The 57,085-nt window shown below is 72.8% G+C and carries 48 protein-coding genes and 1 pseudogene (2 of these 49 only partly in view); 23 read left to right on the top strand and 26 right to left on the bottom strand.

Annotated features, from left to right (window positions below):
• On the bottom strand, positions 1-156 hold the 5' portion of the coding sequence (locus ASD33_RS26370; protein ID WP_056565461.1) for a response regulator transcription factor. It extends 501 nt beyond the left edge of the window; only the first 156 of its 657 coding nucleotides appear in the window; it begins with the start codon at positions 154-156; its stop codon lies off the left edge, out of view.
• Between the two features lie 88 nt (positions 157-244).
• On the opposite strand from ASD33_RS26370, the gene metG reads away from it, so the two are divergent.
• Positions 245-1,849 carry a methionine--tRNA ligase gene (metG, locus tag ASD33_RS26365; RefSeq protein WP_056565458.1) on the top strand — a complete coding sequence of 535 codons (1,605 nt, stop codon included), beginning with the start codon at positions 245-247 and terminating at the stop codon, positions 1,847-1,849.
• Positions 1,850-1,918: 69 nt separating this feature from the next.
• Here metG and ASD33_RS26360 read toward each other — a convergent pair whose 3' ends face one another.
• A complete protein-coding gene (locus ASD33_RS26360; protein WP_056565736.1) occupies positions 1,919-2,260 on the bottom strand; it encodes a DoxX family protein in 342 nt (113 codons plus the stop codon).
• Between the two features lie 434 nt (positions 2,261-2,694).
• Between ASD33_RS26360 and ASD33_RS26355 the strand changes: the two genes are divergently transcribed.
• Positions 2,695-3,564 carry a hypothetical protein gene (locus ASD33_RS26355; protein ID WP_056565455.1) on the top strand — a complete coding sequence of 290 codons (870 nt, stop codon included), beginning with the start codon at positions 2,695-2,697 and terminating at the stop codon, positions 3,562-3,564.
• A 169-nt stretch (positions 3,565-3,733) separates the two neighbouring features.
• On the opposite strand, the gene ASD33_RS26350 is transcribed toward ASD33_RS26355, so the two are convergent.
• The 3 genes and pseudogenes from ASD33_RS26350 to aspS all read right to left on the bottom strand — a co-directional run bounded on the left by ASD33_RS26350 (position 3,734) and on the right by aspS (position 6,785).
• Positions 3,734-4,267, bottom strand: a complete 534-nt coding sequence (locus ASD33_RS26350; protein WP_056565452.1) for a GNAT family N-acetyltransferase — start codon at positions 4,265-4,267, stop codon at positions 3,734-3,736.
• Between the two features lie 79 nt (positions 4,268-4,346).
• A pseudogene (locus ASD33_RS34565) lies at positions 4,347-4,917 on the bottom strand (transposase family protein).
• 26 nt (positions 4,918-4,943) lie between these two features.
• Positions 4,944-6,785: an aspartate--tRNA ligase gene (gene aspS / locus ASD33_RS26340; protein WP_056565446.1), complete on the bottom strand. Its 1,842-nt coding sequence runs from the start codon at positions 6,783-6,785 to the stop codon at positions 4,944-4,946.
• Positions 6,786-6,954: 169 nt separating this feature from the next.
• Between aspS and ASD33_RS26335 the strand changes: the two genes are divergently transcribed.
• Both ASD33_RS26335 and ASD33_RS26330 read left to right on the top strand, forming a co-directional pair.
• Positions 6,955-9,078: a SpoIIE family protein phosphatase gene (locus tag ASD33_RS26335; RefSeq protein ID WP_056565443.1), complete on the top strand. Its 2,124-nt coding sequence runs from the start codon at positions 6,955-6,957 to the stop codon at positions 9,076-9,078.
• 127 nt (positions 9,079-9,205) lie between these two features.
• Positions 9,206-10,024: an MBL fold metallo-hydrolase gene (locus ASD33_RS26330; RefSeq protein ID WP_056565440.1), complete on the top strand. Its 819-nt coding sequence runs from the start codon at positions 9,206-9,208 to the stop codon at positions 10,022-10,024.
• 12 nt (positions 10,025-10,036) lie between these two features.
• On the opposite strand, the gene ASD33_RS26325 is transcribed toward ASD33_RS26330, so the two are convergent.
• The 3 genes from ASD33_RS26325 to ASD33_RS26315 form a co-directional block, all read right to left on the bottom strand.
• Positions 10,037-11,134 carry an AI-2E family transporter gene (locus ASD33_RS26325; RefSeq protein ID WP_056565437.1) on the bottom strand — a complete coding sequence of 366 codons (1,098 nt, stop codon included), beginning with the start codon at positions 11,132-11,134 and terminating at the stop codon, positions 10,037-10,039.
• A gap of 271 nt (positions 11,135-11,405) precedes the next feature.
• The gene (locus ASD33_RS26320) at positions 11,406-12,368 is read right to left on the bottom strand and encodes a pirin family protein (RefSeq protein ID WP_056565434.1); all 963 of its coding nucleotides are present in this window, start codon (positions 12,366-12,368) and stop codon (positions 11,406-11,408) included.
• Between the two features lie 134 nt (positions 12,369-12,502).
• Complete coding sequence (locus ASD33_RS26315; protein WP_056565431.1) at positions 12,503-13,033, bottom strand: SseB family protein; 531 nt, start codon at positions 13,031-13,033, stop codon at positions 12,503-12,505.
• A gap of 142 nt (positions 13,034-13,175) precedes the next feature.
• On the opposite strand from ASD33_RS26315, the gene ASD33_RS26310 reads away from it, so the two are divergent.
• From ASD33_RS26310 to ASD33_RS26300, 3 genes are all read left to right on the top strand, one after another.
• A complete protein-coding gene (locus tag ASD33_RS26310) occupies positions 13,176-15,005 on the top strand; it encodes an acyl-CoA dehydrogenase (RefSeq protein WP_056565428.1) in 1,830 nt (609 codons plus the stop codon).
• A gap of 327 nt (positions 15,006-15,332) precedes the next feature.
• Complete coding sequence (locus tag ASD33_RS26305) at positions 15,333-16,640, top strand: M18 family aminopeptidase (protein WP_056565425.1); 1,308 nt, start codon at positions 15,333-15,335, stop codon at positions 16,638-16,640.
• Positions 16,641-16,713: 73 nt separating this feature from the next.
• Positions 16,714-17,058: a hypothetical protein gene (locus ASD33_RS26300; RefSeq protein ID WP_056565421.1), complete on the top strand. Its 345-nt coding sequence runs from the start codon at positions 16,714-16,716 to the stop codon at positions 17,056-17,058.
• A gap of 75 nt (positions 17,059-17,133) precedes the next feature.
• Here the strand turns inward: ASD33_RS26300 and ASD33_RS26295 are convergent, their stop codons facing one another.
• On the bottom strand, positions 17,134-18,936 hold the full coding sequence (locus ASD33_RS26295) for an NHL domain-containing thioredoxin family protein (protein WP_056565418.1): 1,803 nt from the start codon (positions 18,934-18,936) through the stop codon (positions 17,134-17,136).
• Between the two features lie 142 nt (positions 18,937-19,078).
• Here ASD33_RS26295 and ASD33_RS36845 point away from each other — a divergent pair, with 142 nt between their 5' ends.
• Genes ASD33_RS36845 through ASD33_RS26280 form a run of 3 tightly spaced genes read left to right on the top strand, consistent with a single transcriptional unit; the run spans position 19,079 to position 21,781 of the window.
• Positions 19,079-20,485, top strand: a complete 1,407-nt coding sequence (locus tag ASD33_RS36845) for a hypothetical protein (RefSeq protein WP_157870087.1) — start codon at positions 19,079-19,081, stop codon at positions 20,483-20,485.
• Positions 20,486-20,487: 2 nt separating this feature from the next.
• On the top strand, positions 20,488-21,237 hold the full coding sequence (locus ASD33_RS26285) for a DUF4239 domain-containing protein (protein WP_056565412.1): 750 nt from the start codon (positions 20,488-20,490) through the stop codon (positions 21,235-21,237).
• Between the two features lie 49 nt (positions 21,238-21,286).
• Positions 21,287-21,781: an LURP-one-related family protein gene (locus ASD33_RS26280; RefSeq protein WP_056565409.1), complete on the top strand. Its 495-nt coding sequence runs from the start codon at positions 21,287-21,289 to the stop codon at positions 21,779-21,781.
• Between the two features lie 3 nt (positions 21,782-21,784).
• Here the strand turns inward: ASD33_RS26280 and ASD33_RS26275 are convergent, their stop codons facing one another.
• Positions 21,785-23,071 (bottom strand): aminotransferase class I/II-fold pyridoxal phosphate-dependent enzyme, encoded by a 1,287-nt coding sequence (locus tag ASD33_RS26275; protein ID WP_079045030.1) that lies wholly within the window; start codon positions 23,069-23,071, stop codon positions 21,785-21,787.
• 63 nt (positions 23,072-23,134) lie between these two features.
• Between ASD33_RS26275 and ASD33_RS26270 the strand changes: the two genes are divergently transcribed.
• Both ASD33_RS26270 and ASD33_RS26265 read left to right on the top strand, forming a co-directional pair.
• The gene (locus ASD33_RS26270) at positions 23,135-24,742 is read left to right on the top strand and encodes a PLP-dependent aminotransferase family protein (RefSeq protein ID WP_056565406.1); all 1,608 of its coding nucleotides are present in this window, start codon (positions 23,135-23,137) and stop codon (positions 24,740-24,742) included.
• A 35-nt stretch (positions 24,743-24,777) separates the two neighbouring features.
• Positions 24,778-25,386, top strand: a complete 609-nt coding sequence (locus ASD33_RS26265; RefSeq protein WP_056565403.1) for a hypothetical protein — start codon at positions 24,778-24,780, stop codon at positions 25,384-25,386.
• Positions 25,387-25,428: 42 nt separating this feature from the next.
• Here the strand turns inward: ASD33_RS26265 and ASD33_RS26260 are convergent, their stop codons facing one another.
• On the bottom strand, positions 25,429-26,232 hold the full coding sequence (locus ASD33_RS26260; RefSeq protein WP_056565399.1) for a carbon-nitrogen family hydrolase: 804 nt from the start codon (positions 26,230-26,232) through the stop codon (positions 25,429-25,431).
• Between the two features lie 155 nt (positions 26,233-26,387).
• Between ASD33_RS26260 and ASD33_RS26255 the strand changes: the two genes are divergently transcribed.
• Positions 26,388-27,215 (top strand): maleylpyruvate isomerase family mycothiol-dependent enzyme, encoded by an 828-nt coding sequence (locus ASD33_RS26255; RefSeq protein WP_056565396.1) that lies wholly within the window; start codon positions 26,388-26,390, stop codon positions 27,213-27,215.
• Between the two features lie 19 nt (positions 27,216-27,234).
• Here ASD33_RS26255 and ASD33_RS26250 read toward each other — a convergent pair whose 3' ends face one another.
• The 5 genes from ASD33_RS26250 to pdhA (ASD33_RS26230) form a co-directional block, all read right to left on the bottom strand.
• Positions 27,235-28,572: an MFS transporter gene (locus tag ASD33_RS26250; RefSeq protein WP_056565393.1), complete on the bottom strand. Its 1,338-nt coding sequence runs from the start codon at positions 28,570-28,572 to the stop codon at positions 27,235-27,237.
• Complete coding sequence (locus ASD33_RS26245) at positions 28,569-29,243, bottom strand: GntR family transcriptional regulator (RefSeq protein ID WP_107103840.1); 675 nt, start codon at positions 29,241-29,243, stop codon at positions 28,569-28,571. The genes ASD33_RS26250 and ASD33_RS26245 overlap by 4 nt, the downstream gene beginning before the upstream one ends.
• A gap of 156 nt (positions 29,244-29,399) precedes the next feature.
• Positions 29,400-30,800, bottom strand: coding sequence for a dihydrolipoamide acetyltransferase family protein (locus ASD33_RS26240; RefSeq protein WP_056565731.1), 1,401 nt, complete (start codon positions 30,798-30,800; stop codon positions 29,400-29,402).
• A gap of 31 nt (positions 30,801-30,831) precedes the next feature.
• Positions 30,832-31,812, bottom strand: a complete 981-nt coding sequence (locus ASD33_RS26235) for an alpha-ketoacid dehydrogenase subunit beta (RefSeq protein WP_056565387.1) — start codon at positions 31,810-31,812, stop codon at positions 30,832-30,834.
• 2 nt (positions 31,813-31,814) lie between these two features.
• On the bottom strand, positions 31,815-32,993 hold the full coding sequence (gene pdhA, locus ASD33_RS26230) for a pyruvate dehydrogenase (acetyl-transferring) E1 component subunit alpha (RefSeq protein ID WP_056565384.1): 1,179 nt from the start codon (positions 32,991-32,993) through the stop codon (positions 31,815-31,817).
• Positions 32,994-33,331: 338 nt separating this feature from the next.
• Here pdhA (ASD33_RS26230) and ASD33_RS26225 point away from each other — a divergent pair, with 338 nt between their 5' ends.
• The 3 genes from ASD33_RS26225 (at position 33,332) to ASD33_RS26215 (ending at position 35,794) form a co-directional block, all read left to right on the top strand.
• Positions 33,332-33,991 (top strand): response regulator transcription factor, encoded by a 660-nt coding sequence (locus tag ASD33_RS26225; RefSeq protein WP_056565381.1) that lies wholly within the window; start codon positions 33,332-33,334, stop codon positions 33,989-33,991.
• A 144-nt stretch (positions 33,992-34,135) separates the two neighbouring features.
• Positions 34,136-34,588, top strand: a complete 453-nt coding sequence (locus tag ASD33_RS26220; RefSeq protein ID WP_056565378.1) for a pyridoxamine 5'-phosphate oxidase family protein — start codon at positions 34,136-34,138, stop codon at positions 34,586-34,588.
• Between the two features lie 153 nt (positions 34,589-34,741).
• Positions 34,742-35,794 (top strand): phosphotransferase, encoded by a 1,053-nt coding sequence (locus ASD33_RS26215; protein WP_056565376.1) that lies wholly within the window; start codon positions 34,742-34,744, stop codon positions 35,792-35,794.
• Between the two features lie 43 nt (positions 35,795-35,837).
• Here the strand turns inward: ASD33_RS26215 and ASD33_RS26210 are convergent, their stop codons facing one another.
• Positions 35,838-37,448, bottom strand: coding sequence for a protein kinase (locus tag ASD33_RS26210; protein WP_056565372.1), 1,611 nt, complete (start codon positions 37,446-37,448; stop codon positions 35,838-35,840).
• A gap of 298 nt (positions 37,449-37,746) precedes the next feature.
• On the opposite strand from ASD33_RS26210, the gene ASD33_RS26205 reads away from it, so the two are divergent.
• From ASD33_RS26205 to ASD33_RS26180, 6 genes are all read left to right on the top strand, one after another.
• Positions 37,747-39,408, top strand: coding sequence for a protein kinase (locus ASD33_RS26205; RefSeq protein WP_056565369.1), 1,662 nt, complete (start codon positions 37,747-37,749; stop codon positions 39,406-39,408).
• 218 nt (positions 39,409-39,626) lie between these two features.
• Positions 39,627-40,382: a hypothetical protein gene (locus ASD33_RS36555; RefSeq protein ID WP_242427270.1), complete on the top strand. Its 756-nt coding sequence runs from the start codon at positions 39,627-39,629 to the stop codon at positions 40,380-40,382.
• 94 nt (positions 40,383-40,476) lie between these two features.
• Entirely contained in the window at positions 40,477-41,211 is a 735-nt protein-coding gene (locus tag ASD33_RS26195) for a PadR family transcriptional regulator (RefSeq protein ID WP_056565366.1), read from the top strand.
• A 99-nt stretch (positions 41,212-41,310) separates the two neighbouring features.
• Positions 41,311-42,045 (top strand): ABC transporter ATP-binding protein, encoded by a 735-nt coding sequence (locus ASD33_RS26190; protein ID WP_056565363.1) that lies wholly within the window; start codon positions 41,311-41,313, stop codon positions 42,043-42,045.
• Positions 42,042-44,906 carry an ABC transporter permease gene (locus ASD33_RS26185; protein WP_056565360.1) on the top strand — a complete coding sequence of 955 codons (2,865 nt, stop codon included), beginning with the start codon at positions 42,042-42,044 and terminating at the stop codon, positions 44,904-44,906. The genes ASD33_RS26190 and ASD33_RS26185 overlap by 4 nt, the downstream gene beginning before the upstream one ends.
• A 163-nt stretch (positions 44,907-45,069) precedes the next feature.
• The gene (locus ASD33_RS26180; RefSeq protein ID WP_242427283.1) at positions 45,070-45,552 is read left to right on the top strand and encodes a bacterial proteasome activator family protein; all 483 of its coding nucleotides are present in this window, start codon (positions 45,070-45,072) and stop codon (positions 45,550-45,552) included.
• A 76-nt stretch (positions 45,553-45,628) separates the two neighbouring features.
• On the opposite strand, the gene ASD33_RS26175 is transcribed toward ASD33_RS26180, so the two are convergent.
• From ASD33_RS26175 to pdhA (ASD33_RS26145), 7 genes are all read right to left on the bottom strand, one after another.
• A complete protein-coding gene (locus ASD33_RS26175) occupies positions 45,629-46,615 on the bottom strand; it encodes an NAD(P)H-quinone oxidoreductase (protein WP_056565355.1) in 987 nt (328 codons plus the stop codon).
• Positions 46,616-46,708: 93 nt separating this feature from the next.
• The gene (locus tag ASD33_RS26170; protein ID WP_079045029.1) at positions 46,709-47,794 is read right to left on the bottom strand and encodes a potassium channel family protein; all 1,086 of its coding nucleotides are present in this window, start codon (positions 47,792-47,794) and stop codon (positions 46,709-46,711) included.
• Positions 47,791-49,296 (bottom strand): molybdopterin molybdotransferase MoeA, encoded by a 1,506-nt coding sequence (locus ASD33_RS26165; RefSeq protein ID WP_056565349.1) that lies wholly within the window; start codon positions 49,294-49,296, stop codon positions 47,791-47,793. The genes ASD33_RS26170 and ASD33_RS26165 overlap by 4 nt, the downstream gene beginning before the upstream one ends.
• Positions 49,293-50,147 carry an NTP transferase domain-containing protein gene (locus tag ASD33_RS26160; RefSeq protein ID WP_056565346.1) on the bottom strand — a complete coding sequence of 285 codons (855 nt, stop codon included), beginning with the start codon at positions 50,145-50,147 and terminating at the stop codon, positions 49,293-49,295. The genes ASD33_RS26165 and ASD33_RS26160 overlap by 4 nt, the downstream gene beginning before the upstream one ends.
• Before the next feature lie 103 nt (positions 50,148-50,250).
• Positions 50,251-51,705 (bottom strand): dihydrolipoamide acetyltransferase family protein, encoded by a 1,455-nt coding sequence (locus tag ASD33_RS26155; RefSeq protein ID WP_079045046.1) that lies wholly within the window; start codon positions 51,703-51,705, stop codon positions 50,251-50,253.
• On the bottom strand, positions 51,705-52,751 hold the full coding sequence (locus ASD33_RS26150) for an alpha-ketoacid dehydrogenase subunit beta (RefSeq protein ID WP_056565340.1): 1,047 nt from the start codon (positions 52,749-52,751) through the stop codon (positions 51,705-51,707). The genes ASD33_RS26155 and ASD33_RS26150 overlap by 1 nt, the downstream gene beginning before the upstream one ends.
• Positions 52,751-53,911 (bottom strand): pyruvate dehydrogenase (acetyl-transferring) E1 component subunit alpha, encoded by a 1,161-nt coding sequence (gene pdhA / locus ASD33_RS26145; protein WP_056565337.1) that lies wholly within the window; start codon positions 53,909-53,911, stop codon positions 52,751-52,753. The genes ASD33_RS26150 and pdhA (ASD33_RS26145) overlap by 1 nt, the downstream gene beginning before the upstream one ends.
• Positions 53,912-54,088: 177 nt before the next feature.
• Between pdhA (ASD33_RS26145) and ASD33_RS26140 the strand changes: the two genes are divergently transcribed.
• Positions 54,089-54,691, top strand: coding sequence for an Lrp/AsnC family transcriptional regulator (locus tag ASD33_RS26140; RefSeq protein WP_107103839.1), 603 nt, complete (start codon positions 54,089-54,091; stop codon positions 54,689-54,691).
• Positions 54,692-54,875: 184 nt separating this feature from the next.
• Here ASD33_RS26140 and ASD33_RS26135 read toward each other — a convergent pair whose 3' ends face one another.
• Positions 54,876-55,469: a TetR/AcrR family transcriptional regulator gene (locus ASD33_RS26135; protein WP_056565335.1), complete on the bottom strand. Its 594-nt coding sequence runs from the start codon at positions 55,467-55,469 to the stop codon at positions 54,876-54,878.
• On the bottom strand, positions 55,466-57,085 hold the 3' portion of the coding sequence (locus ASD33_RS26130; protein WP_079045027.1) for a 3-hydroxyacyl-CoA dehydrogenase. It continues 54 nt past the right edge of the window; 1,620 of the gene's 1,674 nt are visible here — the last part of the coding sequence; its start codon lies off the right edge, out of view — the gene reads right to left on this strand; the stop codon is at positions 55,466-55,468. Before ASD33_RS26130 ends, ASD33_RS26135 begins: the two co-directional genes overlap by 4 nt.

Raw genomic sequence — 57,085 nt, 5'->3', positions numbered from 1 at the left:
GCGGTCGAGGACGAGGACGTCGTACGGGCACAGCCCCGCCGCGTCCAGGGCGTCGTCGCCGGCGTGGACGACGTCGACGGCGAATCCGGCCCGCCGCAGGCCGGTGGCGACGAGCGCGGCGAGGTCCCGCTCGTCCTCGGCTACGAGTACGCGCATGGGTCCATCCTCCCCACCCGGTCCCCGCCGCCGGCCCCGGGGTTTATCGATGTGAGTGGATCTTCGTACGACGGTTAGGATTTCGACCATGGCGGCCACTGGATCCGAGAAGCAGGGGGCGAAGGCGTTCTACGTCACGACCCCCATTTACTACGTCAACGACGCTCCTCACCTGGGCCACGCCTACACGACCGTCGCAGGCGACGTGCTCACGCGCTGGCACCGTCAGCGCGGCGAGAAGGTGTGGTACCTCACCGGCACGGACGAGCACGGTCAGAAGATCATGCGTACGGCCGAGGCGAACGACGTCACGCCCCAGGCCTGGTGCGACAAGCTCGTGGAAGAGGCGTGGAAGCCCCTCTGGGAGCACCTGAACATCGCGAACGACGACTTCATCCGTACGACGCAGAAGCGCCACACGGACCGCGTCCAGGAGTTCGTGCAGGACCTGTACGACAAGGACGAGATCTACAAGGGCGGCTACGAGGGCCCGTACTGCGTGGGCTGTGAGGAGTTCAAGCTCCCCGGCGACCTCATCGAGGCGGAGGACGGCACGAAGCTGTGCGCCGTCCACAAGAGGCCGGTGGAGATCCTCAAGGAGGAGAACTACTTCTTCAAGCTGAGCACGTACGGCCCGAAGCTGCTGGAGTTCTACGAGGCGAACCCGGGCTTCATCCAGCCGGAGTCGGCCCGCAACGAGGTCGTGAACTTCGTCAAGCAGGGCCTTGAGGACCTCTCGATCTCCCGCTCGACCTTCGACTGGGGCATCCCGGTGCCGTGGGACGAGAAGCACGTCATCTACGTGTGGATCGACGCGCTGCTGAACTACGCGACGGCCGTCGGCTACAACGAGAACCCGGAGAAGTTCGACGCGACCTTCCCGGCGGACGTGCACCTCATCGGCAAGGACATCCTGCGGTTCCACGCGGTGATCTGGCCGGCGATGCTGATGGCGCAGGGCCTGCCGATCCCCGGCCGGGTCGCGGCCAACGGCTGGCTGATGGTCGGCGGCGAGAAGATGTCGAAGTCGAACCTGACCGGCATCAAGCCGCAGGACCTGACCTCGCACTTCGGCGTGGACGCGTACCGCTGGTACTTCTTGCGGGCCATCGCCTTCGGCCAGGACGGTTCGTTCTCGTGGGAGGACTTCTCCGCCCGCTACACGTCCGAGCTGGCGAACGACTACGGCAACCTCGCCTCGCGCGTGGCGGCCATGGTCGGCAAGTACTTCGGCGGCGAACTGCCGGCCTCGGCGGCCGACGGCGACGCGGAGAAGGCGATCCAGGACGGCCTGGCCAAGGCCGTCGCGACGGCCGACGCGAAGATCGGCGAGGAGCTGGACTTCCAGGCCGGCATCCTGGCGATCTTCGACTTCGTGAAGCAGGTCAACGGCTACATCACGGAGCAGGAGCCGTGGAAGGTGGCCAAGGACGAGTCCCCGGAGGGCAAGGCCCGCCTGGCGACGATCCTCTACACGGCCGCCGAGTCGCTCCGCGCGGTCGCGGTCCTGCTGAACCCGATCATGCCGGAGACCTCGCAGGCCCTCTGGGAGTCCCTGGGCGCCGAGCCGTCCCTGGGCGCCCTGGCGGCCCAGCCGGTCCAGTCGTCGGCGACGTGGGGCCAACTCCCGGCCGGCGCGACGGTGACGAAGGGCGCGGTGCTGTTCCCGCGCCTGGAGGAGAAGAAGGACTGACGTACGCAGGTCGTACGACGAAGGCCGCCACCCCGGGCACTCCGGGGGTGGCGGCCTTTCGCGTACCCGTCACCAGGTCAGCGCGAGGGCGGCGACGGCGGGCGCCATGTAGACCAGCGGGAAGGGCACGTGGCCGTACGAGCGGGCGCGGAGGATGGTGATCACGGCCCCGGCGAAGTACAGGATGAGCCCGATGGCGGCGAGGGTCCCGATGACGGGCACGTAGAACCCGACGATCAGCCCGAGGGCCCCGGCGGCCTTGGCGGCCCCGAGCAGGTTCCACCACGACTCGGGCACGCCGTACTGGGCGAGGGGCTCGACGACGAACGCGGCCCGGAAGAAGATCGCCGCGGCGGAGAACCCGGCCATGAACGCGGCGACGGCGGTGACGACGACGGCGGTGGTGGACATCTCGGTGGACATCTCGGTGAACATCGCAACGGCTCCTCAAGCCTCTCCCGTATCCGCCTCGACCGAGCCGGACACCGCACTGACGGAGCGGGGAGGGGATGTGTGACGGCTGCGGGGAGATTTTTTCTGCCGAGCCCCTGACCAGCGGATACGACACGGGCGCCGAAGTTCAGGGGTGCGGGATCCGGTGATTCGGGCGGTCTTTCCAAGCAATGACCTGAGAGAAAGAACCACCACCGAACCCCACCCCTCCCGCCCCACGGCGGGCAGTCACTCATGCGGGTGAAAGAACCCAACTGAGTTGGATTCGGGTGGGGTTGCCTGCTTTACGCTCAGCTCGATCGGCATATGCCGCCAGACATGAGTCAGCCCTCGCCGGGAACGCCATCCCATTGGCGAGGGCCTGACCACCGAGGAAGGCAACAACTTCCCCCATGGGTACCTCCGACACTAGCGCGCGCACCTCCGCCCCGTCCCGTAATGACGCGGAAGACCACCCGCACGCGCACAAGCGCCCCGCAGGCGTCGTCCACGACAACGTCCGGCACACGACCCGCTTCACGGTGATCGGCAACCACCTCGCCCAGCACGCCGAGTTGTCGCTGCTGGCGATCGGACTGGCCGTGCACATCCAGTCGTTGCCCAACGGCGCTCCCGTCGGCATCAAGGCCCTCGCGCAGCGCTTCCCCGAGGGCACGACGCGGATCGCCGCCGCGCTGCGCGAGCTGGAGACCCACGGTTACCTGCGCCGGACGCGTGAGCGCACCGGGAGCGGGCGGATGGTCACCCGTACCGTCTCCTGCAACCGGCCGGGACGGACGGGCGACGCGGCCCCGGAGAGCCGGCCGAGGCCTCTGGGCCGCCGGGCGATTCCGCCGGTCCGTGACTCGGAGCCGCCGAAGCGCAAGGCTCTGCCCGCCGTGCCGCAGCCCGTGTACCCGACGCCGGACCTCCTCGTCACCGCCCTCGACGTCCTGTCCGGCCTGCGCCGCGAGGACCCCCGCCTGCACCTCTCCGCCACGGAGGCCGAGCACCTCGCCCCCGGCGTCGCCAGCTGGCTGGAACGCGAGCTCACTCCGGACGCCGTACGCCGCGTCCTGACCTTCGACCTCCCGCGCGAACCCCTCCGCCGCCCGGCAGCCCTGCTGGCCCACCGCCTGGACGCCCAACTCCCGCCCCTGCCGCCGTTCCGCCCGCAGGAGCCGAGGACGAGGCACCCCCTCCAGAACTGCGACACCTGCGACCGCGCCTACCGCGCCCCGGAACCGGGCGAGTGCGAAGCCTGCCGAGCGGGGCGCCGCTGACCCCCGGGGCACGCCCCCCGGCAACCTGACAAAGACGTCCCGAACCGCACGCGATGCCACGGGGGCGGAGGCTCCGGGCCCGGCGGCCCAAGTCCCGCCCCACCAGCGGGGTTCGCACCGGCCCGACGGCCATCCGCCGGCAGACACAGCCAGACCGGAGTGAAGCCGATCAGGGCTGGTCTTCTCGTTGTTCCGGCGGGCAGGTCCGGGCCATGCGGAGGTTCGGCAGCTTGTGTCGCCACAGGTGCCGCTCGCCGGTGTCTTCGAACCCGTAGTGCTGGTAGAAGTTGATGGCCCGCTCGTTGTAGGCAGTAACCCACAGGCGGATGGGTGCGTCGTTGGCCCAGGTGAGGAATGCCGTCATCAAGTTGCGTCCGATGCTTCGGCCTTGCGCCTGGGGCAGCAGGTACATCGGTCCGAGACTTACCGCTTCGTCGCGGCGCCCACACAGGAAGCCGATGATCTCGTCCCCCTGGCGCACGACACGGCAAAAGAGATGTGCGGGCCGGCGCTCAGCCTCCTCGATGAACTCCCGCCACTGAGCGATGCCCTCTTCGGTGACCACGTCGCCGCGCTGCGCCCGGATCCATGCCTCGTCGATCCCTGCGTCCTGGTTGGGGTAGGTCAGTAGCCAGGCCGCCAGGAGGGTGTGGGCAAGGGCTGGGGCGTCCTCCACTCGGGGGGTGTCGATCACGAAGTCCACCTGGGCATTGTTCAGCGTGGTCCTTCGGGTTGTCCTGCGATATTCGTCGTCCCACACGCTTGCGGGGCCACTTCCCGCTTCAGGCTGGTTCGAGATGAAGGGTGAGGACTGCCTGCACGAGGTGGGTGATGCGGGTGGTGCTGCAGCAAAGTTTGCGCAGGAGGCGCCAAGTCTTCAGGGTGGCCAGGGCGTCGATGATGCCGTGGGTACGGGCGGCCATGAGGCGTGCACGGCGCCGGGCAGGGCGGCCGACGCCCACAGCAGCCGACCGAACGGGTCGGCCAGGACTTGGGCGTTCATGCCGTGCTTCTTGTGCTTGCCGGAATAGAACGGCCGGGCGCCGGCGATCCGGCCGATGGGCAGGAGGGTGCCGTCCAGAATCACGTGTGCCTTGGCCTCCGCCCGCTCCATGGCCTGACGGAGCGTGGGGCCGCGGGGCCAGAAGTCCACGGCCTCGCGGATGTAGCGGTAGACCGTGGCCAGGCCGATGCCGAACGCCGCAGCAGCCGGGTGCAGGTGTCACCGCAGCGCAAGTGCGCGAGGACCAGAAGGGCCTGACGTGGGGCGGGCAGGCGCCGCCAGCGGGTGCCCAGCCGACGCCGGTGCGCGGCGCCCTGGTCCAGCGCGAAGGGCCCGGAATCCGAGTGGATTCCGGGCCCTTCCTGCGTCCTGCCGACTAGCGTGCCGCGTCCGGGTGGACCGCGTCCGTGATGTCGACCGTCTTCTTCTCGACCGGCTTGCGGAGCTGGATGTTCAGTTCGCGCAGGCGGGACTCGTCGAGTTCCGTCGGGGCGCCCATCAGGAGGTCCTGGGCGTTGCCGTTGAGCGGGAAGGCGATCGTCTCGCGGATGTTGGGCTCGTCCGCGAGGAGCATGACGATGCGGTCGACGCCCGGGGCGATGCCGCCGTGCGGCGGGGCGCCGTACTCGAAGGCGCGGAGCATGCCCGCGAACTCGTGCTCGACCGTCTCGCGCGAGTAGCCCGCGATCTCGAAGGCCTTGAACATGATCTCGGGCTCGTGGTTCCGGATCGCGCCCGAGGACAGCTCGATGCCGTTGCAGACGATGTCGTACTGCCAGCCGAGGACGTCCAGCGGGTCCTGGGTCTCCAGGGCCTCCAGGCCGCCCTGCGGCATCGAGAAGGGGTTGTGCGAGAAGTCGATCTTGCCGGTCTCCTCGTCCTTCTCGTACATCGGGAAGTCGACGATCCACGCGAAGCGGAAGACGTTCTCCTCGAACTGGCCGGCACGCTTGGCGGCCTCGACCCGGACCGGGCCCATGATCTTGGAGACCTCGTCGAACTCGCCCGCGCCGAAGAAGATCGCGTGGCCGGGCTCCAGACCGAGGCGCTCGGTCAGGACCTTGACGTTCTCCTCGGTGAGGAACTTGGCGATCGGGCCGGTCAGGGCGATGGGGGCACCTCCCACGCCGTCAAGGCTGTGGGGGACCTCGCCGACGCGGACCCAGGCCAGGCCCTTCGCGCCGAGGGAGACCGCGAAGTCGCCCAGCTGGTCGAAGAACTTGCGCGGCTGCTCGCCCGTGTTCGGGACGGCGAGCGCGCGGACGTGCTTGCCGGCGAAGGCCTTGAACTCCGAGTTCTCGAAGACGTCGGAGATGTCGACGAGTTCGAGGGCGGTGCGCAGGTCCGGCTTGTCGTTGCCGTACTTCAGCATCGACTCGCGGAACGGGATCCGCGGGAACGGCGACGTGACGTGGCGTCCGTTGCCGAACTCCTCGAAGATCTCCGTCATCAGCTTCTCGATCGGCTGGAAGACGTCCTCCTGCTCGACGAAGCTCATCTCGACGTCGAGCTGGTAGAACTCGCCCGGCGAACGGTCCGCGCGGGCGTCCTCGTCGCGGAAGCAGGGCGCGATCTGGAAGTACCGGTCGAAGCCGGAGATCATCAGCAGCTGCTTGAACTGCTGCGGCGCCTGCGGCAGCGCGTAGAACTTGCCCGGGTTCAGACGGGACGGGACGACGAAGTCGCGGGCGCCCTCGGGGGAGGTCGCGGCGAGGATCGGCGTCGCCATCTCGTTGAAGCCGAGGGCCACCATCTTGGAGCGGATGGAGGCGATGACGGCGGAGCGCAGCATGATGTTGCGGTGCATGCGCTCGCGGCGCAGGTCGAGGAAGCGGTACTCCAGGCGCCGCTCCTCGTTCACACCGTCGTCGGTGTTGATGGTGAAGGGGATCTGCTTCGCGGCACCCAGGACCTCGACCTCGGCGGCCTCGATCTCGATCTCGCCGGTCGGCAGCTCGGGGTTGACGTTGTCCGCGCCACGCGAGACGACCTTGCCGTCGACGCGGACGACGGTCTCCTTCGTCAGCTTGTCGAGGACCTCCGCGGCGGCGGTACCGGGGCGGGCGACGAGCTGCGTGATGCCGTAGTGGTCGCGCAGATCGATGAAGAGGATGCCGCCCAGGTCGCGCCGATTGTGCAGCCAGCCGCTCAGCCGGACGTCGGTGCCGACGTCAGAGGCGCGGAGCTCGCCGCAGGTGTGGGACCTGTACCGATGCATCGTCGTTCATCCAGTCTTCGGGATCTTGGGGTCGGCGGCTGCCTTGTGGCCCCTGTCACGGATGTCACAGGACACGAGGGCAGACCCACCCAGAGTACCGGCCGGGCCAAGATCGCTTTTCGAATACTCTCAGTGGCGATCTGGTGTCCGATATTCATAAAGTGGGGCAATGCGCACCGAGGACGTCCTGGCCGCGATCGCGACCGGCCTGTGGCGCTGGGACAACGCGTCCGGGATCGTCTCGCTCGACGCCGAGGCCGCCCGGCTGCTCGGGCTGCCCGCCGAACCCGTCCAGCTCAGCGAGGCGGCCGCGCGGTCCCGTTTCCACCCGGTCGACTGGAACGAGATCGACGGGGTCGTCAACCTCGCCGTCGCCGAGGGCACCCTCGCCGAGGCCCGGCTGCGGATCATGGACGAGCACGGGCGGGTGATCCGTACCGTACGGAGCAGGTCGAAGCCGCTCATCGAGGGGAACGACTACCTGCTGGTCGGCACCCTCCAGGAGGTCGCCGAGCAGCAGCCGGGGACCGCCGCCCGGACCCCCGTCACCGGTGACTGGCGCCGCTCCCGCGAGGCGTTCCTGCTCGACGCGGGGCGGGCGCTCGCCGAGGCGCGGTCGACGGCCGAGGTGCTGCGGGTCGCGGCCTCGCTGTCGATGCCCGGTTTCTCGCCCGACGGGCTCGCCGTCTTCGGCGTGGCGGGCGACCGGCTGACCGTCATCGGCCACCACGGGCACAGCGAGGGCGACGAGGGACCCTTCTCGTCGATGTCCCTGGACACGGACTACCCGGCGGCGGAGGTCGCCCGCACGGGCCGCGCGATCTACCTCCCGACGCCCGAGGAGTACCTGCGCCGCTTCCCGGTGACCTGGCCGCTCGCCCAGCGGTTCGGGCGCCGTTCCTGGGCCTTCGTGCCGCTGGTCGTCGCCGGGCGGACCATGGGCGCCTGGATGGCCGCCTTCAAGCACCCGGTGGCGTTCACGCCCGACGAGCGGTCGGTCCTGACCACGGTGGCCCGGATGCTCGCCCAGGCCCTCGCACGCGCGGGCGTGGCCGAGTCCGAGCGCGAGCTGTCGCTCGGCCTGCAGCGGACGATGATGCCGGTCCTCGGGCCCGGCATCCCCGGCATCCAGGTGGCCGCCCGGTACGTGCCGACCGGCGGCGGGCTCCAGGTCGGCGGCGACTGGTACGACATGATCCGGCTGCCCGGCGGCACCTCCCGGACCGGCGGGCACGGCGCCGGCCGCATCGCGCTCGTCATCGGGGACGTCCAGGGGCACGACGTACGGGCCGCGGGGCTGATGGGGCAGCTGCGGATCGCCCTGCGCGCGTACGCCTCCGAGGGGCACCGGCCCGACGCGGTCCTCGCCCGCGCCTCCCGCTTCCTCTACGGGATCACCGACGGCGACGACGACGGCGAGGGCGACGCCGGTCCGCGCTTCGCGACCTGCCTCTACCTGGAGGTCGACCTGGAGACCGGGACGGTCGACATCGCCCGCGCCGGGCATCCGGACCCGGCGGTGCGGATGAACGACGGAACGGTTCTCCTGCGGCCCACCGCCGGCGGTCTGCCCCTCGGTATCGACCCCGACACCGACTACCCCACCACCCGTCTCACCCTCGAACCCGGCGAGACCCTGATGATCTGCACCGACGGCCTCCTGGAGACCGGCGGGCACGACCTGGACAGCGGCTGGGAGCGGGTCCGGGCCCTCCTGGAGTCCCATGACGGCCAGGACCTGGAGCAGCTCGCCGACGGGCTCGTCGAGGCCGTCCACGGGCCGGGCTCGCACCACACGACCGGGCCGCTCGCCGACCGCCGCGAGGACGACATCGCCGTCCTGCTGCTCTCCCGCCGCCCCGGGGGCGCGCTGCCGGAGGCCCCGCGCCGCACCCTCATGACGATCGCCCAGGCCGAGCCGGAGCGGATCGCCGAGGCGCGGGAGCAGGTGCGGCAGCTGCTGCACGACTGGGGGGACGGGGACCAGCTCGACTCGGCGGTCCTCATGGTCTCCGAGATGGTCACCAACGTCCTCGTCCACACGGACGGCGACGCGCTCCTCGTCGCGGAGGTCGCCTGCGCGGAGAAGGCCCGGCGGCTGCGCGTCGAGGTCTCCGACAGCAGCGACGAACTGCCGCACAAGCGGCACCCGGGCGAGATGGCGTCGAGCGGGCGCGGTCTCGTCCTGATGGAGATGCTGGCGGACGCGTGGGGCGTCGATCCGCGCGGCGAGGGCAAGGCGATCTGGTTCGAACTGAACGAACCGGATTCGGGACGGGGCTGCTGCGGGTAGCCCTGGCGGGCGGCGGGGCGGGCGGCTCGGCCGGGGCACGCGCCCGCCCGCGGCTCCCCGCGCGGCCCTCACCCGTACGGCGCAGACTGGTGTCGTACGGCCGCCCGGGGGGACCACGGAGTTCGCCATGGACACCCACAAGGTCGGCAGTGACACCACCGTGCTGGCCGACAGTCTCGAAGTGCCCGGGATCGGGCACATCCCGGCCAACGCGTACGTCCTCACCGCCACCGAGCCCGTCGTCGTCGACACCGGGCTCTCCCTGGCCGACCGGAACTTCGTCAACACCCTCGGCTCCGTCGTCGACCCCGCCGACATCCTCTGGATCTGGCTCACCCACCCCGACCGCGACCACACCGGCGGCATCTTCGACCTGCTCGTGGCCGCGCCCCGGGCGAAGGTCGTCACCACCTTCATCGGCGCCGGGATCATGACCACGGAACGCCCGCTGCCGATGGACCGCGTGTACTTCCTCAACCCCGGCCAGTCCCTCGACGTGGGCGACCGCATGCTGCGCGCCTTCCGGCCCCCGCTGTTCGACAACCCCGCCACGGTCGGCTTCTACGACGAGAAGACCCGGATCTGCTTCAGCTCCGACTGCTTCGGCGGGCCCATGCCGACCGCCGAACTCGCGGAGAGCGGCCACGCGAACGACCTCAAGCCGGAGGAGCTGCGGCAGGCCCAGCTGCTGTGGGCGAGCGTGGACAGTCCGTGGGTGCAGATCGTGGACCCGGCCAAGTACCGGGCGACGATCGACCCGCTGCGGGAGATGGCCCCGGAGATCGTGCTCTCCACCCATCTGCCGCCCGCCGTACGGATGACGGCGTCGATGATCGACACGATCACGATGGCCCCGGACGTGGACCCGTTCGTCGGTCCCGACCAGGCCGCCCTGGAACAGATGCTGGCCTCGTTCGAGCCGGGCGGGCAGCCGGCGGCGACCTGAGGACGCGGGGCCTCAGGCCCCGGGCTGCGCGGCCCCCGCGCCCGGCCCCTCCGTGCCCTCCGTACCCACCGCCGGCGCGTACCGCCTCCGCAGCTCGCTGAGGACCCCCGTCGCCGCCGCCGTCAGCGGTACGGCGAGCAGCATGCCCAGGATGCCCGCGACGGACGCCCCCGCGGTGATCGCCAGCAGCACCGCCGCCGGGTGCATCTGCACGGTGCGGCTCTGCACCATCGGCTGGAGCACGTTCCCTTCGATGACCTGGACGGCCAGGACGATGCCGAGCACCCACAGGGCGATGACGAAGCCCCGGTCGGCGAGGGCGACCAGGACGGCGACGGCCCCGGAGAGGAAGGCGCCGAGGTACGGGATGTAGGCGGTGACGAAGACCAGCGCGGCGAGTCCGACCGCGCCGGGCACGTCGAGCACGACGAGGCCGATGCCGATGAGGACGGCGTCGACGAGGGCGACGAGGGTGGTGCCGCGCATGAAGCCCTCGACGGCCTCGAAGGCGCGGCGGGCCATGGCCTCCGCCATGTCGCCGGTGGCGCGGGGGGCGAGGGCGCGCAGGGCGCCGGCGGCGCGGTCGGAGTCCTTCAGGAAGAAGAAGATGAGGAGCAGCGCGAGAGCGGCCGTGGTGAGCATCTGGCCGACGACGCTGATGCCGCTGATGACCCCGGAGGCGGCGGTGCCGCCGAACTTCTCCAGGAGGGTCTTGGCGTTCTTGGCGAGGTCGTCGAGGGAGGTCCCGGCCGCGCCGAAGTGCTTGGCGATGTCGTCGGCCGCCTGCCGCAGCGAGGCGATGATCTGGTCGCCGGTGTCGATGAGCGCGGCGACGACGATGTACGTGGCGCCGCCGACCACGACGAGGACGGCGACCACGGTGAGCGCGGCGGCCAGCCCCTTGCGGACCTTCATCAGGAGCAGGCGCCGGTAGAGCGGCCCGAGGAGGGCGGTGCCGAGGATCGCGAGCAGGACGGGGGTGACGGCCGTCTTGAAGACGACGCAGAGCCAGATGAAGACGGCGACGACCCCGGCGGCCAGCAGGAAGACGACGCACCAGGCGGCGAACCGGCGGGCGGGTTCGGGAAGGAGCGCTCTCGTCGTCTGCACCCGACCACCGGACCACGCCCGTCGGCGTGTCGTCGCGCGCTGACGGGCGTACGGGTGACGGGCCGTCAGTGCGGGGCCCGCGCGTGCCCGCCCGGGGGCAGGACGCGCGCCCCCGCACACGGGTACGGGGCGGAGCTCGCGCCCCGCCCCGTACCCGTACTCGACCCTTACCCGGGCCCGTACTCGACCCTCACCCGGGTCCGCACTCGGCCCTCACCCGGGCCCGCACTCGACCCTCACCCGGGCCCGTACGCGACCCGTACGGTCTCCCCTACTCGCCCATCCCGTGCACCGCCGGGATCGTCCCCAGCCGGCCCGCCTGGAAGTCCTCGAAGGCCTGGCGGAGTTCGGCCTGGGTGTTCATGACGAACGGGCCGTAGTGGGCCATCGGCTCACGGATCGGCTGACCGCCGAGGAGGGCGATCTCCAGGTCGGGGGTGTTCCCGTCCTGCTTCTCGTCGGCGCGGATGGTGAGGGAGCCGCCCTTGCCGAAGACGGCGGTCTGGCCCGTGTGGACCGGTCGCCGCTCGACGCCGACGCTGCCGCGCCCGGCGAGGACGTACGCGAGGCCGTTGAAGTCCTCGCGCCAGGGCAGGGTGATCTCGGCGCCCGGCCGCAGGGTCGCGTGGAGCATCGTGATCGGGGTGTGGGTGATGCCGGGGCCCTCGTGCCCGTCGAGCTCTCCGGCGATGACGCGGAGCAGCGCGCCGCCGTCGGGGGAGGTGAGCAGCTGGACCTGGCCGCCGCGGATGTCCTGGTAGCGGGGGGCCATCATCTTGTCGGCGGCGGGCAGGTTCACCCAGAGCTGGAGGCCGTGGAAGAGGCCGCCGCTGACGACGAGGGACTCCGGCGGGGCCTCGATGTGGAGGAGGCCGGCGCCGGCGGTCATCCACTGGGTGTCGCCGTTGGTGATGGTGCCGCCGCCGCCGTTGGAGTCCTGGTGGTCGAAGACGCCGTCGATGATGTAGGTGACGGTCTCGAAGCCGCGGTGGGGGTGCCAGGGGGTGCCCTTGGGCTCGCCCGGCGCGTACTCCACCTCACCCATCTGGTCCATCATGATGAACGGGTCGAGGTACTGGTAGTTGATCCCGGCGAACGCGCGGCGAACCGGGAAGCCCTCGCCCTCGAACCCCGAGGGTGCCGTGGTGACGGCGAGCACGGGACGCGGGACGGCGTCGGCGGGGGCCGCGACGCGCGGCAGGGTGAGCGGGTTCTCGACAGTCACGGCGGGCATGACGGGACCTCCTAGAGCGGCCTTCTTCGACCTCGTGGCGTCCACTTTAGTTGAACGGTGAACTTCTTGCCACCCAGAACACGGAACGCCCGGGAGGAATTCCTCCCGGGCGTTCTCCCTGTCTCCAGGCTGCGTCAGCCGTACATCCGCCGCATCGCGAAATCGACCATCTGCTCCACGGCCTTCGCGTCGAAGACCATCCGGTGGTCGCCCTCCATGTCGAGCACGAAGCCGTAGCCGGTGGGCAGCAGGTCGATCACCTCGGCGCCGGTGATGACGAAGTACTTCGACTCCTTGCCCGCGTACCGCCGCAGCTCCTTGAGCGAGGTGAACATCGGGATGACCGGCTGCTGGGTGTTGTGCAGGGCCAGGAAGCCGGGGTTGTCGCCGCGCGGGCAGTAGACCTTGGAGGTCGCGAAGATCTGCTGGAAGTCCTCGGGCGCGAGCGTGCCGGTGGTGAAGGCGCGCACGGCGTCGGCGAGGGAGGGCGGCGAGGGCTCCGGGTAGAGCGGGGGCTGCTGCCCGTAACCGCCCTGCATGCCGTCCTGCATGCCGGGACCCGGCATCCCACCGGGCATTCCGGCCTGCATGCCGCCCGGCATCCCGCCCTGCGGGGGCGGTGCGTACTGCTGCTGGGCACCCGGATTCTGCTCGTAGCCGTACATGGGCGTGAGCCTACTGCGTCACAGATGGCCCGAGAGGGGTTGCTCTTATTACCGGTGGGTAGCATCATCGGAGAGAACGCTTTGCTACTTGCTGGTACGTGTACGAGGAACCTGCCTCCCCGAGCCTTACGGAGCCGTCGCCATGGGGCACTACAAGTCGAATCTCCGCGACATCGAGTTCAACCTCTTCGAGGTCCTCGGCCGCGACAAGGTGTACGGCTCCGGGCCGTTCGAGGAGATGGACGTCGAGACCGCCAAGAGCATCCTCGACGAGATCCGCCGTCTCGCCGAGAACGAGCTCGCGGAGTCCTTCGCCGACGCCGACCGCAACCCGCCGGTCTTCGACCCGGAGACCAACACCGCCCCGGTCCCGGCCACCTTCAAGAAGTCGTACAACGCCTTCATGGAGTCCGAGTACTGGCGCCTCGGCATCCCCGAGGAGATCGGCGGCACCGTCTCCCCGCGCTCCCTGATCTGGGCGTACGCGGAGCTGCTCCTCGGCGCGAACCCGGCCATCTGGATGTACTCCTCCGGCCCGGCCTTCGCCGGCATCCTCTACAACGAGGGCAACGAGGCGCAGAAGAAGGTCGCGCAGATCGCCGTCGAGCGCCGCTGGGGCTCCACGATGGTCCTGACCGAGCCCGACGCCGGTTCGGACGTCGGCGCCGGCCGCACCAAGGCCACCCAGCAGGAGGACGGCTCCTGGCACATCGAGGGCGTGAAGCGCTTCATCACGTCCGGTGAGCACGACATGGAGGAGAACATCCTCCACTACGTCCTCGCCCGCCCCGAGGGTGCGGGACCCGGCACCAAGGGCCTCTCGCTCTTCCTCGTCCCGAAGTACGAGTTCGACTGGGAGACCGGCGAGCTGGGCGAGCGCAACGGCGTCTACGCCACCAACGTCGAGCACAAGATGGGCCTCAAGGCCTCCAACACGTGCGAGATGACCTTCGGCGACCAGCACCCCGCCAAGGGCTGGCTGATCGGCGACAAGCACGACGGCATCCGCCAGATGTTCCTCATCATCGAGTTCGCCCGCATGATGGTCGGCACGAAGGCGATCTCCACCCTCTCCACGGGCTACCTCAACGCCCTGGAGTACGCCAAGGAGCGCGTCCAGGGCACCGACCTGGCCAACTTCATGGACAAGGCCGCGCCCAAGGTCACCATCACGCACCACCCCGACGTCCGCCGCTCGCTGATGACGCAGAAGGCGTACGCCGAGGGCATGCGCACCCTCGTCCTCTACACGGCCTCCGTGCAGGACGAGATCGCGGTCAAGGAAGCGGCCGGCGAGGACGCCAAGGCGCTGCACGGCCTGAACGACCTGCTGCTCCCGATCGTCAAGGGCTACGGCTCCGAGAAGGGCTACGAGCAGCTCGCGCAGTCGCTCCAGACCTTCGGCGGCTCCGGGTTCCTCCAGGAGTACCCGATCGAGCAGTACATCCGCGACGCCAAGATCGACACCCTCTACGAGGGCACCACGGCCATCCAGGGCCAGGACTTCTTCTTCCGCAAGATCGTCCGCGACCAGGGCGCGTCCCTCAACGCGCTGGCCGAGGAGATCAAGAAGTTCCTCGCGGTCGGCACCGGCGGCGAGGACCTGGCCGGCGCCCGCGACGCGCTCGCCAAGGCCGCGGTCGACCTGGAGGGCATCGTCGGCGTCATGCTGACCGACCTCACCGCGACCGGCGAGGACGTCAAGAACATCTACAAGGTGGGCCTCAACACCACCCGCCTGCTGCTCGCCTCCGGCGACGTCGTCGTCGGCTACCTGCTGATCCGCAGCGCCGCCGTCGCCGCCGAGAAGCTGGCCGCCGGTGCCACGGGCAAGGACGTCGCCTTCTACCAGGGCAAGATCGCGGCCGCGAAGTTCTTCGCCGCCAACGTCCTGCCGGGCGTCACCGCCGAGCGCGCGCTCGCCGAGGCGGTCGACGGCTCGCTGATGGACCTGGACGAGGCCGCGTTCTAAGAACGCCACCCAAGGCGCTCCCGAGCGCCTCTCGTCCTGAATGAACGGCCCGTCCCCGGGGAGGGGGGCGGGCCGTTCTGCTTCTTTCGGGGCTCGGTTCGCCTCCGGGGCGCCGAAGCCGGGGGAACGGACCCGACCGTGCTCGCCTCCCTCGTTCCTCCGGAGGCTCCGCGCGCTCGGGTCCGTTCCCCCGGCGCGCCCCTTCGGCTCACTCGCCGGGCCCCGGAGACCACGTCCGGGCCGGCCCGGGTGGGTCCTCCCCGTTCCTTCTCCGGGCCTTCCCCGGGGTCCCGGATCCGTTCCTCCGGCTCTGCGTAAGGTGAACCCATGAGCAGCGCAGCTTCCCGTCCCACCGCCGGTCCCTTCGACCGCGGACACACCGACGACCTGATGGCCTTCCTGACGGCCTCGCCCTCGCCATACCACGCGGTGGCCACCGCCGCCGAGCGGCTGGAGAAGGCGGGCTTCCGGCAGGTGGAGGAGACCGCGTCCTGGGACGGGACCAGCGGGGGGAAGTACGTGATCCGCGGCGGCGCGGTCATCGCCTGGTACGTGCCCGAGGGCGCCGACCCCCACACCCCGTACCGGATCGTCGGCGCCCACACCGACTCCCCCAACCTGCGCGTGAAGCCGCAGCCCGACCTGGGCTCGCAGGGCTGGCGGCAGGTCGCCGTGGAGGTCTACGGCGGCACCCTCCTCAACACCTGGCTCGACCGCGACCTCGGCCTCGCCGGGCGCCTCACGCTCCGCGACGGCAGCCACCGCCTCGTCAACGTGGACCGGCCGCTGCTGCGCGTCCCGCAGCTCGCCATCCACCTCGACCGGGGCGTCAACGACGGCCTCAAGCTCGACCGCCAGCGGCACATGCAGCCCGTCTGGGGCATCGGCGAGGTCCACGAGGGCGACCTGATCTCCTTCGTCGCCGCCGAGGCCGGCGTGGACGCCGAGGACGTGAGCGGCTGGGACCTGATGGTCCACGCCGTCGAGGCACCCGCCTACCTGGGCCGGGACGGTGAACTCCTCGCCGGGCCGCGCATGGACAACCTGATCTCCGTGCACGCCTCCGTCGCCGCGCTCGCCTCCCTCGCGGGCCGCGAGGACCTCCCGTACATCCCGGTCCTCGCCGCCTTCGACCACGAGGAGAACGGCTCCGAGGCCGACACCGGCGCCCAGGGCCCGCTGCTCGGGAACGTCCTGGAGCGTTCCGTGTACGCGCGCGGCGGCTCCTACGAGGACCGGGCGCGCGCCTTCGCCGGCACCGTCTGCCTGTCCTCGGACACCGGCCACGCCGTCCACCCGAACTACGCGGAGCGCCACGACCCGACGCACCACCCGCGCGTCAACGGCGGCCCGATCCTCAAGGTGAACGTCAACCAGCGGTACGCCACCGACGGCAGCGGCCGCGCGGTCTTCGCCGCCGCGTGCGAGAAGGCGGGCGTGCCCTGGCAGTCCTTCGTCTCCAACAACGACATGCCCTGCGGCACGACGATCGGCCCGATCACCGCCGCCCGCCACGGCATCAGGACCGTCGACATCGGCGTCGCGATCCTCTCCATGCACAGCGCCCGCGAGCTGTGCGGCGCGGAGGACCCGTACCTCCTCGCCAACGCGCTGGTCGCGTTCCTGGAGGGCTGACCCCACCAGGGGCCCCGCGGACCGCGCGAGAGCGAAACATCCGCGAAAGGCCCCGCCTGGCAGCGTCGCCCCCATGCATCGTCATGAGGGCCCCTCACGGGGGAAGTTCGCCGCCGGTACCGCCGCCGCCGTCGTGCTCGCCACGGCGGCGGCGGCCGTTCTGATCGGCTCGTTCAACGACCGGCCGCCCTGGGGCACGGACATCGCCTACGAGGGCGGCTTCGTCCAGGCCTCCCGCATCCGCGGCTACGACGTGGACGGTTCGCGCACGAAGGCGCTGCTCGACGGGGAGTGCGCGCTCATGGAGCGGCAGGGCATGGACGGCGACCGGGCCGTCCACGACCCGGCGGCCTGGGTGGCCGGCTGCCTGGACGCCGCCGCGGGGCGCCCGTCCAGGAACCAGGGGATCGTGCGTTAGACCGGGCGGCGAGCCCGGGCCCCGCCCGCGTCAGCGGCCGGGGCCCGGGGTGCGCCGTCGGCGTCGGCGGGGCCGTCAGTCGTCCATGCCCGCCAGGATCAGCGGGAGGCGGGCCGTGCCGGTCGCCGTGATGTTCACCGGGACGCCCCAGTCCTGCTGGTGGACGTGGCAGGCCGGGTACTCGTTGGCCGGGTCGTCGTCGCAGGAGGCCGCCATCGCGGAGACGTGCAGGACGCCCTCGGTCAGCTCCGGGTTCAGGGTCAGGTCCCGGAAGAGGTCCGTGCCCGTGCCCTCGCCGCCGAGCAGCAGCTCCGGCGGGGTCGAGGAGACCAGGAGGCGGGTCGAGGGGCCGTAGCGCTCGTCGAGCTTCTGGCCCGTCGGGGCCCGGAAGACCACGTCGAGGCGGAGCAGGCCGGGGGCGACCTCGGTGGCCTCGCGGCGGGTGCGGTGGGCGACCGCCTCGACCCGGACGGCCTCCTCGGGGAGCCGCAGCCGGGTGAGCCGGTGGCGGGCGGACTCGACGACCACGATGTCCCCGTCGACGAGGACCGCGTCGCTGGGCTCGCGCAGATCGGTGGCGAGGGTGGTGACCTCGCCGCTCGCCGGGTCGAAGCGGCGCAGGGCGTGGTTGTACGTGTCGCTGACGGCGACCGATCCGTCGGGCAGGGCGGTGACGCCCAGCGGGTGCTGGAGGAGGGCCTGTCCGGCCGCGCCGTCGCGGTGCCCGAAGTCGAAGAGGCCGGTGCCGACGGCGGTGCGGACGGCGTACCCCTCGCCCTCCCGCTCGACCCAGCGCAGGGCGCTGGTCTCGGAGTCGGCGACCCAGAGGCGGTCCTCGGTGGCGGCGAGCCCGGAGGGCTGCGCGAACCAGGCCTCGGCGGCGGGGCCGTCGACGAGCCCCTCGTTGGTGGTGCCGGCCGCGACCTCGACGGTCCCGGTGGCCGGGTCGTACGTCCACAGCTGGTGGACACCGGCCATGGCGATCCACACCTTGCCCTGCCACCAGGCCACGTCCCACGGCGAGGACAGGTCGACCTCCAGGGCGGGCCCGGAGGTCGGGGAGCCCTGCCACCACTGCCTGCCGGTGCCGGCGATCCGCTCGATCGCGCCGGTCTCCGGGTCGTACGCGCGCAGGGCGTGGTTCACGGTGTCGGCGACGACGACCCTGCCGTCGGGCAGCCGTACGAGGCCCTGGGGCTCCCGGAAGACGCCCTCGCCGATGCGGCGGACGACGGTCTCGCCGTCGGCGGCCAGCTCGACGAGCTGGTGCCGGGTGGTGTCGGAGACCAGGAGGTTCCCGGAGGGCAGCAGGATCGCCTTGCCGGGGAAGCGGAGGTCGGTGGCGACGGGCTCGGGGGCCACGTAGGGGCCGTCGCCGCGCCGCAGCGTGCCCTTGGCGCCGTGCTCGGCCTCCAGCTCCTCGACGAGGGTGCGGAGCGCGTTGGCGTGGCCCTCGCCGGCGTGCTGGGCGACGACGTACCCCTCGGGGTCGATGACGACGAGCGTCGGCCAGGCCCGTACGGCGTACTGCTTCCAGGTGGCCAGCTCGGGGTCGTCCAGTACGGGGTGGTGGACCTCGTACCGCTCGACGGCGTCGACGACGGCCTGGTGCTCGGCCTCGTGCACGAACTTCGGCGAGTGCACCCCGACGATCACCAGGGTGTCGCGGTGCTTCTCCTCCAGGTCGCGCAGCTCGTCGAGGACGTGCAGGCAGTTGACGCAGCAGAAGGTCCAGAAGTCCAGCAGAACGATCTTTCCCCGCAGGTCGGCGAGGGTGAGTTCGTCTCCGCCCGTGTTGAGCCAGCCGCCCTTGCCGATCAGCTCGGGGGCGCGGACACGGGCACGGCGGGGCGCGGGGGTGGGCGCGGAGTCGTTCATGGTTCAAGGGTGCCGTACGAGTGGAAAGTGAGGGCCGGGCGGGGGGCCGGGGCGTGTCCCGGCCGGGGGGCGCTCGGGGGCGGGCGGTGGCATGGGGCGCATGACGCGCGTGGGCAGATCATCGGACTATTACCGCCGCCGGGTGAGGGGCGGGCTTCTGGTGGTGGTCGCGCTGACCGGGGTGGTGCTGCCCGGTGCGGCGCTCCCCGGAGCCGTACCGCCCGGGTCCGCCGCGTGGGCCGGCGGCGTCGGCGACGGGGCCCTGACGGTGGCCGTGACCGTGAACGGCCGGGACCACAGCGGCGTACGGCCCCCGGAGCTGCGGACCGGCGGGCAGGTCGTGAAGCGGTACCGGCTCGTGAACCGGGGCGAGGCGCACCTGTACGGGGTGCGGGTCGCCGACCCCGAGGTCCCCTCGGGAGCGGTGCGCTGCCCCGGAGGCCCGCTCGCCGCGCTCGGGGAGCTGGAGTGCGTCGCCCGCTTCCGGGCCGTGTCGGGGACACATCGGGGCACGGTACGGGCGGAGGGCTCCGTCCCCTCCCTGCGCCGGGTCCTCACGGCCACCGCCCGCGCCGGGTACACCGGGGTCGCCGGCGCCCTCCGCCTCACCGAACGGATCGCGGTCGCGCCCCCCGGCCGGGGGGCGGCCACCGTCACGTACACCGTGACCAACCACGGCAACCGGCCCCTGCACGCGGTCCTGGTCGGTGACACCGCGCTCGGCCTGCGCGCGGGCGCCGTGGACTGCGCGGGGCACCCCGGGACCGTGCCGCTGCTCGCCCCGGGCGCCTCGGCCCGCTGCACGGCCACCGTACGGCGGCCCCCGGGCACCCACCGGAGCACGGGGCTCGCCTCCGGGAGCGACCGGGTGACCACCTACGGGCCGGGCGGCGGCCGGGTCCCCCCGCCGACGCTCGTCGCCCGGTCCTCCGCCGTCTTCACGGTGGCGGGCCCGGAGGCACGGGGGGCCGCGCGTCCGCCGGGGAGGCCCTCGGCGGCGGCGGGGCGGGAGCCCGTGGGGAATCCCGTACGGAACCCCGCGGGCGGTCCCGTACGGGGGAGCGCCGGGGCCGCCGGGGTCCCTGGGGTGCCAGGGGCTCCCGGTGCGTTGGGGGCTCCTGGGGCTCCCGTGGCCGGGGGCGGGGTTCCCGTCCCCGGGGCCGCCGGTGCCGTGGCCGTACCCGGACCGGTCGCCCCGCCCGGAGCCGCGCCCGGCGACGGGGCCGCCGACGGGGGCGGTGCCGGTACCGGTGCCGGTGCCGGGGACAGCGCGGGTGCCGGGGACGCGGCGGCCGTCGCCCCCGCCCCGGAGGGCGTACCCCCCGGAGCCGTACCGCCGGCCCCGACCGCCCCCGACGCCGTGCCCGTACCCCGCGACGAGGCGGCCGTCGCCGCCCGGCGGGCCGCCACGCTCGACCACGAGGGCTTCCTCGGGCGGCTGCGGCGCCGCAGCCGGGAGGCGGACGACCTCGGGGTCGTCTCGATGCTGCTGCTGCTCCTGATCCCGGCGGCCGTGGCCGCCGCCCTCCTCGGCAACCGGAGAAGCTGACCGTGGCCCTGCTCGAAACGCTCGTCGTCGTCCTCGGCGTCGCGCTCGTCGCCGCCCTCGCCGTCGTCGCCAAGACCCGGCTCTTCCCGCTCGGCGAGGAGGAGGAACCGCGCGAGGACGTCGCCGAGTACATCGCGATGATGGTGTCGGTGCTCTACGCGATCGTGCTCGGCCTGTGCATGGTGTCGGTCTGGGACACCCGGTCCGCCGCCGCCGACAACGTCCAGGCGGAGGCCAGCGCCCTGCACCAGACGTATCTGCTCGCGGACGCCCTCCCCGCCGACCGGCGGGAGCCGCTGCGCGACGCGGCACGGACGTACGCCGACCACGTCGTCGACGTCGAATGGCCCGTGATGGAGGCCCGCGAACCCCTCGACACCTCCGGCTGGGGGCTGCTCGCGCAGCTGCGGAAGGCCGGGGAGGTGTCGGACTCCGCGAAGGTGCCCGAGCAGATCGCCGCCCAGGAGGTGCTGGCCCAGCTGGGCTATGTCGACGACGCCCGCCGGGGCCGGGAGGCGGCGGCGCAGGAACGTCTCTCCCCCGTGCTGTGGGCGGGGCTCCTCATCGGGGGCACGCTCACGCTCGCCTTCATGTTCCTCTTCGGGATCCGACGCAGCACGACCCATGTGGTGATGGTGATGGGCCTGGCCGGCTTCATCGCCTTCACGGTGCTGCTGATCCATCAGCTCGACTCGCCCTTCGGGGAGATGCTCGGGGCGACCCCGGACGCGTTCGTCCGCTACTTCGGCTGACGGTCTCCGCTCCGGGTGAACCCTCCCCCCACGGGGCAGGCATAGCGCCATGAAATATCTCGTACGGGACAAGATCTTCGCGATCGGCGACGACTACTGGATCGAGGACGAGCAGGGCCGCCACGCCTTCCTCGTCGACGGCAAGGCGCTGCGGCTGCGCGACACCCTGGAACTGAAGGACCCCGACGGGCACGTCCTCGTGACCCTGCGGCAGAAGATGTTCAGCCTGCGGGACGCCATGACCATCGAGCGGGACGAGCGCCCCCTCGCCACCATCCGCCGCAAACGGCTCTCGCTGCTCCGCAACCACTACCGGGTGACCCTCGTCGAGGGCACCGAACTGGACGTCAGCGGCCGCGTCCTGGACCGGGAGTTCACCGTCGAGTACGAGGGCGAACTCCTGGCCCACATCTCCCGCCGCTGGTTCCACGTCCGCGAGACCTACGCGGTGAACGTGGTCCGCGAGGACGCGGACGCGGCGCTCCAGATCGCGGTGGCGGTGTGCGTGATCCGGATGGCCGAGCGGGAGCGGGGGGACGACTGAGGCTCAGGCGGTCTTGTCCAGGGCGTGCCCCAGCGCCTGCTCCAGGTCCTCCCACAGGTCCTCGACGTGCTCGATGCCGACCGAGATCCTGACCGTGCCCGGGCCGATCCCCGCCGCCGCCAGGGCCGCCGCGTCCAGCTGGTGGTGCGAGGTGGAGGCCGGGTGCATCACCAGGGTCTTCACATCGCCGAGGGAGACGCTGAGGGACGCGAGCCGCACCGCCTCGACGAACGTACGGCCCGCCTCCCGGCCGCCCGCGAGGTCCACCGAGATCACCCCACCGCCCCCGGCGGGCAGCAGCCGCTCGGCGACGGCCCGGTCCGGGTGGCTCGCCAGGGCCGGGTGCCGGACGGCCTCGACCGCCGGATGCGCGGACAGCCGGGCCGCCAGGTCGGCGGCGCTCGCGCACTGGCGCTCCATCCGCAGCGACAGGGTCTGCATCCCGCGCAGGGTCAGCCAGGCGGCGAACGGATCGGTGGACGCGCCCTGTTCGACCGAGTGGTGGCGGACCCGGTGGTACAGCCCGGCGTCCTTGAAGACGACGACGCCGCCGAGCACGTCCGCGTGCCCGGACAGGTACTTCGTCGCCGAGTGCACGACGATGTCGGCGCCGTGGTCGATCGGGCGGCACAGCAGCGGCGAGGCGAAGGTGTTGTCGACGGCGACGGGCACGCCCGCCTCGGCGGCGACGGCGGCGAGCGCGGGCAGGTCGGAGACGCGGGTGGTGGGGTTGGCGACGGTCTCCAGGTAGAGCAGCCGGGTCTCGGGGCGCAGGGCCGCCCGCACCTCCTCCGGGTCGGTCCCGGAGACATAGGTGACGTCGACGCCCCAGCGGGTCGCGAGGTCGGTGAGCACCGCGTACGTACCGCCGTACAGGCAGGTCTGGGCGATGACATGGCCGCCGGATCCGAGCAGCCCGAGGAGGACGGCGTTCACCGCGCCCATGCCGGAGGCGAAGGAGAGGCCGGCGGCACCGCCTTCGAGGCGGGCGACGGCGTCCTCCAGGGTGCGGACGGTGGGGTTGCCGTGCCGGCTGTACATGAAGGCGTCAGTGGCGGTGAAGGCGGCGGCGAGCGCGTCGGCCGAGTCGAAGGCGAAGACGTGCCCCTGGTGGAGGGGGACGCCGAGGGGCCTGCTGCCCGTGATCTCGACGTGCGGCGGGTGGACGGCGAGGGTCTCGGGACGGAGGGAGGCCCCCGGGGGAACGGAACCTGGAGCGGAGGCGGCGCGATCGGCGGGTGCGGGGGAGGCGGCGGATGCGGCGGACGGCGCGGAGTCGGCAGGGCTCATGGGGCCAGTCTGTTGACCGGCGGTTTGCGTTCCCAGGTCCAATCCCGGCAGATTGGTTCGGCGATGGAACCAATCGGACACCTCCCCCCACCGGCCGACGACCTGGTCGCCCGGCTCGGCCGCTGGTCGGCCGGACGCGGGCCGCTGTACCTGCTGCTCGCGGCCCGGCTGCGCCGGCTGATCGACGAGGGCGCGCTGCCCCCCGGCACCCTGCTGCCGCCGGACCGGCGGCTGGCGCGGGCGCTGGCCGTGGGCCGGACGACGGTGGTCGCCGCGTACGACACCCTGCGGCAGGAGGGGCGGCTGGTACGGCGACAGGGCAGCGGGACCCGGGTGACACGGGCGGCCCTGGCGCCGGAGCCCGAGGAGGGGACGCAGCCGGACACGGCGGCGGCGCCCCGGGTGACCGAGACCTCGAACCCGCTGTTCCTGCACCTCCTGGAGGCGCCGGACGACGTGCTCCTGCTGAGCTGCGCCGCTCCCACCGGGCCGCCGCCCGAGCTGACGGAGGCGTACCGCTCGCTCGTCCTGCCCGAGGGCGACCTCGGCTACCACCCGGCCGGCCTCGGGGTGCTGCGGACGGCCGTCGCGGCCCGCTACGCGGCGCGCGGGGTGCCGACCGAGCCCGGCCAGATCCTGGTCACGACCGGCGCCCAGCAGGGGCTTTCGCTGCTCACCCGGCTCCTGCTCGCGCCCGGCGACGGGGTGCTGCTCGAAGCGCCGACGTATCCGGGGGCGCTCGACCTGGTCCGGGAGGCCGCCGCCGTCCCGCTGCCGGTGGCGGTCGGTCCCGACGGGCTGGACGTGACGGAGGCGATCCGTGTGATGGAACGCCACCGTCCCGCCCTGGCCTATGTGGTGGCCCGTTTCCAGAACCCGACGGGCACGGTCCTGCCGCCGCTCGCCGGGCGCCGGCTCGTGGAGGCGGCGAACGCGCTCGGGGTGCCGCTGGTGGACGACGAGGTGCTGGGCGACCTGGCGTTCGCCCAGCGGCCGGAGGACCGCTCGCCGGAAGGCCACCCGCCGGAAGGCGGCTCGGCGGAAGGCGGCTCGGCGGAGGACCGTTCGCCGGAGGACCGTTCCCTCTCCTCGTACGGCGAGGTCGTCGCGGTCGGCTCGCTCTCCAAGGTCGTGTGGGGCGGCCTCCGGATCGGCTGGGTGCGCGGCCCCGCGCCCCTGATCGCCCGGCTCGCCCGGCTGAAGGCCCTGCACGACCTGGGCTGCGACGTGCCGTCCCAGCTCGCGGCGGCCCGGCTCCTCGACGACTTCGCGCCGGTCCTCGCCGCCCGCCTGGACGCGGTCCGCGCGGGCCACGCGCATCTGCGCGGCGAGCTGGCCCGGCTGCTCCCGTCCTGGTCCTGCGCCCCGGCGACCGGCGGCCAGACGCTCTGGGTGCGCCTCCCGCACGGCGACGGCGTCTCCTTCGCCCAGCTCGCCCTGCGCCACGGGGTGGCGGTCCTGCCGGGCGTGACCACCGACGCCCTCGGCGGCAGCGTCCGTCATCTGCGGCTGCACTTCCTGCTGCCCCCGGAGCAGTTGACGGAGGCGGTACGGAGACTGGCGGCGGCGTGGGAGGAGTACGGGCGCGGGCCGGCGATCCCCTACGGGCCGGGCAGGGCGGGGATCCCCTACGGGCCCGTACGGGCCTCCCTGCGCGCTGTCACCCTCTGACCCCGAGCCCCATCCCCCCTCACCGAGGAGCGACCATGCACACCGCCGTCTCCCCCTTCGTCCTCCAGCCGTGGCAGGAAGGCGGCCGGCACGACCGCCGGTCCGGATGGCGGGGCGTCTCGCGGGAGTTCGGCGAGATCACGCTGACCTGCCCGCTGCCGCGTACCGCGCCGGAGACCGTCGTCTCGGAGGCGCGCGGCGGGCTGATACCCGTCGCCACCTTCGAGGCCCGGGGCATGCACACCGACGGCATCCGGCTGCCGACGCTGAACCGGTCCACCCTCCGGGTCGGCGACCGCATCGTGTCCGTGCGGCGGAACCGCTGGGGCGCCACGGCGGCGCAGCGCGCCCTCACGCTGCGGTACGCGGGCGACCACTACCGGCTCGCGGCACTCGACAAGCGGGCGTACGTCCTGACCCGCGAGCCCGACGACGAGGACCCCGGCCTCACCGTCACCGTCCGCGCCTCGGGGCGCGGCAGGAAGCGGCAGCTGGCCGTCCACGTCGGCGGGCGCGCGGAGGGCGGCGACCTGGCGCTCGCGCTGGTCTTCGCGGGCGTCGACCGCTCGGCCCTCACCCGGGTCGGGGCGGTCCGCGCGGGCGTCTCGCGGGTGACCGACCTGTGGGCGGACAGCCAGTACTGAAGCCGAGGCCGTCGGCCCCGGCGGCCGGTCAACGGCAGGCGGTCAACGGCGGCCGGTCGCCGGCGGGGCGATGCCGAGCACCCGGTCCTTCAGGGCCGGGAACTGTTCGCGGGTGGCCGTGACCTTCGCCGGGTCGAGGACGACCCGCAGGATCTCCTCGTCGGGGCCCGCCTCGGCCAGGGTCTCGCCCCAGGGGTCGACGACGATCGAGTGGCCGGCCTGCTCCACGCCCGCGTGCGTGCCCGCCGTACCGCAGGCGAGGACGTACGCCTGGTTCTCGACCGCGCGGGCGCGGGCGAGCAGGCTCCAGTGGGCGCGGCGGAGCGCCGGCCAGCCGGCCGGGACGACGAAGGCCTGCGCGCCGGCGTCGACGAGACCACGGAAGAGTTCGGGGAAGCGCAGGTCGTAGCAGGTGCCGACGCCGACGGTGAGGTGCGGCAGGTCGACGGTGACGAGGTCCTCCCCGGCGGCCATCATCACCGCCTCGCCCTTGTCGAAGCCGAAGCGGTGGATCTTGCGGTAGGAGGCGGCGAGTTCGCCGTCGGGGGAGAGGACGAGCGAGGTGTTGTAGAGGGCGCCGCCCTCCGCCTCGACGAAGGATCCGGCGTGCAGCCAGACCCCGGCGTCGCGGGCGGCGTCCGCCATCGCCCGGTGCGTCGGGCCGTTCAACGGCTCGGACTCGGCGGCGAAGAGGTCGGAGGCGAAGGCTCCGACGGTCCACAGTTCGGGCAGGACGACAAGGTCCGCGTGGCCGGATTCCGCCCGTACGAGACGGCCCACGCGGGCACGACGGGCGTCGACCGGTTCGTCCGGGTCTACCGCGATCTGGATCAGCGAGGCGCGCACACTACCACCGTCCTGGCATTCGAGCCGTCAACACCGGCCTACGATCGTCACACGAAAGCACTGCCGGGGTGCCTTCGGGCAGCGTAACTTAGCGTCCGAGCCTCCTACCCAGTCGTGTTTTCAGCCCGCGCACCGAAGAACCGCCGAGGGGTCCCGTGACCGTCCATCCCAGCCTCCAGAACTACGCCGACGCCTGGACCCATTCCATCGAGGCGATAGCCGAGCTGGTGCAGCCGCTCGTGGAGGGCGAGTGGAACCGGCCGACCCCGTGCCCCGGCTGGTCGGTGCGGGACATCGTGTCCCATGTCATCGGCATGGAGACCGAGATGCTCGGCGACCCGCGGCCGATCCACTCCCTGCCCCGCGACCTGTACCACGTACGCAGTGACTTCGCGCGCTACATGGAGGTCCAGGTCGATGTGCGGCGGCACCACACCGCACCGGAGATGACCTCGGAGCTGGAGTACATCCTGATCCGCCGGGCCCGGCAGCTCCGCAACGAGAACCGCTCCCCCGAGCACCTGATCCGCGCTCCCCTGGGCGCCGAGCAGTCCCTGGAACTGGCCTACCGGATGCGCGCCTTCGACGTGTGGGTGCACGAGCAGGACCTGCGGGTCGCGCTCGGCCGGCCGGGCAACGCGGACTCGGCGGGTGCGCACGTCACGCGGGACGTGCTCCTGGAGGCGCTCCCGAAGGTGATCGCCAAGGACGCCGGGGCGCCCGCTTCCTCGGCGGTGGTCATCGACGTGAGCGGCCCGGTGGAGTTCCTGCGGACCGTGCGGGTCGACGCGGAGGGCCGGGGTTCGATCGACGGCGCGCCGTCGCTGGGCCCCGCGGTGACCCTGGCGACGGACTGGGAGACGTTCGTACGGCTGGCCTGCGGCCGGGTCCGGCCGGCCGAGGTGGCCGACCGGGTCAAGACCGAGGGTGACGAGGGACTGGCGCAGGCCATCCTCGACAACTTCGCGGTGACGCCCCGCTAGTCCGCCCCGCGGCGGTCCGCTAGACGGGGACGTGGACGGCTTCCACCCTGCTGGCGACGAGCCGTTCCCGCTCCCTGCGGTGGGTACGGGCCTTCAGGCGCAGGATCTGCACGATGCCCAGGGCCTCCAGGACGAAGACCGACGAGAACGCGATCCGGTAGTTGCCGCCGGTCGCGTCGAGCAGCACGCCCACGGCGAGCAGCGTGGTCATCGAGGCCACGAAACCACCCATGTTGACGATGCCGGACGCGGTGCCCTGACGCTCCGGCGGGTTCGCCGGGCGGGCGAAGTCGAAGCCGATCATCGAGGCCGGGCCGCAGGCGCCGAGGACCAGGCAGAGGGTGACGAGCAGCCACATCGGGGCGTGGTCGCCCGGGTAGGCGAGGGTGGTCGCCCACAGCAGCGCGGTGGCGGCGACGGTGCCGAGGGCGAGCGGGGCGCGGGCCGTGTGGTGGCGGGCGATGATCTGCCCGTACGCGAGGCCGATGACCATGTTCGACAGGACGACCAGGGTGAGCAGGGTCCCGGCGGTCGACCGGGACAGGCCCTGCGCCTCGACGAGGTACGGCAGCCCCCACAACAGCAGGAAGACCATCGCGGGGAACTGGGTGGTGAAGTGCACCCACATGCCGAGCCGGGTGCCGGGCTCCCGCCAGGACTCAGCGATCTGCCGGCGGACGAACGCGGCGCCCGCGTGGGTGGCCGGCTGGGGCTGGTACCCCTCGGGGTGATCCTTGAGGAAGAGCAGCAGCAGGACGAGGACGAGGACGCCGGCCAGCGAGCTGCCGACGAAGGTGGTCGTCCAGCCGAGGCCGTGCAGGGCGCGGGCGATGAAGACGGTGGAGACGAGGTTGCCGGCCATGCCGAAGAGGGCGGCGACCTGGCCGATCAGCGGGCCGCGCCGGGCGGGGAACCAGCGGGTGCCGAGCCGCAGGACGCTGATGAAGGTCATGGCGTCGCCGCAGCCGAGGAGGGCTCGGGAGGCGAGCGCCGTGCCGTACGACGGGGAGAGCGCGAAGCCCAGCTGGCCGAGGGTGAAGAGGACGACGCCGAGAGCGAGGACCTTCTTGGTGCCGAGCCGGTCGACCATCAGGCCGACGGGTATCTGCATGCCCGCGTAGACCAGCAGCTGGAGTATGGAGAAGGTGGAGAGCGCGGAGGCGTTGACGTCGAAGCGGTCGGCGGCGTCGAGGCCGGCGACGCCGAGGGACGTACGGAAGATGACGGCGACGAAGTAGACGGCGACGCCGACGCCCCAGACGAGGGCGGCGCGACGGCCGCCGGGCGGGTCGCCGGGGAGGGTGACGGCGGAGCCGTATCCGTTGCGGCTGCGGTCGCGGTGCCGGCGGTCGCTCACCGGTCCTCACCCCGGACCAGGACCTTGACCCAGCTGAGGTGCTGGCGGACGCAGGCGGCGGCGCCCTCGACGTCCCCGGCCTTGATCCGGTCGAGGATCTCGGCGTGCTCGGTGATGTTCTTGGCGACGCGGTCGGGCTGGGACTGCATCACGGCGACGCCCATGCGGAGCTGGCGGTCCCGGAGCTGGTCGTAGAGGCGGGAGAGGATCTGGTTGCCCGCGTGGCGGACGATCTCGGCGTGGAAGCACCGGTCGGTGACCGCGACCTCCGCCAGGTCCCCGGCCTCGGCCCGCCGCTGCTGCTCCTCCAGGAGCTCTTCCAGGCGGGCGATCAGCGAGGCGGGCGCGGGGACGGCCCGGCGGACGGCGAACTCCTCGACGAGCAGCCGGGTCTCGACGACGTCGGCGATCTCCTGCGCGGAGACGGCGAGGACGAGGGCGCCCTTCTTCGGGTAGAGCTTGAGCAGCCCTTCCATCTCCAGCTTGAGCAGGGCCTCGCGCACGGGGGTCCTGGACACGCCGACGGCCGTGGCGAGTTCGCCCTCGGTGAGGAGGGTGCCTCCCTCGTAGCGCCGGTCGAGTACGGCCTGCTTGACGTGCATGTAGACACGGTCGGCGGCGGGGGGCTGCTTGGTGGGCAGCGGGGCTGGACCGGCTGGCGCTGATGGCATGCGCACAGCATAGATACAACAGGGGTGCAACAGGCAGCCCCGTCCGCGATACGGACGGGGCGGGTAGGCGGCGGGCGTCGCGGTCCGCACCCGGTCGGGGAGGGGTGTTCCCCCTCCCCGACCGGGTGTTTCACGTGAAACGTCGCAAGCCGGGCGTCACGCCCAGGTGATGAGCCGCTTCGGCTGCTCCAGGATCGCGGCGACGTCCGCCAGGAACTTGGAGCCGAGCTCGCCGTCGATCAGCCGGTGATCGAAGGAGAGGGCCAGCGTCGTGACCTGGCGCGGCTTCACCTTGCCCTTGTGGACCCACGGCTGGAGCTTGATCGCACCGACCGCGAGGATCGCGGACTCGCCGGGGTTCAGGATGGGCGTACCGGTGTCGACGCCGAAGACGCCCACGTTGGTGATGGTGAAGGTGCCGCCCTGCATCGCCGCCGGGGTCGTCTTCCCCTCGCGGGCGGTGGAGACCAGCTCGCTCAGGGAGGCCGACAGCTCGGGCAGGGTCTGGGCGTGCGCGTCCTTGATGTTCGGGACGAGCAGACCGCGCGGGGTGGCCGCGGCGATGCCCAGGTTCACGTAGTGCTTGAGGACGATCTCCTGCGCCGCCTCGTCCCAGGCCGCGTTGATCTCCGGGTTGCGCCGGACGGCGACCAGGACGGCCTTGGCGATGAGGAGCAGCGGGTTGACCCGCAGCCCCGCCATGTCCGTACCGGACTTGAGCTCGTCGACCAGCTTCATCGTGCGCGTGATGTCGAAGGTCACGAACTCGGTGACGTGCGGCGCGGTGAAGGCCGAACCGACCATCGCCGCCGCCGTGGCCTTCCGTACGCCCTTGACGGGGACACGGGTCTCCCGGGCGTCGGTCGACACGACGGGTGCGGGCGCGGCGACCGGGGCCGGGGCGGCCACGGGTGCCGGGGCCGGAGCCTCGACGGCCGGCGCGGGCGCCGGAGCGGCCGCCGCGTGGACGTCCTCACGGGTGATGATGCCGTCCGGGCCGGTCGGGGTGACCGTGGCCAGGTCGACGCCGAGGTCCTTGGCGAGCTTCCGGACCGGCGGCTTGGCCAGCGGCCGGGCGCCGGCCGGAGCGTGCCCGTTGAGCTGCTCCGGTACGGAGACGGCGACGGGCGCAGCCTGGACGGGAGCGGCCTGGACCGCGCCCGGGGCCGCCTTGCGCGGGCGGCGCTTGGTGGAGCTGGCGGCCACGCCGTAACCGACGAGGACCGGCTGACGGACCTGCGGCTCGTCCTCCTCCTCGTCCGCGACGGGCGCGGGCGCGGCGGGCGCCGGAGCGGCCTCGGCCACCGGGGCCGCCGGGGCCTCGGGCGCCGCCCCGCCGCCGACGTTCACCGAGATGATGACCTGGCCGACGTCGACCGTGGTCCCCTCGGGGAAACGCAGCTCGTGGACCGTGCCGTCGAAGGGGATCGGCAGCTCGACGGCCGCCTTCGCCGTCTCGACCTCGCACACGACCTGCCCGTCGGTGACGGTGTCACCGGGCTGGACGTACCACTTGAGGATCTCGGCCTCGGTCAGGCCCTCGCCCACGTCGGGCATCTTGAATTCGCGGATCGTCACGGTGCTCTCCTCAGTACGCCAGCGAGCGGTCGACGGCGTCGAGCACGCGATCGAGGCCCGGCAGGTACTCCTCCTCCAGGCGCGCCGGCGGATACGGCGCGTGGTAGCCGCCGACCCGCAGGACGGGGGCTTCCAGGTGGTAGAAGCAGCGCTCGGTGATCCGGGCGGCGATCTCCGCACCGGAGCCGTAGAACACCGGGGCCTCGTGGACGACGACGAGGTGACGGGTCTTCTCGACGGACCGCTGGATCGCGTCGAAGTCGATCGGGGACATCGACCGCAGGTCCAGGACCTCGACCGACTTGCCCTCCTCCTGGGCGGCCGCGGCGGCCTCCAGGCAGACCTTCACCATCGGGCCGTACGCGGCGAGCGTGAGGTCACTGCCCTCGCGCGCCACCCGGGCCCTGTGGAGCTCGCCCGGGATGGCCTCGGTGTCGACCTCGCCCTTGTCCCAGTAACGGCGCTTGGGCTCGAAGAAGATGACCGGGTCGTCGCTCTGGATGGCCTGCTGGAGCATCCAGTAGGCGTCCGAGGAGTTGGACGGCGAGACGACCTTGAGGCCCGCGACGTGCGCGAAGAGCGCCTCGGGGGACTCGGAGTGGTGCTCGACCGCGCCGATGCCGCCGCCGTACGGGATGCGGATGACGACCGGCATCTTGACCTTGCCGAGCGCACGGGCGTGCATCTTGGCGAGCTGCGTGACGATCTGGTCGTACGCGGGGAAGACGAAACCGTCGAACTGGATCTCCACGACCGGCCGGTAGCCGCGCAGGGCCAGGCCGATCGCGGTGCCGACGATGCCCGACTCGGCGAGCGGCGAGTCGATGACCCGGTCCTCGCCGAAGTCCTTCTGCAGACCGTCGGTGACCCGGAAGACACCGCCGAGCTTGCCGACGTCCTCGCCCATGATCAGGACCTTGGGGTCGGTCTCCAGCGCCTTGCGGAGCGACTCGTTGAGCGCCTTGGCGAGCGGAAGCTTCTGTACAGCCATGGTTACTTGACCTCGCCATCCGCGAAGGACGCCTGGTAGGCGGCGAACTGCGCGCGCTCCTCGTCGACGAGCGCGTGCCCGTCCGCGTAGACATTCTCGAAGATCGCCATGTGATCCGGGTCGGGCATGTTGCGCACGCCCTCGCGGACGCGCTTGCCGAGCGCCTCGCTCTCCGCCTCCAGGGCCTCGAAGAAGGCCTCGTCGGCGTTGCCCTCACGCTCCAGGTACGCCTTCAGGCGCAGGATCGGGTCCTTGGCCTCCCAGGCCTCCCGCTCCTCGTCGGCCCGGTACTTCGTCGGGTCGTCGGAGGTGGTGTGGGCACCCATGCGGTAGGTGAAGGCCTCCACGAGGGTGGGGCCCTCGCCGCGGCGGGCGCGCTCCAGGGCGGACTTCGTCACGGCCAGGCAGGCCAGGACGTCGTTGCCGTCGACGCGGACGCCGGGGAAGCCGAAGCCGCGGGCGCGCTGGTAGAGCGGGACGCGGGTCTGCTTCTCGGTGGGCTCGGAGATCGCCCACTGGTTGTTCTGGCAGAAGAACACGACCGGCGCGTTGTAGACCGCGGAGAAGGTGAAGGCCTCGTTGACGTCGCCCTGGCTGGAGGCTCCGTCGCCGAAGTACGCGATCACGGCGGAATCCGCGCCGTCCTTGGTGATGCCCATCGCATAACCGGTGGCGTGCAGGGTCTGCGAGCCGATGACGATCGTGTACAGGTGGAAATTGTTGCTGTTGGGATCCCAGCCACCGTGGTTCACACCGCGGAACATTCCCAGCAGATTCGTCGGGTCGACACCACGGACCCAGGCGACACCGTGCTCGCGGTAGGTCGGGAAGACGTAGTCGTCGTCCCGCAGCGCGCGGCCGGAACCGATCTGCGCCGCCTCCTGGCCGAGCAGCGAGGCCCACAGGCCCAGCTCGCCCTGACGCTGGAGCGAGGTGGCCTCGGCGTCGAAGCGGCGGGTGAGGACCATGTCGCGGTAGAGACCGCGCAGTTCCTCGGCGCTGAGGTCGATGTCGTAATCGGGGTGCTGGACGCGCTCTCCCTCGGGCGTCAGCAGCTGGACGAGCTCGGGCTCTGCGCCCTGCGCCGCCGGTGCCTTCTTCGCGCTTGCGGCGCTGGTGGTGCGCTTGGCGCCGCTGCTGCGTCGCGTCGTCTTGCGCGCGGCAGTGCTCTCCACGGTCACGTGCGTGCTCCTCCGTCGGTCCGGCCTCCGGGTTCGCCGGTAAGCCAGTGCGGCTCCGCCTTATCCGTACCCTTCGCACGGGGTGGGTGCGACGCGGCCGGAGTCGGGCGTGACAGGTGCCCCGGCGAGCGCCGTCATAGGCACGTTACCCATAGTGCGGCATTCCCGCGAAACCCCACTTGACCTGCGATTTTGCTTGGATTTCCAAGTAAATCGAGAAAAGGGGGACTCACTGCTGGTCAGCGCATGGACAACGGCCCGACGCCGTCGTCGGAACACCCGGCACGTTATCCCGCGCACCCCGGGCGCGGGAAGAGCCAATATGTGAGACTGGCTGCGTGCGCGAAGAAGGAAAAATCCGGGTATTTCTGCTGGACGACCACGAAGTCGTCCGGCGCGGCGTCCACGAGCTGCTCTCCGTGGAGGACGACATCGAGGTGGTCGGGGAGGCCGGGACGGCGGCGGACGCGCTGGTCAGGATCCCCGCGACCCGCCCCGACGTCGCGGTGCTCGACGTGCGGCTGCCGGACGGCAGCGGCGTCGAGGTGTGCCGCGAGGTCCGCTCCCAGGACGAAGACATCAAATGCCTGATGCTGACCTCGTACGCGGACGACGAGGCCCTCTTCGACGCGATCATGGCCGGGGCCTCGGGCTACGTCCTGAAGGCCATCCGCGGCAACGAACTGCTGAACGCGGTCCGGGACGTGGCGGCCGGCAAGTCGCTGCTCGACCCGGTGGCGACCGCCCGCGTCCTGGAGCGGTTGCGCGACGGCAACAATCCGAAGGGTGACGACAAGCTCGCCAACCTGACGGACCAGGAGCGCAGGATCCTGGACCTGATCGGCGAGGGCCTGACCAACCGGGTCATCGGCGAGCGGCTCCACCTTGCCGAGAAGACCATCAAGAACTACGTCTCCAGCCTGCTGTCGAAACTGGGCATGGAGCGGCGCTCGCAGGCCGCGGCGTACGTGGCGCGGCTCCAGGCCGAGCGCCACTGACGGCCCCGGAAGCCCCCGTCGGCCCCGCCCTCACCCGTACGGAGGAGCGCGGGTCCGACGGCGTCGTTTCGGGACCTACGTCCCCGTGAAAGCGGGGCAGGGGCCCCTTTTCCGACACGGTGCCGGTGGCGGAGAGTGGAAGCCATGTCCACCGACGAGATCCGCGCCATCGAGTTGCTCAGCCGCGTGTCCTACGGCCGGGTGGCGACGAGCATGCGGGCGATGCCGTTCGTCGCCCCCGCCCGGCACATCGTGTCCGACGGCCGCGTCCTGCTCCGGATGCACCGGGGGCTCGGCTACCACCGCGCCTGCAACGGCAGCGTCGTCGCCTACGGCGCGGACAACTTCAACTCGGGCTCCGAGCACCTGTGGTCCGTGCAGTTCACCGGCACCGCGGAGATCGTCGAGCCGACCGAGGAGGAGCTCGCCGCCTTCGGGCCCGAGCCGGAGGCCGTGGACGACGAGGCCTTCACCCCGGTCTTCATGCGGATCGAACCGCAGTTCGTGACGGTGCACGCGCTCGACTACGCGAGCGAGACCCCGGGGACCCGGACCGCTCCCCCTTCCGTACGGCGACACCTCCACCACGTAGCGTGATCTAACATCTGGCGGGTGCCGCGCTCATCTGAAACGCTCACTCCGCCTGGTACGTCGTCGTCGGCGCGGCCCGGCGGCCCCCCCGGCAGGCCCTCGCCCGGCGCCCTCGGCAGGCCCTCGCCCGGCAGGTCCGGCGGCTCCCCCGGCCGCCCCGTGGGCGCGCCGCCCGTCGGGGCGCTGCTGCGCCGCCACCGGCACGCCGGCGAGCCGCTCTCCTGCGTGCCCGTCGCCGAGGGGCTGCTCAACCGCGGCTTCCGCCTCTCCACCACCCGGGGCACCTACTTCCTCAAACAGCACCTGGACGCCCCCACCGCCGACCGCGCCACCATCGCCCGCCAGCACCGCGCCACCCAGCGGCTGCACGCCCTCGGCCTGCCCGTCGCCCCACCGCTCGCCGACGCCACCGGCCGCACGGTCTCCGTCCTCGACGGCCACTGCTACGCCCTGCACCCCTGGATCGACGGCCGCCACCGCGACGGCGCCCAGCTCTCCACCGGCTGCTCCCGGCGCCTCGGCACCCTGCTCGGGCAGGTCCACACCGCCCTGGACCGGGTGATGGGACCCGCGACCCCCGGTGCCGGGTCCGGCCCCGGCACCGGACCCGACCGGACCCCGGGCGCCCCCGAGGACGGGGTCTGCGCGAGCGCCGACCTCCCGGACACCTTCCGGGCCATCGCCGAGCTGATCCGCCTCGCCCGCGACCACCGCCCCAGGGACAGCTTCGACGCGCTCGCCGAGCACCGGCTGCGGGAGCGGCGCCGGCTCCTCGCCCAGCACGCGCACCACCGTCCGCCGCCCGCCGCCGCGGCCGGCTGGGTGCACGGCGACTTCCACCCGCTGAACCTGCTCTACCGGGGCGCCGAGCCCGCCGCGATCGTCGACTGGGACCGGCTCGGGGTGCGCCCCCGCGCCGAGGAGGCGGTCAGGGCCGCCGCGATCTTCTTCGTACGGCCGGAGGGGCAGCTGGCCCTGGACAAGGTGCGGGCCTACGCGCGCGCGTACCGGCGGGCGACGGGCGCCGACCGGGCCGAGCTGGCGGCGGCGGCGCACCGGGTGTGGTGGGAGCGGCTCAACGACTTCTGGACCCTGCGCTGGCGCTACCAGCTGCACGACCGAAGGGCCGACCCGCAGTTCCCTGCGGTGTCGGCCCTGGCGGTCTGGTGGACGCGCGAGTACGAGGCGGTACGCGACGCGTTCACGGGGTGACGGCGACGGCGACCGTGGCGGTCGCCGTCCCGGTCCGGCCGGGTCAGCCCGACTCGGCGCCGTTGCCCGTCGGGGGCGTGTCCGGGTTGCCGTTGCCCCCGGTGGGGTCGGGCGACGCGGTCGTCGTCTCGCCGGTCGGCTCGGTCGGCGGCTCCGTCGTCTTCGTCGGCTCGCCGGTGGGATCCGTCGGCGGCTCCGTCGTCTTCGACGGCTCGTCCGTGGGCTCCAGCGTCTTCGTCGGCTCGTTCGTCGGCTGACGCGTGGTCGGCGGCGGCCACGGCTGCTGCGTGGATCCGCCGTCCGAGCCGCCCTGGTCCGTCGACTGCTCCTCGGAGGGCTCGTCGGTGGGCGTGGGCTCCGTGGTGGGCGAGGACGGCGAATTCGTGACGGTCGGCGTGATGCCGCCCGTGGGCTCGTGCTTCTGGGCCGCCTGGATCGCGAAGACGACACCGGTCACGACCGCGATCACCGCGAGCGCGGCGAACAGCCACACCTTGCCGCGGCCGCCCTTGCCGCCGCCCGGCGGGCCGTAGCCGTCCTGGCCGTAGCCCCCGGTGCCGCCCGTACCGCCGTCGTAGCCGCCGTACCCGCCGTCCTCCGGGTTCTGCGGGGGAAGGATCGGGCCCTGCGCGGTCTCGCCGTGCGTCGGGTGGCCCATCGCGGTCGTCGCGGCCATGCCGCCGACCGGGGTGTGACCGCCCTCGTGCATCTCGACCGGGCCGGTGTTCCAGGTGCCCGTGTGGCCGCCCTGCTGCTGGAGCATCTGCAGGCCGTACTGGATCAGGCCGCGCATCTCCTCGGCGCTCTGGAACCGGTCGTCCGGGTCCTTCGCGAGCGAGCGCATCACCAGGCCGTCGAGCTCCGGCGGCACGGAGTGCGTGACGTCGGAGGGCGGGATCGGCGCGTCCTGGACGTGCTGGTACACCACGGACAGCGGGGTCTCGCCGGTGAACGGGGGACGCAGCGCGAGGAGTTCGTAGAGGAGGCAGCCCGTCGCGTACAGGTCGGAGCGGTGGTCGACCGCCTTGCCGAGGGCCTGCTCGGGGGAGAGGTACTGGGGGGTGCCCATGACCATGCCGGTCTGCGTCATCGTCGACTGCGCGCCGTGCAGCGCGCGGGCGATGCCGAAGTCCATGACCTTCACGGCGCCACCGTGGGTGATGATCACGTTGGCCGGCTTGATGTCGCGGTGCACGATGCCGTGCTGATGCGAATAGGCGAGCGCCTCAAGCACCCCGGAGACGATGATGAGGGCCTGCTCGGGGCCCGGCGCCTCGGCACTGAGCAGCAGGTCGCGGATGGTGCGGCCCTCGACCAGCTCCATCACGATGTACGGCACGGGCCGGCCCGCCACCAGGTCCTCGCCGGAGTCGTACACGGCGACGATGGCGTGGTGGTTGAGCCCGGCGACGGACTGCGCCTCACGTGTGAAACGGGCCTTGGAGACCGGGTCCTCGGCGAGATCGGCGCGGAGGAGCTTGACGGCGACGGTACGGCCGAGCCGTACGTCCTCGGCGGCGAAGACCTCCGCCATGCCGCCGCGACCCAGACGGTGGGTCAGGCGGTAGCGCCCGTCACCGACGACTCCGCCGACGCCCCAGGACTCCGCTGCCGAGTCCGGCACACCGCCGCCTGCTCCGGATTCGGGTGCCATCAGTCCTCGCCGTCGTCTGTCGTGCCGTGTCCAGTCGTCACGCTACAGGCTCCGTACGACATCACGGTCCGAGATGGACCGGCCATCCAACCCCTTCCACGTACACCTGTGCAAATTCGACAGGATTACCCCGTCCCCGCGGAATCCTGTCCCCCGCTCTCTGCCGGAACCAGTGGTGGACCTTCCTGTGCGGAGGGTCACGGAACGGGCACCTGGCTTGACGTGTCACTGCCCTCGGGCAGACTTGGCCAGGAAAATCCGGATCGACGCCGCCTCGCGCGCGTAGGGGGAAGCACAGATGAGCCAGGACGGCGCACAGGGCCGCTATGCGGGCGGTTCGGTCGCGGGCGGCCGGTACCAGCTGCGCGACCTTCTCGGCGAGGGTGGCATGGCGTCGGTCTACCTGGCCTACGACAGCGCGCTCGACCGGCAGGTCGCGATCAAGACGCTGCACACGGAGCTGGGCCGGGAGCAGTCGTTCCGCGAGCGGTTCCGGCGCGAGGCGCAGGCCGTCGCGAAGCTGTCGCACACCAACATCGTCTCGGTCTTCGACACCGGCGAGGACGCCCTCGACGGCGCCGTCATGCCGTACATCGTCATGGAGTACGTGGAGGGGCAGCCGCTCGGCTCGGTCCTCGCCGCCGACGTCCAGCAGTACGGTGCGATGCCCGCCGACAAGGCGCTCAAGGTCACGGCCGACGTGCTCGCCGCCCTCGAGGTCAGCCACGAGATGGGCCTGGTCCACCGCGACATCAAGCCCGGCAACGTCATGACGACCAAGCGCGGCGTGGTCAAGGTCATGGACTTCGGCATCGCGCGGGCCATGCAGTCCGGCGTCACCTCCATGACCCAGACCGGCATGGTCGTGGGCACCCCCCAGTACCTCTCCCCCGAGCAGGCCCTCGGGCGCGCGGTCGACGCCCGCTCCGACCTCTACTCGGTCGGCATCATGCTCTTCCAGCTCCTCACCGGCCGGCTGCCCTTCGACGCCGACTCGCCGCTCGCCATCGCGTACGCGCACGTGCAGGAGGAGCCGGTCGCCCCGTCGACCGTCAACCGTTCGGTGACGCCGGCGATGGACGCGCTCGTCGCCCGCGCGCTGCGAAAGAACCCGAACGAGCGGTTCCCGAGCGCGGCGGCGATGCGCGACGAGTGCCTGCGGGTGCTCTCGGCGGGCCAGACGGGCGCGCCGATGATCGTCCAGGGCGGTCCGGTCAGCAGCGGTGCGGGCGTCGGTTCGGCGGTCTTCCCGCCGATCGGCCAGACCCCGCCGCCCGGCCCCCACTCCGGGCCGCACGGCGTGCAGCAGCCCTACGCGCCGACGCCGGCGCCCGGCCCGTACGGTCCCGCGACCCCGGCGCCCGCCCCCTCGTACGGCTACCCGCAGCAGGCGCCGACGCCGGCCCCCATGTACCAGCACCAGCAGGCCCCGACGCCCGCGCCCTACGCGCCGGCGCACACCTCCGTGCCCGCCCCGACGGGCGGCGGCTCCCGGCGGAACACCCCGGTCATCGTGGGCGCGATCGTCGTCGCCCTGCTCGCGATCGGCGGCCTGGTCTTCGCGCTCACCCAGAACGACGACCCGGGCAACGAGGCCGCCACCGGCGGCACCAGCAGCAGCGCCGGCGGCACCGGGGGCACGGAGCAGCAGTCGTCCGCGCCCGGCCACAAGGGCCCGGACCTGACCAAGACCATCGACCCGAAGAAGTGCACGCAGCCGACCGAGTCGAGCGACGACCCCGAGAAGTTCGAGGTCCCCAACTTCACCTACAAGAACATCCAGTCGGTGAAGGACTGCGTCCGGGCCGCCGGGTGGAAGATCATGACCCAGACCCCGGTCGACGAGTCGACCTACGGCGAGGGCACGGTCCTGGAGCAGTACCCGCCGGCCGGTGAGGACATCGCCGACAAGGACGCCGAGTTCACCCTCAAGATCTCGACGGGCAACCCGCCGCAGTAGCGCGCGGTGGCGAGGCCCGGCGGACGGGCCCAGCGGGGGAGGCGTCAGCTCTGACGCCTCCCCCGTCCGTTGACACCCCTCGGGCGTTCCGATGACACCCCTCGGGCGTTCTGACGCCCCCTTACACCGACTGACCCCGTCCCGGATGCCGGAAATGTCCCAGCGTGTCTACGCTGAATCGACCATCTCGGCGGCTCGGTACGGGAGGGGGTCACCCGGTGACTCCAGCACTCCGCAGGACACGCGTGCGGGCCCTCGGCCCCGCGCTCACCTGCGCGTTCGCCTGCGCGTGCACGGTGTACGCGGCGCCGGCCGGGCACGGGGCCGAGGTGCCCGGCGCCACGGCCGGGGTCGCCCTCCCTGGCACCCCTCCCGCGGCCGGCACCACCCCCGCGACGCCCCCGTCGTCCACCGCGCTCCCCTCCTCCGCCGCGCCCTCCGCGACCGCGACCCCCGCCGCTCCCACCGCCACCGTCTCCCCGGGGCGCACCGGGGACGCCGGTACGCCCGCGTCCCCCGCGCCCGCGCCGAGCGGGACCGGGGCGTCCGGGACGGGGGCGCCCGCCCCCTCCGGAACGGCCCTCGGCGAGCCCACCGACGCGCCCGCCCCCAGCGGTTCCGCTTCCCTCGCCGGCCGCCCCGCCGGAGAGGGACGGATCCGGCCCGGCCGGTCGCTGGGCCCGGGCGCCTCGGCGGGCGCCGCGAGACCGTCGCCCGGCCCCTCCCGTACCGAATCCGCAACAGAGCCGCGCGCTCCCGGGGACGTGGAGGAGGAGCCCGAGGAGGTACGCGAGGAGGAGCCGGCCCTGCCCGAGGTGCCGCCCGCCAGCCGGCCCGCCGCCGCGCCGCGTCTCGCGTCGGAGGCCTCCTCACCCCTCGCTGACCAGCGGGTTCCCGTGCTCACCCTGGGAGTGGGGCTCGCCCTGATGGGGCTGGGGATCGGTTTCCTCGGGCTGCGGATGCGCCGCCGCTGACCCTCCGGACCCCCCGGGTCCCCCTTGAGGCGGACCCCCCGCTTCCCTCTCAGGACGGTTGTCCGTCCCGGCATACCCGGTATACATACTGAGTATGTCGATCCGCCATGGGCTTCTCGCCCTTCTCGAACGCGGCCCTCGCTACGGCTCCCAGCTCCGTACGGAGTTCGAGTCCCGCACCGGCTCCACATGGCCACTGAACGTCGGCCAGGTCTACACGACCCTCAACCGTCTGGAGCGCGACGGCATGGTCGCGCAGGGCGGCGAGGACACGGCCGGGCACGCGCTCTACGCGATCACCGACAGCGGTCGCGCCGAGCTGAGGACCTGGTTCGAGAGGCCGGTGGACCGCACCAGCCCGGCCCGTGACGAGCTGGCCATCAAGCTCGCCATGGCGGTGGGCGCCCCGGGCGTCGACATCCGCCACGTCATCCAGTCCCAGCGCCGGCACACCGTGCAGGCGATGCAGGACTACACCCGGCTCAAGGCCCAGGCGCTCGTCGCCGTCGAGAGCGGCGGAGCCCGGGAACGGGACGACGTGGCCTGGCTGCTCGTCCTGGAGCAGCTGATCTTCCAGACCGAGGCCGAGGCGCGCTGGCTGGACCACTGCGAGTCCCGGCTGATCCGCCTCTCGGCGCTCGACACGCACGGGAACACGGATACGGACAGGGGCACGAGCACGGACGCCGGCGGTCGCACAGACCTCGGCTCCGGCTCGGGCACCGGCACCGGCATGACCACCGGTGCCACCCGAACCGCCGCCCCCGTGTCCGCCGTACCGCCGCAGCCCGTCGCCGAGGCCGCCCCACCCGTGGGCGGGGCGCGCTGACCACACGCCGCACCCCGCCCGTACCACTTCCGCACCGCCTTCCACCGCTCGCTCCCGTGCCCGGCAGCCCGCCGCGTACGCCCAAGGGGGGACCCCTTCATGTCCGCACAGCAGCCCGTGCTGCAACTCAAGAACCTGACCCGCGTCCATGGCGCGGGTGCCACCGAGGTGCATGCCCTGCGCGGCATCGACCTCGCCGTGTACCCGGGTGAACTCGTCGCCGTCATGGGCCCGTCCGGCTCCGGCAAGTCCACGCTGCTCACCATCGCGGGCGGCCTCGACACCCCCACCTCGGGTCAGGTGATCGTCGAGGACACCGACATCACCACCGCGAGCGTCAAGCAGCTCGCGGCCCTGCGCCGCCGCAGCATCGGCTACGTCTTCCAGGACTACAACCTCATCCCGGCGCTCACCGCCGCCGAGAACGTGGCACTGCCCCGCGAGCTGGACGGCACCTCCGCCCGCAAGGCGCGCGTCGAGGCCGTGGGGGCCCTGGAGGAGATGGGGCTCGGCCACCTCGCCGACCGCTTCCCCGACGAGATGTCCGGCGGTCAGCAGCAGCGCGTCGCCATCGCCCGCGCCCTGGTCGGCGACCGCCGTCTGGTGCTCGCCGACGAGCCGACCGGCGCCTTGGACTCCGAGACCGGCGAGTCCGTGCTCGCCCTGCTCCGCACCCGTTGCGACGCGGGCGCCGCCGGTGTCCTCGTCACCCACGAGCCGCGGTTCGCCGCCTGGGCGGACCGGGTCGTGTTCCTGCGGGACGGCGCCATCGTCGACCAGACCGTGCGCAGCGAAGCCGACTCCCTGCTGTCGGGCCAGGTGGCCGAAGCGTGAAGACCTGGTTCCACTCCTGGCGGGCCGCGATCCGCATCGCCCGTCGTGACGCCTGGCGTTCCAAGGGCCGCAGCGCCCTCGTCCTCGCCATGATCGCGCTGCCCATCCTGGGCGTCAGCGCCCTCGATCTGACCTACCGCAGCTCCGAGTTGTCGCCCGGCGAGCGCGCGGACCGCCAGATAGGGGCGGCCGACGCCCGGTTCAAGGACGCCGATTACGACGGGGTCCCGATCCTCCAGGACCCGCTCGGCGAGATGACCACGCCGGCCAAGGACTACGAGAACATGGCCTGGCCCAGCGGCCCGACCGATGTCACCAAGACCTTCCCGGCCGGTTCCACCGTCCTCACGGACCGCACCGGTTCGGCCAAGATGACGACGACCCACGGTCTGCTCGTCACCGAGGTCCGCGAGCTCAAGGCGGGCGACCCGATCGCCCGCGGCATCACGACCCTCCTCGAAGGACGGTTCCCCGAGAAGAACGACGAGGTCATGGCGACCTCGCACTTCCTGGAGAGCAGCGGTCTGACGCTCGGCTCGACCCTTTCCGCCCGCAACTTCGACCGCCAGTACCGGATCGTCGGCTCCTACGAAATTCCCGACTCTCTCAAGACGGACCAGATCAACGCCCTGCCCGGCGCCTTCCTCGCGCCGTACGCGGTGGCCGCCGAGAAGGCCGGTCTGTCCGCCCCCGGGGGCTCCACCAGCTATCTGGTGCGCAAGCCCGGTGGTTTCACGTGGAACATGGTCAAGGAGATCAACACCAAGGGTGTGGTCGTCGCCTCGCGCGCCGTGTTCCTCGACCCGCCGGCCGACTCCGAGGTCCCGCTCTACCAGAAGGGCGGCTGGGGCGACTTCCACGACGGTCCGGCGGGTAACGCCGCCGAACTCGCCTCCCTCGTCACCGTCGTCGCCCTGGCGATGCTGGAGATCTGTCTGCTCGCCGGACCGGCCTTCGCGGTCGGCGCCCGCCGCTCGCGGCGCCAGCTCGGCCTCGTCGGGGCCAACGGCGGTGCCCGCAGCCACATCCGGGCCATCGTGCTGAGCGGCGGTCTGGTCATCGGTATCGCCGCGGCGGTCACCGGCACGGTCCTCGCCGTGATCCTCACCCTGCTGCTCCAGCCGGTCCTCGAACAGACCATGGGGCAGCGGTTCGGCGCCTTCGACGTCCGGCCGCTCGAACTCCTCGGCATCGCGCTGCTCGCCGTCCTGACCGGTCTGCTCGCCGCGATCGTCCCGGCGATCACGGCCTCCCGGCAGACCGTCCTCGCCTCGCTCACCGGCCGGCGCGGCGTCCGCCGCTCCAGCCGGGTCCTGCCGCTGATCGGCCTCGGGGCCCTCCTCCTCGGCGGTGCCATCGCCCTCTTCGGCTCGCTGGTCAGCGGACAGGTCGCCATCGTCGCGGGCGGCTCGGCCCTCGCCGAGCTGGGCGTCGTCGCCATGACCCCGGCCCTGGTCGGCCTGTTCGGGCGCACCGGGCGCTGGCTGCCGCTGTCGCCGCGGCTCGCGCTGCGGGACGCCGTGCGCAACCGGGGCCGTACGGCACCGGCCGTCGCCGCCGTCCTCGCCGCCGTCGCGGGCACGGTCGCCGTCTCCACCTACATGGCCAGCCGTGAGGCCGAGAGCAAGGCGACCTACGAGGCCCGGCTGCCGTACGGCGCTGTCTCCGCCATCGTCACGGAGGAGGGCGGCCGGGACGTCCCCGCGGTCCGCGACGCGCTCCAGCGCTACCTGCCGGTCGACGTCCGCGCCGATGTCGAGCGCGTCTCCGTCGGCAAGGCGAGCTGCGACCCCTGGGGCCGCGGCGCGGGCTGCGGCCACTACGAGATCGTCATCCCCCCGGCCAACGAGTGCCCGCTGTACAAGACGATCCCGGGCGGCGGTGACCCGTCGGAGCAGTTCACTCCCGACCAGCGACGGAAGCTGCTCGCCGAGGACTGGCGCTGCAACCAGTCCTCCGGCGGCGGCTGGGTCCCCACCGAGGGCGGTCTCGTCATCGGTGACGCCAAGCTCCTCAAGGTCCTCGGCATCGAGGACGCCGGAGCCGTGAAGGCCCTCGCCGAGGGGAAGATCGTCAGCTTCTCCCGCGCCCAGATCGACAAGAACGGCACGATCGGGATCAAGCAGATCACCGACCTCGCCGCCGCCGACAAGGCGCTCGACGCGAACCTTCCCGCGCCGGGCAAGGTCAGCTCCGTCCCCGCCTACCGCGTGCCCGGCACCCCGGACGCCTACGGCCTCCAGGCCCTGATGACCCCGGCCACCGCCAAGGCCGCCGGACTGACCACCGTGCCGCTGGGCACGTACCTCTCCACCGACCGGCTCCCGGACGACGAGGTCCGCCAGAAGCTCGACGGCGAACTCGCCAAGCTCGGCAGCAGCGTCGACCTCTACCTGGAGGAGGGCTTCGTCAACAAGAGCAGCCTCATCCTCCTGTCGCTGTCGATCTTCGCGGGCCTCGTCACCATCGGCGCCGCGGGCATCGCCACCGGGCTCGCCCAGGCCGACGCCGAGGCCGACCTGAAGACGCTCGCCGCCGTCGGCGCCCCGCCCCGCGTCCGCCGCACCCTCAGCGGCTTCCAGTGCGGAGTGGTCGCCGCGATGGGTGTGATCCTCGGCTCGGCGGCCGGCATGCTGCCCGCCATGGGGCTCCGGCTCACCGAGGAACGCGACCAGATCGCCATGTACCAGCAGAGCATCGCCGAAGGCTGGGGCGGTGACATGCCGGAGCCGTACGTTCCGATCGTCGTCCCCTGGGAGACCCTCGGCGGGCTGCTCATCGCCGTACCGCTCGGCGCCGCCCTGCTCGCCGCCCTCGTGACCCGCTCGCGCGGCGCGATGGCCCGGCGCGCGGCGACCTGACGGTCTTCGTTGTCGTCCTGTGCCCCCGCACGAGGGTGGATCACCCTCGTGCGGGGGCACACCTCGTGGTGACGCTTGGGTACGAGAGAATGGCGGCATGGAGATGCCGAGGAATGACAGGTCGCAGGAGAGCCCCCAGGTCCTCATCGTGGGACAGGACGGGATGGCGCTCGGCGGCACTCAGGGCGACGACGAACCCCGCGAGGTCCCGGTGACGGACATGGTCGAGCAGCCTGCCAAGGTCATGCGGATCGGCAGCATGATCAAGCAGCTCCTGGAGGAAGTACGCGCGGCACCTCTCGACGAGGCCAGCCGGGTCAGGCTCAAGGACATCCACGCCAGCTCCGTGAAGGAGCTGGAGGACGGGCTCGCGCCCGAACTGGTGGAGGAACTGGAGCGCCTCTCCCTGCCGTTCACGGACGAGGCGATCCCCTCCGAGGCCGAGCTGCGCATCGCGCAGGCACAGCTGGTGGGCTGGCTGGAGGGCCTCTTCCACGGCATCCAGACGGCACTGTTCGCCCAGCAGATGGCGGCCCGCGCCCAGCTGGAGCAGATGCGCAGGGCGCTCCCGCCGGGTTCGTCCCACGACGATGACGACGACGACCGCGGCCACGGCCACGCGGTCCGCTCGGGCCCGTACCTGTAAGGGTCTCGCGTAGACCCCGACCGTACGGAGGAGGGGCCCGGCACCTTGTGTGCCGGGCCCCTCCCGCGTCCCCGCCTCAGGCCTGGGGCGTGAGCAGCAGCACCTTGCCGATGTGGCCGCTCGCCTCCAGCACCCGGTGCCCCTCGGCCGCCTCCGACAGCGGCAGCGTCCGGTCGACGACGGGCCGGACCGCGCCCGCGGCGATCAGCGGCCAGACGTGCTCCCGGACGGCGGCGACGATCGCCGCCTTCTCGTCCGCGGGACGGGCCCTCAGCGTCGTCGCCATGACGGCGGCGCGCTTCGCGAGCAGCGCCCCGAGGTTCAGCTCGGCCTTCACCCCGCCCTGGAGACCGATGACGACCAGCCGGCCGTTCACGGCCAGCGCCTGCACGTTCCGGTCCAGGTACTTGGCGCCCACGATGTCCAGGACGACGTCCGCGCCCGCCCCGTCCGTCGCCTTCGCCAGTTCCTCGACGAAGTCCTGCTCGCGGTAGTCGATGAGGATGTCCGCGCCGAGTTCGGCGCAGCGCGCCAGCTTCTCGGGGCCTCCGGCGGTGACCGCGACCCGCGCCCCGACCGCCTTCGCCAGCTGGATCGCCATCGTCCCGATCCCGCTCGCGCCACCGTGCACGAGCAGCGTCTCGCCCGGCCGCAGGTGCGCGATCATGAAGATGTTGGACCAGACGGTGCAGGCGACCTCGGGGAGCGCTGCGGCCGTGGCCAGGTCGACGCCCTCCGGCACGGGAAGCAGCTGCCCGGCCGGTACGACGACCTTCTCGGCGTAACCGCCGCCGGCGAGCAGCGCGCAGACCTCGTCGCCGACCGCCCAGCCGGCCACGCCGGAGCCGAGCGCGACGATCCGGCCCGAACACTCCAGACCGGGGTACGGGGACGTGCCCGGCGGCGGGTTGTAGAAGCCCTGCCGCTGGAGCAGATCGGCGCGGTTGACGGCGCTGGCCACCACCTCGACGAGGACCTCGCCCTCGCCGGGTACGGGGTCGGGCACCTCGGCCCAGACGAGGGCCTCGGGACCACCGGGTTCCGGAATCGTGATCGCATACATGGCGGCGAGGCTACTCCCGCCACCGCGCCGGGCCCACCGCGCTCGGGCTTCCGGGTGGCGGGCCCGGTCCTCCGGTGGCGTGCTGTGGAGTGCTCAGTCCTCCGGCGGGGTGCTCAGCGGGGTGACCGCCGCGGCGCGCACGATGGTGATCACCCGGTCGGTGAGCTGGAGCGGGCTGGCGGCCGGGTCGTCGTAACCGAGCAGCCGGTGGCCGCGCAGCACGCTCACCACCAGGTCGCCCGTCTCCCGCACGCTCTTGCCGACCTCGCTCTTGGTCACCGGGCGTTCGACGAGGTCGAGGCCCGAGCCCTGCTGGATCAGGTCCTCCATGACCGTGCCCGCGCTGGGGCTCAGTACGGAGAGGCCGAGCAGTCGCCCGGCGGCGCTGGCGCTGGTGATGACCGCGTCCGCACCGGACTGGCGCAGCAGCGGCGCGTTCTCCTCCTCGCGGACCGCGGCGACGATCTTCGCGCCCCGGTTGAGCTGGCGCGCCGTGAGGGTGACCAGGACGGCCGTGTCGTCGCGCTGGGTGGCGATGACGATCTGGCGGGCCCGCTGCACCTCGGCGCGGAGCAGCACATCGCTGCGGGTCGCGTCGCCGACGACCCCGACGAAGCCGTCCGCGTTCGCCGTCTCGATGACCTTGGTGGAGGGGTCGACGATGACGATCTGGTCCTTGCGGAGCCCGGTCGCGCAGAGGGTCTGGATCGCGGACCGCCCCTTGGTGCCGAAGCCGACGATGACGGTGTGGTCGCGCAAGGTGGACCTCCAGCGGTTCAGCCGGAACTCCTCGCGCGTCCGCTCGGTGAGGACTTCGAGGGTGGTGCCGACCAGGATGATCAGAAACAGCACGCGCAGGGGCGTGACCAGCAGGATGTTGGCGAGCCGCGCCGTGTCGCTGTACGGCACGATGTCGCCGTAGCCGGTGGTGGAGAGGGTCACGGTCGCGTAGTAGGCGCAGTCGAGGAGGTCGAGCGTGTCGTCGGCGTTGTCGTGGTAGCCGTCGCGGTCGACGTAGACGATGAGGATGGTCACGGCGAGCACGGCCATCGCCATGAGCAGCCGCTTGCCGACCTGGCGCAGCGGACGCTCGACGACCCGGCGGGGGAGCCGGATGCTCGGGCTCGCGATCCGCTCGTCCGCCTGGCGGGCCATCACGTCGCGACTGGGAAGTTTCACGTGAAACACGCTCCTTGGGCCGGTACGGCCCCCTCGGCCGTGGGCCAGGGAAGGTCGAGGACGTCCAGTTCCTGGCCGGGGCGCGCGCCGCCGGGCGGGACGACGGCCAGACCGTCGGCGGCGGCGATGCCACGGAGCATGGCCGGTCCGTTGTAGTGCAGCGGCACGACCCGCCCGCCCCGGCGGACGACCGGGACGAGACGCGTGTCGTACGGGTGCCCCTGCACTTCGCCCTGGAGGGCGAGGCGGGTGATGTGGTCGTCGACGGCCGCCCGGGCGCCGGCTGCGGTTCCGGCGGCGACCCCGGCTTCGGTGTCTGTTCCGGCGGTGGCTTCCGTGCCCGCTCCGGCGGTGGCGGTTTCGGCGGCTGCTCCGGCGCCGGTCTCGGCGTCCGGTTCCGCTGCCGCTTCCCCTGCCGCGAGGGCCCTGAACAGGGGTTCGGCGAGGGTGAGGAGGCCCGAGACGGCCGCGAGCGGGTTGCCGGGGAGTCCGACCAGGTGGCGGACGCCTCCCGGACGGCCGGGCGAGGCGCCGAGGCGGGCGAGCAGCATCGGGTGGCCGGGCCGGACCTTCACGCCGTCGACGAGGAGGGTGGCGCCCGCCTTGTCGAGGACGCCGTGGACGTGGTCCACGGGCCCGGCGGCCGTCCCGCCGGTCGTCACGACCAGGTCGGCGGTGGACCCGGTGACGGCCGCGTACAGCTCCTCGGCGTCGTCACCGATGCGGCGGGTGGCGAGGACGTCGGCGCCGAGCGCCGTCAGCCAGGGGCCGAGCATCGGGCCGAGGGCGTCGCGGATGAGTCCCTCGTGCGGAAGCCCCGCCGTGAGCAGCTCGTCGCCGAGGACCAGGATCTCCACCCGGGGGCGGGACGGTACGGGGAGCGTGTCGTAGCCGGCGGCGGCCGCGAGGCCGAGGACGGCGGGGGTCACGAGGGTGCCCGCGGGGAGGAGTTCGTCGCCGGAGCGGCACTCCTGGCCCCGAGGACGGATGTCCTGACCGGGCACGACATCGCGGAGCGCGTACAACAGGAGGGCGCCGGGGTCGACAGCGGCGGCAGCCGGGTCGGCGGCCGGACGCTCGGTGCGCGCGTGCTCGGTGCGGACGACGGCGGTGGTGCCCGGGGGGATCCGCGCGCCTGTGGCGATCCGTACCGCCTCGCCGTCGGCCGACCGCCGCTCCGTCCCGGTCGCGGGCGCGTGACCGGCGAGGACGGCGCCCTCCTCGATCACCGTCCAGGGTCCGGGGCCCGTGACCGCCCAGCCGTCCATGGCGGAGGTGTCGAAGGACGGCAGGTCGGTCAGGGCTGTCAGCGGCTCCGTCAGGACCCGGCCGAGCGCCTGCCCGAGCGGCACGCCCGACGGCGCCCGGCCGGCCCGCGCGGAGGTCCCTGCGCGGACGGCCGCGGCCCGCGCCTCGGGCCAGGCGGTGGCCCGGTGCGGGCGCTCGGCCGGCACGCCGGCGTCGGTTCCCGGGGCCACCGGTACGGGTTCCCTCAGGCTCATCCGGCCTCGTCCTGCTCGGCGGCCCAGCGCTGGGCCAGCGCGGCGGCCTTCCGGGCCGCCTCGGCGACCGCCTCGGGCCCGCCGTCGGCGCCCGCGCGCGCCGCCGCGTATCCGACCAGGAAGGTGGTCAGGGGCGCGGCGGGGCGGGCCACCCCGTGGGCGGCGTCCCGGGCCAGGTCCAGCAGTACGCCGGTGTCGACGTCCAGCTCGATGCCCAGTTCGTCCTTGACTGCGGTGATCCATTCATCCAGCACGCTCCCATGCTCCCTGATCCGGGCCCGCGCCGTGGCGATGTCCTCCCAGGTGTCGCAGTCGAAGGAGGCCAGGGGCCCGGCGGCGACCCGGGTGAGGCGCAGCGCTCCGGTGAGCAGGCGCAGCGGACCGCCCGCGAGGGTGCCGTGCGGCTCGGCGGCGCGGGCCAGTTCGCGGCGGAGCGGGGCGGCCCGGTAGGCGGCGACGAGCGGCTGGTCCCGCCCGTCGGCGTCGGTGAGGAGCGCGGCCTCGGCGTCGGGGTCCTCGGCGAGCGCCCCGAGCAGGCGCCGGACGGTGTCCTCGTCGAGGAAGGGCAGGTCGGCGGAGAGGACGAGCAGGACCTCGGCCCCGGTCTCCCGCACGCCCGCGCCGAGGGCGGCCAGCGGGCCTCCGCCGGGCGGGTCCTCGCGGGTCCAGCGGACGGGGCGGACGGTCGGCCGGGCGTCGCCGACGACCACGGTCCGGTCCGCGCCGCCGCAGGCCGTGAGGACCCGGTCGAGGAGCGCCCGGCCTCCGACCCGTACTCCGGGCTTGTCGGCGCCGCCGAGGCGCGTGGCGGCGCCTCCGGCGAGCACGACGGCGTCATGTGGTGTGGTCACCCCAGCAGTATGGGCCGCCGACGGCCACCGCCGTCCGGCGCGTCTCCTGGTCGAGACGGCACGGACGGCGGGAACGGCCGCGGCCCCTGGTGGGGGCGGGGCTTCAGAGTGTGCGGAGCAGGACCGCGGGCTGCTCGACACAGTCGGCCACGTACCGCAGGAAGCCGCCCGCCGTACCGCCGTCGCAGACGCGGTGGTCGAAGGTGAACGACAGCTGCACGACCTGGCGGACGGCCAGTTCGCCCTGGTGGACCCAGGGTTTCGGGATGATCCGGCCGACGCCGAGCATGGCGGCCTCGGGGTGGTTGATGATCGGCGTGGAGCCGTCGACCCCGAACACCCCGTAGTTGTTCAGGGTGAACGTGCCGCCGGTGAGATCGGCCGGGGTGAGCGCGGACTGCCGGGCGGCCTCCGTCAGCCGGGCGAACTCGGCCGTCAGCGACTCCGTCGTACGGGACCCGGCGTCCTTGACCACGGGGACGACCAGGCCGCGCGGGGTCTGGGCGGCGAAGCCGAGGTGCACGGCCGGCAGCCGGACGATCTCCCGGGCGGTGGTGTCCACGGTCGAGTTGAGCTCGGGGAACCGGCTCAGGGCGTGGACGCAGATCCGGGCGAGGAGCGCGAGCAGGGAGATCTTCGGCCCGCCCGCCGCGTTCATCGCGGTCCGCGCCGCCATCAGCTCGGTCGCGTCGGCGTCGACCCAGCAGGTCGCGTCCGGGATCTCCGTACGGCTGCGGGACAGCTTGTCCGCGACGGCGCCGCGCACCCCGCGCAGCGGAATCCGCTCGGCGACGGCGGGGGCTGCCACCAGAGCGGACGCCGGCGCGGACGTCGAGAGGGACGCCGGGACAGCGGGCGCGGCGACGACGGGCGCGGTGGTCGCGGGTGCGGCCGTCCGCTCCAGGGCCGTGAGGGCCAGCTCCACGTCGGCCCGCAGGATCAGCCCCTCGGGCCCCGATCCGCGCACCTCCCGCAGATCGAGCCCCCGGTCCCTGGCCAGCTTCCGCACCAGCGGCGAGATGACCGGCACCGGCCCCGCGTGCCCACCGACCGCCACGGCGACCGGAGCCGGAGCCGGGGTCGGGGCCGCAACGGCGACAGGGGTGGGGGCAGGGGCGGTGGCCCGTGCCGCGGCCGGGCTCTCGTGCCGTACCCGGCGGCGGCGGGCCGCGGGCCCGGCCGTGCCGTATCCGACGAGCACATTGCCCGAATACTCCGAGGACACGGCGGATTCGGCGGCCTCGGCGGCGGCCCTGCCCGCCGTGGGCGCGGCTCCCGGAGCCGCTTCCGCGCGCTCCTCCGGCGCGCCCGTGCCACCCACCGCGACCGTCAGGAGCGGCGCTCCGACGGGCAGTTCGGTGCCCTCCTCGCCGAACCGGGCGGTGACCACCCCGCCGTACGGGCAGGGCACCTCGACCATCGCCTTGGCCGTCTCGACCTCGACGACCGGCTGGTCGATCGCGACGACGTCGCCGACGGCGACCAGCCAGCGCACGATCTCCGCCTCGGTGAGTCCCTCACCGAGGTCGGGCAGCTTGAACTCCAGCACCTGGGCCATCAGCTCCCCGCCTCCCACTGCAGTCGCGCCACCGCGTCCAGGACCCGGTCCACGCCCGGCAGGTGGTGCCGCTCCAGCATCGGCGGCGGGTAGGGGATGTCGAAGCCCGCGACCCGCAGCACCGGTGCCTCCAGATGGTGGAAGCAGCGCTCGGTGACGCGCGCGGCGATCTCCGCGCCGGGGCCGCCGAAGCCGGTGGACTCGTGCACCACGACCGCGCGGCCGGTGCGCCGCACCGAGGCGCAGACGGTCTCGTCGTCGAACGGCACGAGCGAGCGCAGGTCGACGACCTCCAGGTCCCAGCCCTCGGCCTGGGCGGCCTCGGCCGCCTCCAGGCAGACCGGCACCGAGGGGCCGTAGGTGATCAGGGTGGCCCCGGTGCCGGGGCGCCGGACGACGGCCCTGCCGATCGGCTCGACGGGCGCGGGCGCCTCGGGGGACCAGTCGGACTTGGACCAGTAGAGCCGCTTGGGCTCCAGGAAGACCACCGGGTCGTCGGAGGCGATGGCCGCGCGCAGCAGCCCGTAGGCGTCCTCGACCGTGGCCGGGGTGACGACGTGCAGTCCGGGGGTGGCCATGTAGTAGGCCTCGGAGGAGTCGCTGTGGTGCTCGACGCCGCCGATCCCGCCGCCGTACGGGACACGGATCACGATCGGCATCGGCATCGCGCCGCGCGTCCGGTTCCGCATCTTCGCCACGTGGGAGATCAGCTGCTCGAACGCCGGGTACGCGAACGCGTCGAACTGCATCTCGACGACCGGCCGCAGCCCGTACATCGCCATGCCGACGGCCGCGCCGAGGATGCCCGCCTCGGCCAGCGGCGTGTCCGTGCAGCGGTCCTCGCCGAACTCCTTGGCGAGTCCGTCGGTGACCCGGAAGACACCGCCCAGGGTGCCGACGTCCTCACCCATCACATGGACGGTCGGGTCCTCGGCCATCGCGTCGCGCATGGCGCGCTGGAGCGCCTGCGCCATCGTGGCCGGCTTGGGCTTGCCGGCCTTCGCGGCGGTCCTGTCCGCCGCGGGTCCGGTCGTCGCCGTCGTCATCACGCCTCACCCTCGGCTTCGAGCTCGGCGCGCAGCTGCGCCGCCTGTTCGCGCAGCTGCGCGGTCTGCTCCGCGTACACGTGCGAGAAGAGGTCCATCGGGTCGAGCACCGGGTCGGCGTTCATCCGCTCCCGCAGGTCGGCGGCCATCGTCTCGGCGGCCTCCGCGGCCGCCCGCCTGCCGTCCTCGTCGAGCAGACCCCGCTCGGTGAGTTCCCGTTCGAGGATCAGGATCGGGTCGTGCGCCCGCCAGGCCTCGACCTCGCCGGCCGCGCGGTAGCGGGTGGCGTCGTCGGCGTTGGTGTGGGCGTCGATCCGGTACGTGATGGCCTCGACCAGGGTCGGGCCGCCGCCGCGCCGGGCGCGGGCCACGGCCTCGGTCAGCACCTGGTGGACGGCGACCGCGTCGTTGCCGTCGACGAGACGGCCGGGCATCCCGTATCCGACGGCCTTGTGCGCGAGGGAGGGGGCGGCGGTCTGCTTGGCGAGCGGTACGGAGATCGCGAAGCCGTTGTTCTGCACGAGGAAGACCACGGGGGCCTGCCAGACGGCCGCGAAGTTCAGCGCCTCGTGGAAGTCGCCCTCGCTGGTGCCGCCGTCGCCGACCATGGCGAGCGCGACCACGTCGTCACCCTTGAGGCGGGCGGCGTGGGCCAGGCCCACCGCGTGCGGCAGCTGGGTCGCCAGCGGGGTGCAGAGCGGCGCTATGCGGTGCTCGCGCGGGTCGTACCCGGTGTGCCAGTCGCCGCGCAGCAGGGTCAGCGCCTGTACGGGGTCGAGGCCGCGGGCGACCGCCGCGAGCGTGTCGCGGTACGAGGGGAAGAGCCAGTCCCGGTCCTCCAGGGCGAGGGCGGCGGCGATCTCGCTCGCCTCCTGGCCGGTGGTGGACGGGTACACGGCGAGCCGGCCCTGCTTGGTGAGGGCGGTGGCCTGCGTGTTGTACCGGCGGCCGCGGACCAGCTCCGCGTAGAGCCGGAGCAGCAGCGCGGGGTCGGCGTCGGCCACGGCGTCCGTGCCGAGCACGCGCAGCGGCTCGGTCTCGGGCAGCAGCGGGGTGGGGTCGGTGCGCGGCTGCCACGCCGGCGGCGGGGTCGGCCGGTAGGTCGGGACGGCACCGGGCGGCTCTTGGACTGTCGAACTGCGCTGTTGCAACGAGTCCACCTCCTCGTGGGAGCGGGCATAAGACCCGAAGGCGGGTGGCGCGAGTGTGGTGCGCCTCACCTACCGATTGTTCGGTCGTGGAGGCATTTTGGCTACAGGCACCTCCAGCCTGTGGACAAACGGTTCTCCACAGCCTGGGATGTGTGCAGGTCGTCCACCGGAGAGAGGCGGGGGGACATGGCGGATGAACAAATGGCCGTCGACCGGAGCGGGGCTCCGGGCGGCGATCCGGGCGAGGACACGGGAGGCGCCCTCGACGGGGCCGGGGGCGAGGTTCCCGGGGAGGCGCTGAGCGCCCCGATCGGCACGCCGACGGGCGCGCTTCCGGCACGCCCGCTGGACGCGATCGACCGCGACATCCTGCGGTTGCTGCAAACGGACGGCCGCGCCTCGGTGCGCTCCGTGGCCGAGCGGGTGCACGTGTCGCGGGCGAACGCGTACGCGCGCATCAACCGGCTCATCGACGACGGGGTGATCCGCGGCTTCAGCGCCCGCGTCAACCACGAGCGGGCGGGGCACGGCGCCTCCGCCTACATCACGCTCAAGATCGTCCAGAACTCCTGGCGCACGGTCCGCGAGCAGCTCAGGGCGCTGCCGGGCGCCACGCACATCGCGCTGGTCAGCGGGGATTTCGACGTCCTGCTGCTGGTGCACACCCCGGACAACCGGACGCTGCGCGAGCTGGTCCTCACCCGGCTGCAGGCGATCCCGGAGGTGCTGTCCACGCGCACGCTGCTGGTCTTCGAGGAGACGGACCTGAACGCGGACCCGCGCGGCTGAGGGCCCGGCCGGCCGCCCCGGGGATGCCCGGGGCGGGAGGGGACGGCGCGGGGCGGCCCGGGGCAGGACGGGACGGCGCGGGGCGGCCCGGGGCAGGACCCGGGGCCGGTCCGGTCCTGGGACACCGCAGGAGGGGCCCCAGGCGGGCTCCGGGCGGTCGCCCCCGGGCCACGGCCTCACGCCCTCAGCGAGCCGTCCGCAGCCCGTCGAAGGCCAGGTGCGCGACGGTCTCCGCGAGCTGCTCGCGCTCAGCCGTCGCGTCCGGGTGCGGCCGGTACCACTCCACCAACGAGTTGATCATGCCGAAGAGCAGCCGGGTCGCGAGCCGGATGTCCACGTCCGCCCGCAGGTCGCCCTCCTCCGCGGCGGCCCTCAGCAGCTCGGCCACCCGGTGGTCGAACTCCCGCCGCCGCTCCATCGCCCACCGCTCGGTGCCCGTGTTGCCGCGCACCCGCAGCAGCAGCGTCACGTACGGAAGCTCCGCGATCAGAACCTCGACCGTGCGGCGCGTGACGTACTCGACCCGCTCGACGGCCCGCCCGCGCACGGCGCCCGGCTCGTCGAGGATCGCGAAGAGCCCGTCGAGCGCCCGGCTGACCGCGCGCCGCAGCAGCTCCTCCTTGCCGGACACGTGGTGGTAGATCGACGACTTGGAGATCCCGGCCGCCTTGGACAGGTGCTCCATCGACGTGCCGTCGTAACCGCGCTCGTTGAAGACCCGGACGGCGACGGAGAGCAGCGTCTCGGGGGTGTACGTGTCGCGCTTGGCGGTGGTCATCGGGAGTCCTCCCCGTCCCGGTCGTCCCGGGCGTCCTCGACGAAGGCGCGGCGCGCGGTGGCGAGGCTGGGCGCGTACCGCCCCGACGGGCAGCGCTCGTGCATCGCGTCCAGCAGCTCCCGTACGCGCGCGTGGCCGACCTTTCCGGCCCACTCCAGCGGACCCGCCGGGTAGTTGACCCCGAGCCGCATCGCGGTGTCCACGTCCTCGGCGGTGGCGACGCCCCGGTCGACGGCGTCGGCGGCCAGATCGGCCAGCATCGCGACCGTACGGGCCACGATCATGCCGGGCACGTCTCCGATCACGGACACCTGCTTGCCGAGCGCCTGGAAGAGCCCGACCGCCTCGGCGAGGGCCTCGGGATCGACGCCCTCGCGGGTCGACAGCACGATCCGGCTCGCCGCCGCGTAGTCGAGCGCGAGGTCGAAGTAGACGATGTCGTCCTTCTGGTACTCGAAGGACGTCTCGCCGTCCGCGAGGTTGAGCTCGGCGCCGCTCGGCAGCTCGACGCAACCGCTGCCCTTCTTGCGCCGGACCGTGATCCCGGCCGCCTCGAAGAGGCCGACCAGCGGTTCCGCCGGCCCGAGGTCGCCCCGGACGGTGATCCGGCCGGGCGCCTGCGCCGGGGCCGCCGTGTGCGGCTCGGGCCGCTCGGCGCCGTCCTCGTACGAGAACCAGCCACGGCCCGTCTTCCGGCCGAGCCGCCCCGACTCCACGAGCCGCCGCTGCGCGAGCGAGGGCGTGAACTTGGGGTCCTGGTGGAAGGACTCCCAGACGGAGCGGGTGACGGCCTCGTTCACGTCCTGACCGATGAGGTCGGTCAGCTCGAAGGGGCCCATGCGGAAGCCGCCGCACTCGCGCAGCGCGGCGTCGATGGTGGCCGGGTCCGCCGCGCCCTCCTCGAACACCCGCAGCGCCTCGGCGTAGAAGGGGCGGGCGATCCGGTTCACGATGAAGCCGGGGGTGTCGGCGCAGCGCACCGGCGTCTTGCCCCAGCCCTTCACCGTCCCGTACGCGCGTGTGGCGACGTCCGGGTCGGTGGCGAAGCCGCTGACGACCTCGACGAGCGGGAGCAGCGGCGCCGGGTTGAAGAAGTGCAGTCCGACGAAGCGCCCGGGCAGCCGGAGCCCTCCCGCGATGGCGGTGACGGAGAGGGAGGAGGTGTTGGTGGCGAGGACGGTGTCGTCGCCGACGATCTTCTCCAGGTCGGCGAAGAGCCGCTGCTTGACGGAGAGGTCCTCGACGATCGCCTCGATCACGAGGGCGGCGTCCGCGAGCTCGGCGGGGTCCTCGGCCGCGTACAGCCGGCCGACGGCGGCCTCACGGGCGGCGGCGTCGAGGCGCCCCTTCTCCACGAGCCGGTCCAGGCGGGCGGTGAGGGCGGCGACGGCCTCGGCGGCCCGGCCCGGGGCGCTGTCGTAGAGGCGCACGGGGTGACCGGCGACCAGTGCGACCTGGGCGATCCCCTGGCCCATGGTCCCGGTGCCGACGACGGCGACGGTGCGGTCCCGGCCGACGGCGTCCCCCACGGCTCCGGCGGGCGTGGTTTCCACGGCTCCCGCGGGCCCTGATTCCCCGGCTTCCACGGCGGCGGCGCGGTCCTGTCCCTCTGCGGC

The organism is Streptomyces sp. Root1304, from assembly GCF_001426405.1.
Classification (GTDB): Bacteria; Actinomycetota; Actinomycetes; order Streptomycetales; family Streptomycetaceae; genus Streptomyces.
Note: the sequence above shows the minus strand (reverse complement) of the source record. Positions and strands in the feature narration are given on the sequence as shown.

Excerpts from the sequence above, each read along its gene's own strand:
- metG (WP_056565458.1), top strand. The coding sequence starts at position 245 with ATGGCGGCCACTGGATCCGAGAAGCAGGGGGCGAAGGCGTTCTACGTC.
- ASD33_RS26360 (WP_056565736.1), bottom strand. The coding sequence starts at position 2,260 with ATGTCCACCACCGCCGTCGTCGTCACCGCCGTCGCCGCGTTCATGGCC.
- ASD33_RS26355 (WP_056565455.1), top strand. The coding sequence starts at position 2,695 with ATGGGTACCTCCGACACTAGCGCGCGCACCTCCGCCCCGTCCCGTAAT.
- aspS (WP_056565446.1), bottom strand. The coding sequence starts at position 6,785 with ATGCATCGGTACAGGTCCCACACCTGCGGCGAGCTCCGCGCCTCTGAC.
- ASD33_RS26335 (WP_056565443.1), top strand. The coding sequence starts at position 6,955 with ATGCGCACCGAGGACGTCCTGGCCGCGATCGCGACCGGCCTGTGGCGC.
- ASD33_RS26330 (WP_056565440.1), top strand. The coding sequence starts at position 9,206 with ATGGACACCCACAAGGTCGGCAGTGACACCACCGTGCTGGCCGACAGT.
- ASD33_RS26320 (WP_056565434.1), bottom strand. The coding sequence starts at position 12,368 with ATGCCCGCCGTGACTGTCGAGAACCCGCTCACCCTGCCGCGCGTCGCG.
- ASD33_RS26315 (WP_056565431.1), bottom strand. The coding sequence starts at position 13,033 with ATGTACGGCTACGAGCAGAATCCGGGTGCCCAGCAGCAGTACGCACCG.
- ASD33_RS26310 (WP_056565428.1), top strand. The coding sequence starts at position 13,176 with ATGGGGCACTACAAGTCGAATCTCCGCGACATCGAGTTCAACCTCTTC.
- ASD33_RS26305 (WP_056565425.1), top strand. The coding sequence starts at position 15,333 with ATGAGCAGCGCAGCTTCCCGTCCCACCGCCGGTCCCTTCGACCGCGGA.
- ASD33_RS26300 (WP_056565421.1), top strand. The coding sequence starts at position 16,714 with ATGCATCGTCATGAGGGCCCCTCACGGGGGAAGTTCGCCGCCGGTACC.
- ASD33_RS26295 (WP_056565418.1), bottom strand. The coding sequence starts at position 18,936 with ATGAACGACTCCGCGCCCACCCCCGCGCCCCGCCGTGCCCGTGTCCGC.
- ASD33_RS26280 (WP_056565409.1), top strand. The coding sequence starts at position 21,287 with ATGAAATATCTCGTACGGGACAAGATCTTCGCGATCGGCGACGACTAC.
- ASD33_RS26275 (WP_079045030.1), bottom strand. The coding sequence starts at position 23,071 with ATGAGCCCTGCCGACTCCGCGCCGTCCGCCGCATCCGCCGCCTCCCCC.
- ASD33_RS26270 (WP_056565406.1), top strand. The coding sequence starts at position 23,135 with ATGGAACCAATCGGACACCTCCCCCCACCGGCCGACGACCTGGTCGCC.
- ASD33_RS26265 (WP_056565403.1), top strand. The coding sequence starts at position 24,778 with ATGCACACCGCCGTCTCCCCCTTCGTCCTCCAGCCGTGGCAGGAAGGC.
- ASD33_RS26245 (WP_107103840.1), bottom strand. The coding sequence starts at position 29,243 with ATGCCATCAGCGCCAGCCGGTCCAGCCCCGCTGCCCACCAAGCAGCCC.
- ASD33_RS26240 (WP_056565731.1), bottom strand. The coding sequence starts at position 30,800 with ATGCCCGACGTGGGCGAGGGCCTGACCGAGGCCGAGATCCTCAAGTGG.
- ASD33_RS26235 (WP_056565387.1), bottom strand. The coding sequence starts at position 31,812 with ATGGCTGTACAGAAGCTTCCGCTCGCCAAGGCGCTCAACGAGTCGCTC.
- ASD33_RS26220 (WP_056565378.1), top strand. The coding sequence starts at position 34,136 with ATGTCCACCGACGAGATCCGCGCCATCGAGTTGCTCAGCCGCGTGTCC.
- ASD33_RS26210 (WP_056565372.1), bottom strand. The coding sequence starts at position 37,448 with ATGGCACCCGAATCCGGAGCAGGCGGCGGTGTGCCGGACTCGGCAGCG.
- ASD33_RS26205 (WP_056565369.1), top strand. The coding sequence starts at position 37,747 with ATGAGCCAGGACGGCGCACAGGGCCGCTATGCGGGCGGTTCGGTCGCG.
- ASD33_RS26195 (WP_056565366.1), top strand. The coding sequence starts at position 40,477 with ATGTCGATCCGCCATGGGCTTCTCGCCCTTCTCGAACGCGGCCCTCGC.
- ASD33_RS26190 (WP_056565363.1), top strand. The coding sequence starts at position 41,311 with ATGTCCGCACAGCAGCCCGTGCTGCAACTCAAGAACCTGACCCGCGTC.
- ASD33_RS26180 (WP_242427283.1), top strand. The coding sequence starts at position 45,070 with ATGGCGCTCGGCGGCACTCAGGGCGACGACGAACCCCGCGAGGTCCCG.
- ASD33_RS26175 (WP_056565355.1), bottom strand. The coding sequence starts at position 46,615 with ATGTATGCGATCACGATTCCGGAACCCGGTGGTCCCGAGGCCCTCGTC.
- ASD33_RS26165 (WP_056565349.1), bottom strand. The coding sequence starts at position 49,296 with ATGAGCCTGAGGGAACCCGTACCGGTGGCCCCGGGAACCGACGCCGGC.
- ASD33_RS26155 (WP_079045046.1), bottom strand. The coding sequence starts at position 51,705 with ATGGCCCAGGTGCTGGAGTTCAAGCTGCCCGACCTCGGTGAGGGACTC.
- ASD33_RS26150 (WP_056565340.1), bottom strand. The coding sequence starts at position 52,751 with ATGACGACGGCGACGACCGGACCCGCGGCGGACAGGACCGCCGCGAAG.
- ASD33_RS26140 (WP_107103839.1), top strand. The coding sequence starts at position 54,089 with ATGGCGGATGAACAAATGGCCGTCGACCGGAGCGGGGCTCCGGGCGGC.
- ASD33_RS26135 (WP_056565335.1), bottom strand. The coding sequence starts at position 55,469 with ATGACCACCGCCAAGCGCGACACGTACACCCCCGAGACGCTGCTCTCC.